Source organism: Tsukamurella sp. 1534, assembly GCF_000312385.1.
In the GTDB taxonomy this organism is placed as follows: Bacteria; Actinomycetota; Actinomycetes; order Mycobacteriales; family Mycobacteriaceae; genus Tsukamurella.
The window spans coordinates 2,143,832-2,187,537 of the sequence record NZ_HE997626.1 but is presented as its reverse complement, the minus strand read 5'-3'; the positions used below and the strand labels follow the sequence as shown (position 1 = coordinate 2,187,537).

General features: G+C 72.0%; 53 protein-coding genes and 2 pseudogenes. 11 read left to right on the top strand and 44 right to left on the bottom strand.

Annotation, left to right across the window (positions count from 1 at the left end; translation table 11 throughout):
- Positions 1-1,186 (top strand): type VII secretion-associated serine protease mycosin (gene mycP / locus BN39_RS10660; RefSeq protein WP_019202387.1); only part of this gene is annotated, 1,186 nt, incomplete at its 5' end.
- Positions 1,187-1,198: 12 nt separating this feature from the next.
- On the opposite strand, the gene eccB is transcribed toward mycP, so the two are convergent.
- Positions 1,199-2,605 (bottom strand): type VII secretion protein EccB, encoded by a 1,407-nt coding sequence (eccB, locus tag BN39_RS10655; protein ID WP_159103241.1) that lies wholly within the window; start codon positions 2,603-2,605, stop codon positions 1,199-1,201.
- A gap of 143 nt (positions 2,606-2,748) precedes the next feature.
- Between eccB and BN39_RS10650 the strand changes: the two genes are divergently transcribed.
- On the top strand, positions 2,749-4,218 hold the full coding sequence (locus BN39_RS10650) for a type VII secretion protein EccE (protein ID WP_019202385.1): 1,470 nt from the start codon (positions 2,749-2,751) through the stop codon (positions 4,216-4,218).
- 65 nt (positions 4,219-4,283) lie between these two features.
- Here the strand turns inward: BN39_RS10650 and BN39_RS10645 are convergent, their stop codons facing one another.
- The 13 genes from BN39_RS10645 to BN39_RS10585 form a co-directional block, all read right to left on the bottom strand.
- Positions 4,284-4,586, bottom strand: coding sequence for a WXG100 family type VII secretion target (locus BN39_RS10645; RefSeq protein ID WP_019202384.1), 303 nt, complete (start codon positions 4,584-4,586; stop codon positions 4,284-4,286).
- A gap of 47 nt (positions 4,587-4,633) precedes the next feature.
- Positions 4,634-4,951: a WXG100 family type VII secretion target gene (locus BN39_RS10640; protein ID WP_019202383.1), complete on the bottom strand. Its 318-nt coding sequence runs from the start codon at positions 4,949-4,951 to the stop codon at positions 4,634-4,636.
- Positions 4,952-5,022: 71 nt separating this feature from the next.
- Positions 5,023-5,751 (bottom strand): ESX secretion-associated protein EspG, encoded by a 729-nt coding sequence (locus BN39_RS10635; RefSeq protein ID WP_019202382.1) that lies wholly within the window; start codon positions 5,749-5,751, stop codon positions 5,023-5,025.
- The gene (locus BN39_RS10630) at positions 5,748-6,710 is read right to left on the bottom strand and encodes a PPE domain-containing protein (RefSeq protein ID WP_019202381.1); all 963 of its coding nucleotides are present in this window, start codon (positions 6,708-6,710) and stop codon (positions 5,748-5,750) included. Before BN39_RS10630 ends, BN39_RS10635 begins: the two co-directional genes overlap by 4 nt.
- A 2-nt stretch (positions 6,711-6,712) precedes the next feature.
- Positions 6,713-7,018 carry a PE domain-containing protein gene (locus tag BN39_RS10625; RefSeq protein WP_019202380.1) on the bottom strand — a complete coding sequence of 102 codons (306 nt, stop codon included), beginning with the start codon at positions 7,016-7,018 and terminating at the stop codon, positions 6,713-6,715.
- A gap of 64 nt (positions 7,019-7,082) precedes the next feature.
- Entirely contained in the window at positions 7,083-8,498 is a 1,416-nt protein-coding gene (locus tag BN39_RS10620; RefSeq protein WP_159103240.1) for a hypothetical protein, read from the bottom strand.
- 2 nt (positions 8,499-8,500) lie between these two features.
- Positions 8,501-8,800 (bottom strand): hypothetical protein, encoded by a 300-nt coding sequence (locus BN39_RS10615; protein ID WP_237741642.1) that lies wholly within the window; start codon positions 8,798-8,800, stop codon positions 8,501-8,503.
- Between the two features lie 119 nt (positions 8,801-8,919).
- Positions 8,920-9,216 (bottom strand): YbaB/EbfC family nucleoid-associated protein, encoded by a 297-nt coding sequence (locus tag BN39_RS10610; RefSeq protein WP_019202377.1) that lies wholly within the window; start codon positions 9,214-9,216, stop codon positions 8,920-8,922.
- Positions 9,217-9,218: 2 nt separating this feature from the next.
- Positions 9,219-9,518 (bottom strand): hypothetical protein, encoded by a 300-nt coding sequence (locus tag BN39_RS10605; RefSeq protein WP_019202376.1) that lies wholly within the window; start codon positions 9,516-9,518, stop codon positions 9,219-9,221.
- 26 nt (positions 9,519-9,544) lie between these two features.
- The gene (locus BN39_RS10600) at positions 9,545-10,729 is read right to left on the bottom strand and encodes a type VII secretion-associated protein (RefSeq protein ID WP_019202375.1); all 1,185 of its coding nucleotides are present in this window, start codon (positions 10,727-10,729) and stop codon (positions 9,545-9,547) included.
- Positions 10,730-10,748: 19 nt separating this feature from the next.
- Positions 10,749-11,399: a DedA family protein gene (locus BN39_RS10595; protein ID WP_019202374.1), complete on the bottom strand. Its 651-nt coding sequence runs from the start codon at positions 11,397-11,399 to the stop codon at positions 10,749-10,751.
- Positions 11,400-11,595: 196 nt separating this feature from the next.
- Complete coding sequence (gene truA / locus BN39_RS10590) at positions 11,596-12,417, bottom strand: tRNA pseudouridine(38-40) synthase TruA (RefSeq protein ID WP_019202373.1); 822 nt, start codon at positions 12,415-12,417, stop codon at positions 11,596-11,598.
- Positions 12,414-13,304, bottom strand: a complete 891-nt coding sequence (locus tag BN39_RS10585; RefSeq protein WP_019202372.1) for a TetR/AcrR family transcriptional regulator C-terminal domain-containing protein — start codon at positions 13,302-13,304, stop codon at positions 12,414-12,416. The genes truA and BN39_RS10585 overlap by 4 nt, the downstream gene beginning before the upstream one ends.
- A gap of 84 nt (positions 13,305-13,388) precedes the next feature.
- On the opposite strand from BN39_RS10585, the gene BN39_RS10580 reads away from it, so the two are divergent.
- Positions 13,389-14,597: an FAD-dependent monooxygenase gene (locus BN39_RS10580; protein ID WP_019202371.1), complete on the top strand. Its 1,209-nt coding sequence runs from the start codon at positions 13,389-13,391 to the stop codon at positions 14,595-14,597.
- Positions 14,594-15,079, top strand: a complete 486-nt coding sequence (locus BN39_RS10575) for a hypothetical protein (RefSeq protein WP_019202370.1) — start codon at positions 14,594-14,596, stop codon at positions 15,077-15,079. The genes BN39_RS10580 and BN39_RS10575 overlap by 4 nt, the downstream gene beginning before the upstream one ends.
- Positions 15,080-15,233: 154 nt before the next feature.
- Here the strand turns inward: BN39_RS10575 and rplQ are convergent, their stop codons facing one another.
- The 6 genes from rplQ to rpmJ form a co-directional block, all read right to left on the bottom strand.
- On the bottom strand, positions 15,234-15,935 hold the full coding sequence (rplQ, locus tag BN39_RS10570; protein WP_040766166.1) for a 50S ribosomal protein L17: 702 nt from the start codon (positions 15,933-15,935) through the stop codon (positions 15,234-15,236).
- A 30-nt stretch (positions 15,936-15,965) separates the two neighbouring features.
- Entirely contained in the window at positions 15,966-17,021 is a 1,056-nt protein-coding gene (locus BN39_RS10565; protein ID WP_019202368.1) for a DNA-directed RNA polymerase subunit alpha, read from the bottom strand.
- Between the two features lie 83 nt (positions 17,022-17,104).
- Positions 17,105-17,710, bottom strand: a complete 606-nt coding sequence (gene rpsD, locus BN39_RS10560; RefSeq protein ID WP_019202367.1) for a 30S ribosomal protein S4 — start codon at positions 17,708-17,710, stop codon at positions 17,105-17,107.
- A 20-nt stretch (positions 17,711-17,730) separates the two neighbouring features.
- Positions 17,731-18,141, bottom strand: a complete 411-nt coding sequence (rpsK, locus tag BN39_RS10555; RefSeq protein ID WP_019202366.1) for a 30S ribosomal protein S11 — start codon at positions 18,139-18,141, stop codon at positions 17,731-17,733.
- Positions 18,141-18,512: a 30S ribosomal protein S13 gene (rpsM, locus tag BN39_RS10550; RefSeq protein ID WP_019202365.1), complete on the bottom strand. Its 372-nt coding sequence runs from the start codon at positions 18,510-18,512 to the stop codon at positions 18,141-18,143. The genes rpsK and rpsM overlap by 1 nt, the downstream gene beginning before the upstream one ends.
- Positions 18,513-18,698: 186 nt before the next feature.
- Positions 18,699-18,812 carry a 50S ribosomal protein L36 gene (gene rpmJ, locus BN39_RS10545; RefSeq protein ID WP_013127970.1) on the bottom strand — a complete coding sequence of 38 codons (114 nt, stop codon included), beginning with the start codon at positions 18,810-18,812 and terminating at the stop codon, positions 18,699-18,701.
- A gap of 219 nt (positions 18,813-19,031) precedes the next feature.
- Between rpmJ and BN39_RS10540 the strand changes: the two genes are divergently transcribed.
- Complete coding sequence (locus tag BN39_RS10540) at positions 19,032-19,751, top strand: S1 family peptidase (protein WP_019202364.1); 720 nt, start codon at positions 19,032-19,034, stop codon at positions 19,749-19,751.
- Between the two features lie 82 nt (positions 19,752-19,833).
- On the opposite strand, the gene infA is transcribed toward BN39_RS10540, so the two are convergent.
- Together infA and BN39_RS10530 are read right to left on the bottom strand one after the other, a co-directional pair.
- Positions 19,834-20,055 carry a translation initiation factor IF-1 gene (gene infA / locus BN39_RS10535; RefSeq protein WP_006554587.1) on the bottom strand — a complete coding sequence of 74 codons (222 nt, stop codon included), beginning with the start codon at positions 20,053-20,055 and terminating at the stop codon, positions 19,834-19,836.
- Positions 20,056-20,170: 115 nt separating this feature from the next.
- Complete coding sequence (locus BN39_RS10530) at positions 20,171-20,701, bottom strand: NUDIX domain-containing protein (protein WP_019202363.1); 531 nt, start codon at positions 20,699-20,701, stop codon at positions 20,171-20,173.
- A gap of 60 nt (positions 20,702-20,761) precedes the next feature.
- On the opposite strand from BN39_RS10530, the gene BN39_RS10525 reads away from it, so the two are divergent.
- A complete protein-coding gene (locus tag BN39_RS10525) occupies positions 20,762-22,069 on the top strand; it encodes a bifunctional o-acetylhomoserine/o-acetylserine sulfhydrylase (protein WP_019202362.1) in 1,308 nt (435 codons plus the stop codon).
- A 112-nt stretch (positions 22,070-22,181) separates the two neighbouring features.
- On the opposite strand, the gene BN39_RS10520 is transcribed toward BN39_RS10525, so the two are convergent.
- The 11 genes from BN39_RS10520 to rpsH form a co-directional block, all read right to left on the bottom strand.
- The gene (locus tag BN39_RS10520; protein WP_051158998.1) at positions 22,182-22,838 is read right to left on the bottom strand and encodes a hypothetical protein; all 657 of its coding nucleotides are present in this window, start codon (positions 22,836-22,838) and stop codon (positions 22,182-22,184) included.
- A 106-nt stretch (positions 22,839-22,944) separates the two neighbouring features.
- The gene (locus BN39_RS10515; RefSeq protein WP_019202359.1) at positions 22,945-23,709 is read right to left on the bottom strand and encodes a MerR family transcriptional regulator; all 765 of its coding nucleotides are present in this window, start codon (positions 23,707-23,709) and stop codon (positions 22,945-22,947) included.
- Positions 23,710-23,801: 92 nt separating this feature from the next.
- Positions 23,802-24,596 carry a type I methionyl aminopeptidase gene (gene map, locus BN39_RS10510; RefSeq protein WP_019202358.1) on the bottom strand — a complete coding sequence of 265 codons (795 nt, stop codon included), beginning with the start codon at positions 24,594-24,596 and terminating at the stop codon, positions 23,802-23,804.
- Positions 24,593-25,138, bottom strand: a complete 546-nt coding sequence (locus BN39_RS10505; RefSeq protein ID WP_019202357.1) for an adenylate kinase — start codon at positions 25,136-25,138, stop codon at positions 24,593-24,595. The genes map and BN39_RS10505 overlap by 4 nt, the downstream gene beginning before the upstream one ends.
- Complete coding sequence (gene secY / locus BN39_RS10500; protein WP_019202356.1) at positions 25,135-26,454, bottom strand: preprotein translocase subunit SecY; 1,320 nt, start codon at positions 26,452-26,454, stop codon at positions 25,135-25,137. The genes BN39_RS10505 and secY overlap by 4 nt, the downstream gene beginning before the upstream one ends.
- 251 nt (positions 26,455-26,705) lie before the next feature.
- On the bottom strand, positions 26,706-27,167 hold the full coding sequence (gene rplO / locus BN39_RS10495) for a 50S ribosomal protein L15 (RefSeq protein ID WP_019202355.1): 462 nt from the start codon (positions 27,165-27,167) through the stop codon (positions 26,706-26,708).
- Between the two features lie 3 nt (positions 27,168-27,170).
- Positions 27,171-27,350 (bottom strand): 50S ribosomal protein L30, encoded by a 180-nt coding sequence (rpmD, locus tag BN39_RS10490; protein ID WP_019202354.1) that lies wholly within the window; start codon positions 27,348-27,350, stop codon positions 27,171-27,173.
- 3 nt (positions 27,351-27,353) lie between these two features.
- Entirely contained in the window at positions 27,354-28,010 is a 657-nt protein-coding gene (gene rpsE / locus BN39_RS10485; RefSeq protein ID WP_019202353.1) for a 30S ribosomal protein S5, read from the bottom strand.
- Positions 28,011-28,056: 46 nt separating this feature from the next.
- Positions 28,057-28,470, bottom strand: coding sequence for a 50S ribosomal protein L18 (gene rplR / locus BN39_RS10480; RefSeq protein WP_040766156.1), 414 nt, complete (start codon positions 28,468-28,470; stop codon positions 28,057-28,059).
- Between the two features lie 3 nt (positions 28,471-28,473).
- A complete protein-coding gene (rplF, locus tag BN39_RS10475) occupies positions 28,474-29,013 on the bottom strand; it encodes a 50S ribosomal protein L6 (protein ID WP_019202351.1) in 540 nt (179 codons plus the stop codon).
- A 15-nt stretch (positions 29,014-29,028) separates the two neighbouring features.
- Positions 29,029-29,427 carry a 30S ribosomal protein S8 gene (gene rpsH, locus BN39_RS10470; RefSeq protein ID WP_019202350.1) on the bottom strand — a complete coding sequence of 133 codons (399 nt, stop codon included), beginning with the start codon at positions 29,425-29,427 and terminating at the stop codon, positions 29,029-29,031.
- A 343-nt stretch (positions 29,428-29,770) separates the two neighbouring features.
- Here rpsH and BN39_RS10465 point away from each other — a divergent pair, with 343 nt between their 5' ends.
- Entirely contained in the window at positions 29,771-30,487 is a 717-nt protein-coding gene (locus tag BN39_RS10465) for a hypothetical protein (RefSeq protein WP_019202349.1), read from the top strand.
- Here BN39_RS10465 and BN39_RS10460 read toward each other — a convergent pair.
- Entirely contained in the window at positions 30,471-31,337 is an 867-nt protein-coding gene (locus tag BN39_RS10460) for a hypothetical protein (protein ID WP_019202348.1), read from the bottom strand. The two genes, BN39_RS10465 and BN39_RS10460, sit on opposite strands and share 17 nt — an antisense overlap.
- 60 nt (positions 31,338-31,397) lie before the next feature.
- Between BN39_RS10460 and BN39_RS10455 the strand changes: the two genes are divergently transcribed.
- Entirely contained in the window at positions 31,398-31,778 is a 381-nt protein-coding gene (locus BN39_RS10455) for a DoxX family protein (RefSeq protein ID WP_019202347.1), read from the top strand.
- On the opposite strand, the gene BN39_RS10450 is transcribed toward BN39_RS10455, so the two are convergent.
- On the bottom strand, positions 31,775-32,290 hold the full coding sequence (locus BN39_RS10450; RefSeq protein ID WP_019202346.1) for an OsmC family protein: 516 nt from the start codon (positions 32,288-32,290) through the stop codon (positions 31,775-31,777). The two genes, BN39_RS10455 and BN39_RS10450, sit on opposite strands and share 4 nt — an antisense overlap.
- A gap of 140 nt (positions 32,291-32,430) precedes the next feature.
- Here BN39_RS10450 and BN39_RS22225 point away from each other — a divergent pair, with 140 nt between their 5' ends.
- A complete protein-coding gene (locus tag BN39_RS22225) occupies positions 32,431-33,675 on the top strand; it encodes a hypothetical protein (protein ID WP_019202345.1) in 1,245 nt (414 codons plus the stop codon).
- Positions 33,676-33,909: 234 nt separating this feature from the next.
- Here BN39_RS22225 and BN39_RS10440 read toward each other — a convergent pair.
- The 7 genes and pseudogenes from BN39_RS10440 to rplN form a co-directional block, all read right to left on the bottom strand.
- A pseudogene (locus BN39_RS10440) lies at positions 33,910-35,025 on the bottom strand (cellulase family glycosylhydrolase); the annotation flags it as partial.
- A gap of 183 nt (positions 35,026-35,208) precedes the next feature.
- Complete coding sequence (locus BN39_RS10435) at positions 35,209-35,928, bottom strand: hypothetical protein (RefSeq protein ID WP_148281462.1); 720 nt, start codon at positions 35,926-35,928, stop codon at positions 35,209-35,211.
- Positions 35,929-35,936: 8 nt separating this feature from the next.
- Complete coding sequence (locus BN39_RS10430) at positions 35,937-37,205, bottom strand: phosphatase PAP2 family protein (RefSeq protein WP_019202342.1); 1,269 nt, start codon at positions 37,203-37,205, stop codon at positions 35,937-35,939.
- 283 nt (positions 37,206-37,488) lie between these two features.
- Complete coding sequence (locus BN39_RS10425) at positions 37,489-37,674, bottom strand: type Z 30S ribosomal protein S14 (RefSeq protein WP_019202341.1); 186 nt, start codon at positions 37,672-37,674, stop codon at positions 37,489-37,491.
- A gap of 3 nt (positions 37,675-37,677) precedes the next feature.
- Positions 37,678-38,241 carry a 50S ribosomal protein L5 gene (rplE, locus tag BN39_RS10420; RefSeq protein ID WP_019202340.1) on the bottom strand — a complete coding sequence of 188 codons (564 nt, stop codon included), beginning with the start codon at positions 38,239-38,241 and terminating at the stop codon, positions 37,678-37,680.
- A 2-nt stretch (positions 38,242-38,243) separates the two neighbouring features.
- Positions 38,244-38,549 (bottom strand): 50S ribosomal protein L24, encoded by a 306-nt coding sequence (gene rplX / locus BN39_RS10415; protein ID WP_019202339.1) that lies wholly within the window; start codon positions 38,547-38,549, stop codon positions 38,244-38,246.
- Between the two features lie 2 nt (positions 38,550-38,551).
- Positions 38,552-38,920 carry a 50S ribosomal protein L14 gene (gene rplN / locus BN39_RS10410; protein WP_019202338.1) on the bottom strand — a complete coding sequence of 123 codons (369 nt, stop codon included), beginning with the start codon at positions 38,918-38,920 and terminating at the stop codon, positions 38,552-38,554.
- Positions 38,921-39,181: 261 nt separating this feature from the next.
- Here rplN and BN39_RS10405 point away from each other — a divergent pair, with 261 nt between their 5' ends.
- A complete protein-coding gene (locus BN39_RS10405) occupies positions 39,182-39,832 on the top strand; it encodes a hypothetical protein (RefSeq protein ID WP_019202337.1) in 651 nt (216 codons plus the stop codon).
- Entirely contained in the window at positions 39,829-43,092 is a 3,264-nt protein-coding gene (locus BN39_RS10400) for a helicase HerA domain-containing protein (protein ID WP_019202336.1), read from the top strand. Before BN39_RS10405 ends, BN39_RS10400 begins: the two co-directional genes overlap by 4 nt.
- On the opposite strand, the gene BN39_RS22760 is transcribed toward BN39_RS10400, so the two are convergent.
- The gene (locus BN39_RS22760; protein ID WP_081585988.1) at positions 43,015-43,416 is read right to left on the bottom strand and encodes a bacterial transcriptional activator domain-containing protein; all 402 of its coding nucleotides are present in this window, start codon (positions 43,414-43,416) and stop codon (positions 43,015-43,017) included. The genes BN39_RS10400 and BN39_RS22760 overlap by 78 nt on opposite strands.
- A gap of 78 nt (positions 43,417-43,494) precedes the next feature.
- A pseudogene (locus BN39_RS23215) lies at positions 43,495-43,706 on the bottom strand (ATP-dependent helicase); the annotation flags it as partial.

The window sequence follows — 43,706 nt, the reverse complement described above, 5'->3', positions numbered from 1 at the left end:
GGAGCCCGCACCGCCCGACGGCGCGCCCCGCGGCCCCGTCGCGCCGCTGGCACCGACCGTGCAGAAGACGCAGTGCAACACCCTGCGCACCCAGCCGGGCACCGACTACACGCGCGCCGATCACGCCGCGCGCGCCCTCCGCTACGACGAGGCCTGGCGGTTCAGCCGCGGCGAGGGGCAGAAGGTGGCGGTCATCGACACCGGGGTCACCCCGCACCCGCGGCTCGGCGAGGTGATCGCCGGCGGCGACTACGTCTCCTCCGGGGACGGCCGTGACGACTGCGACGCCCACGGCACCGCCGTCGCCGGCATCATCGCGGGCCGCCCCGCCGCGGGCGACGCGTTCGCGGGGGTCGCGCCCGCGGCGTCGATCATCGCGATCCGGCAGGCGAGCCGGGCCTTCGAACCGCGGGAGCGCGGCGCCAACAGTCACGGCAACGTCACCACGATGGCCTACGCGGTGACCCGGGCCGTTGACCTGGGTGCCACCGTCATCAACATCTCCGAAGTGGCCTGCGGCCCCGCGGGATCCGACCTCGGGGACGCGGCGCTCGGCCGGGCCGTGCGGTACGCCTTCGACCGCAACGTGGTGGTCGTGGCCTCGGCCGGGAACGCCGGCGACACCTCGGGGCCGTGCACGCAGAACGACACGCCTGGCAGGCCCGGCACCACCGCGTCGCCGGCCAGGTTCGCGGATCACGTGCTGGCGGTCGCCGCCACCGAACCCGACGGCCGCCCGGCCTCGTTCTCGTTGGCCGGGCCGTGGGTGAACATCGCGGCGCCCGGCACCGACATCACCACTCTCGATCCGCGGGGCACCGGGCTGGCGAACGCCCAGGCCTCGCGGGAGGGGACGACACCCCTCGCGGGAACGAGTTTCGCCGCGCCGTACGTGGCCGGGGTCGCCGCGCTGGTGCGCGCGCGGTTCCCGCAGCTCACGGCCGCCCAGGTGCGCGATCGCGTCCTCGCCACCTCGCACCGGTCCTCCGCGCCCCTGGGCGCGGGCGTGGTCGATCCGGTCGCCGCCCTCACTGCGGACCTCCCCGACGGTGCAGCCGCGAGCGGCCGCCTGGAGATGGCTCCGCCGGCACCGCCGGACGGCGCACCGCGCACCGTCGCCCTGATCGGGGCCGGGCTCGCCGCGGTGGTCGCGCTCGGCGTCGGCCTGGCCCGCCGCCGCGCCTGACCCGCGGATTTCCTACTGGGGCAGGCTGAACGGCCTACCGTCCCGGGTGACCGCGGCAGCCCGCGGGTCCAGGTCCGGGCCTCCTGGCAGGGCGGACAGCACGGACCATGCGACGGGGCGCGGTTCGTGCCGCAGCCCCAGCGTCTGCGCGACCTTCACACTCGGGATGCTGTACCGCACTCCGGAATCGGAGACGTAGAACAGCCCGTCGCGGCGCTCGCCGCCGGGCTGCGCCGACAGCACGTACTCTCCCGTCCCCGACGGCACGTAGGCCTCGTCGAGCGCCGAGCCCGCACCGTCCGCTCCCGCGAGGTCCACCGGCGCGGACGGCGTCGGGAACGCCGCGAAGGTGCGGAGTTCGACGGTGCCGCCGCCCTTGCCGTCCGCGGACGCCGCGGCGCACAGCACGGGTGCCGCACGGACGGAACGGAGCTCGGGACGCTCGCCCGGAAGGTCACCGACCGGGAGGCCGCGGACCGCGGGCGCCGCCGACACCACCGCGGCCGAAACCGTGTCGATCGGCTCGCCGTCCGGCGCGCCCGCGCGGATGAGGTCCGCCGCCCACTCGCCGACCTGCTGGACGCCGTCCGCGAGCACCGCGTACAGGCGGTCGTGGTCCGCATCGGCGACCCGGACCACGTCCCCGATGCGGGCGCCGGGCACCACGGCCGAGGGCTGCCCGCGATTCGGCACCTGCGGCACCCGGATCGGATCGGTCTGGGTGAAGGCGTTGAGGACCGCCGCGCTGACCGCACGCCCCTCGGCGCCGCCGATCCCCGCGACCCGGCGGACGGCGGCGTCCGACGGATCCACGGGTGCGCGGAAACCGCCGAACAGCAGGAAGTACCGATCGTCACGACGCACCAACACCGCGCCGCGGTCCGCGGTCCCGGCCGGTTCGGAGGACACCAGGGTGTCGAGGGCGTCCCGCACCGCCGGCTTGTCCGCGGGTGCCGGCGTCGTCCGGTCGCAGAGCAGCCACGGGCTCGCCCCCTCGTGCCACGCCGCCGCCGGGCCCAGGATCTGACCGGGCGCTCCCACGATCCCCACCTCCGGGCCTCGTCGGAATGAACTGAGCCGCTTGTCCTTGACCTGCGCCGGCGATGCCGCCTCCCCGACGAGCAGGCGCGCGGACGCCAACCCCGTGACGGGGTGCAGCACATCGTCGGCGCGAACGTACAGAGCGCCGGAATCCTTGGCCAGCACGATCTTCGCGTCCCCGACCGCACCCTGCGGACGGATCAGCGCGAGCAGCCCGCATCCGCCGGTGACCACCAGCGCCAGGATCAGGCCGGCGATGAGCGAGCGGGACTGGGAAGCCATGGGATCGGAGATCATCCGCGCGTCCCGGCGGATCAGAGCGTGATCCATCCTGCGCAGCACGAACCGGTACCCGCTCACCTGTGCGCGCGTGGTCAACTGTCGACGCATGTGTGCCCGCCCTCCCCCAAGGGTGCCGTCCGGCGCTTCCCCCGAAGCCGCCGTGCTGTCGCCGAGAATACGGTACTTTCACTCCACGGCAGCGCGTTTCGGGGGAGACGGCTGCGAAACGGGGGCGTGTCATGCAGCAGATCAGTCAATCCGGCGTACCGGCGACGAGCGGGCTGGCGGCTCCGGGCCGCTGGGAGCGCGGCGCCTGGCCGTCCGCCGGCGCGGTGCTCCTGGCCGAGACCGCGGCAGTCGCGGCGGGCCTGGGGACGGCGGCGGCAGGAGGACCGCACTGGGCCGCCGCGGCCGCCGCGCTCGCGGCGGGCGGGGCCGCCCTCACCCGGCGGCGCGGTACGTCGCTCGCCGAGCTCGCCGGCGATCGGCTGCGCCGGCGCACCGCCCAGCACGTCACGGTGGCTTCGGCGCCGTACCCGGGCGGCGGCGACATCGGCGTCCGGCGGGAATCGGGGCTGCTCACCGCCGTCCTCCGCATCACGCCACCGGCGCCGCGGCTCATCACGCCACAACGCCGGGACGCGCCGAGCGTCCCGCTCGCCGCACTGGCCGGGTTGTTGCGGCACGGCGACACCCCCGCGGCGCGGATCGACGTGCTCGTGAACGGCGGGCGCGCACCGTCGGGCGCGGAACGCCCACGCGGGCGCTACCAGAACCTCACCGGCCCGATCACGGCGTGGGCCGTCGCCGATGTGCGCATCGCGATCACGATCGACCCGGTCGACTGCGCGGGCGCGCTCGCGAGGCGGGGCGGGGACGAACTCCGCGTCGCCGCGATCGCCGCGCAGCGGCTGGCGGACGTGCTTGCGGGCGAAGGCGTCCCGTCGACGCCGGTGACCGCCCGCGACACAGGACCGGGCCCCTCCACTCCGCCCGACGGTGCGGTGCCGGCCGACCCCGACAGGCTGGCCGACGGCGATATCGATCACCTGATCGCGGCCGCGGCGTCGGTGGGAACCGCGGCGATCAGCCTGCGCCGCGGAGCGGGCGACGACGTGCGGGTCGGGGCGTGGCTGTGCGCACCGGACGCCGATCCCGGACGCCCCCTGCGCGGGGATCACAATGCGGCGGGGACGGTTCCGTCGCTCCGCCGATTCCATCAGCCGCTGGCGGGGTGCGGACAGCTGGTGGGCGCCGACGCCACCGGTGGCCCCGTGACGGTGCGCCTGCACGGCCCGGGCGTCCGCACCGTCTGGGCCGCGGTCGCCGACGATCCGGCGCGCCAGCTCGTGGAGCGCGCGGTCGCGACGGGCGCCCGCGTGCTGCTGGTGACCGGCCGGCCGGCGATGTGGGAGCCGCTCGTGTCCTGGACCGGATCGCCCGAGAACCTGTGGATCTCGGGATGGCGATACCCGCCCGAGCCGCACCTGAGCGTTCTGAGTCCGGCGGACTACACCGTGACCGTGCTCGACGGGACGGCCGCGGGACTGCAACCGGGCTCGGTCGAACCGGCGGGCACGGTGTGGCGGATCGAGACCGCCGGGATCTCCCCCGTCACCGAGGCGGACGTCGTCCTGAGCCAACCGCAGCCGGGCATGCTCACCGTGCGCACCGACGGCGGCGCGGCGACGGTGCGGCTCGTGGCCTGACCGGGCGACGAACACGGCGGAGGCCCGGCGGGACGTCCCGCCGGGCCTCCGCGTGCGGGGCGCCGTCAGCCCTGCCAGCCCGCAGCGGCCTTACTGTTGGTCTGCTGCATGGACACCACCGCGTTCTCCGCGGCGGCCTTGACCCGCTGCAGCAGGTCGTTGATGTCCGAGAAGCTCTCGTTCCACTTGGTCTGCACGGCCTGGTAGGCCGTCGCGGATTCCTCGTCCTCCCAGGCGTTGTCGAACTTCCTCTGCTCGGTGCGGATGCTGTCAGCCTGTGCCAGCAGCACGCCGTGTTTGGTGGCCATGTCGTCGAGCGCCGTGCGGATGGTGCCGTAGTCGTACTTGATGTAGTCAGCCGTGTCCATGGTGCTTTCCCCCTGTGATCGATCTGTGTCGGTGTCCGGTTCGCCGTCTAGCCCAGGTTGAGCGAGCTTGCGGCGACGGCGTTGATGTCCTGCTCGTTCTGGCCCTCCTGCGAGCCGTAGCTGTCGGTGTTGCCCGCGAGCATGGTGCTGATGTCGTTCAGCGAGGAGTTGATCTTCGCCGCGTCCTCGTCCCAGCGCGCCATGACCGTGAGGAACGCCGCCTGGGCCGAACCCGCCCACGCCCCCTGCGTCATCTCCACATCGCTGCGCAACTTCTGCAGGGTGGCGTTCATCTGCACCCCCAGGTCGTCCAGCGTGGACGCCCCGTCCTTCATCGCCGCGAGTTCGGCCTTCGTCCCAGCCATGTCTTCATCTCCTCCCCGCCGGACGCGCCGGCATGACGACCCTCACCACGGTGGCGGAGGCCGAAACCCGGTCACGGCGTCCAGCCGCCACCGGGAAGTTCTTCGCAGGCGCGCCGGAGCGCCCTGCCGATGCGGTGGCCGCTGCCCTCGGAGACCGAGGTCCAGGAGCGGCCGTCCGGCTCGATGGTCGTGAGCGCCACGATCCGCCCGTCCGGCGAATCGATCACCGCGGCGACGGGCCCGAGCCGCCGCTCGCCCGCGTGCACGGTGAACTCGACGCTGCGCCGCGCGCGGGCGAACACGCGGCCGATCAGGCGCGCGGCATCGGAGTCGATCCCCGTGGCTCGCAGCTCCGCGGCGATGCGGCCGGCGTCGCCGCCGGACCGCAGGGCGTCCCGGCCCGGCTCGGTGGCGAAGGACGCCGCCACCGAGGGGTCGGCGGCCGGAGCGTCGCCGAGGTAGGGCGCGACGAGCGCGGCGAACCTCGCCGCCGCCCCGTCGCAGTACGGCACGTCGACGGTGGCGGTGCCGGCGCTCCGCAGAACGCGCGCCGTCACGTGCCCGGTCCGGGCCAGGCAGAACTTGGCGTCGAGCGAGCCCGTCGTCCGGCCCTCGAGGCGCACCTCCGGCGCGGCGAGCACCTGCAGCGCGAGGAGCTCGTCGTCGTCGAATCCGGCTGCCGCGGCATGCGTCTCGGTGCGCGCTGCGCCCACCCGCCGCGGGTCCGGCGGAGTCCAGAGGACGGGCGGCACCTCGGTGCCGAAATGGGCCCGCAACGCGGCGACGGCGTGCACGCTCATGCTTCCTCCCCGACCAGTGCGTCGGCGTGCGCGCCGAACACGGCGGGCGCGGTGTGCACCACGAAGGCGTCGGGCAGGTCGTCCGCCGCCTCCGAGGCGACGGCCCCGCCGTCGTGCTGCGCCGCGTTCCGGGAACCGGCCGCTCCCGCCGCCGCGCCCATCATGCCCGCGGGCATCATCGGGAACCCGCGGCTTCCGCTCCCCGCGGACTGGGCCGAGGCGGAGGCGCGCGGTGCCCCGGCCTGGTCCCGCTGCGGGGCCGTGGCCGCCGCGTACGCACCGAGCGGTGCGGCCGGTACGCCGACGCCGCCGGTGCCGCGGCCCGCGCCGGTCCCACCGGCGCCCCTGCCGTTCTCCTTGGGCTTCTTCTCGTTCCGGGCCGCCGCGGACTTCGGGGCGGGGGTGAACTCCCAGGGGACGCGCAACGGCTCCGCCGCGCGCTCGAAGCCGACCATGACGGTGGCGGCCTGGCCGTGCGTCTGCTGTTCCGCCCGCTCGGAGTCCGCAGCCGCACCGACGAGCGCCGCCGATGCCGGATCCGCGCCGCCCGCCGCCGCGGCCGCTCGTGTGCTCTCCCGGTCCGTCCGGAGCCGCTCCGCATCCGCCACCGACGGCATCGCACGCGCGGCGGTGCCGTAGGCCGCGGCCTGGCTGGCGAGCTTGGCCGCGTATTCGGCGAGATCCGCCGCATGCCGGGCCAGCCAGCGCGCGTAGTCCGGCAGCGGACCCGTTCGCCGCGTCTCGGGCCTCCCGTTCTCCAATGCCCCGTCGAGCCGGTCCAACAGGCGGTCGAGCCGCACGGCCGCGGCGCCGTACGCCGACGCCAGGCGCGCCGTCTCCTGCGCCGCGGCGTGCAGTGGGCGCGCCCCCGCGCCGCCGAGCAGATCGCCCGCCAGCTTCTCCGTGGGGCGCGAATACCAGTCGACGCCGGTGAATCCCGGATCGCGCGGGGCGGGCACCGTCAGGCCTCCAGGCGGAGGCCGGCCGCGAGTTCGGAATCCTGCCGCTGGACCGTGCCCGCGTGCGCCGACAAGGAGTCGGCGAGGCGGCGGAGATCGGCCGTCGTCGCGTCGGCCGTCGCGCGCTGCGCCTCGCCCATCGTGTGCGCGGTGCGGGCGACGGTCACCGAGACCTCGTCCTTCCCCGTGGCGGCGGGCGCCGCGTGCGGGACGAACCGCTCCTGCGCGCCGCGGAGATCCTCCGCTATGCGCTCGACACCGCGGGCCACCTCACGGACCGCCTCCGGATCCATGCTGAGCTTGGTCATCTCGTCTCCCCCTGAAGTTCCACTCATTCATTAGACGCACCGGGACGCACTGCGGTTCCGCTTGTCACAGACGCAGTTCCACGTCCGGCAGATCCGCGTCCGTCGCCCCGTCCGCGTCGCCCACGACCTGCGGCCCGACGAGCGGCATCCCGCCCACCACCTGTTCGCCGTTGTGCGTGGTCACCAAGTACTCGGGCACACTGTGCTCCCCCGCCTGCGCGGTGCGCGCGCCCGCGGCGCCCATCGGCATCATCCCGCCGCCCATACCCGCCCCGCGGGTCACCACCTCGGATGCCGGGACGGTGCGGGTACCTCCCTCGACGACCGGGGCCCTGGCGGGCGAGGACTGCGGCGACGACTGGGACAGCGCGGTGTTCACGGCACCGAGACCCGCGCCCCCGATCCCGGACACGCCGCCCGCACCACCGCCACCCGCGCCGCCACCGCCGCCGGAGCCCGTCGCGGTGAACGGGAACGCGCCCTGGGCCGGATCACCGCTCGCCGCATCGGTTCCGTCGTCCCTCCCACCGGACTTCTCGGACTGGGCCTCGACCATGCCGCTGACCGCCTCGCCCGCCGCCGTGGCGGCGCCCATCGCCGTCTTCATCGCCCCGCTCGCAACGTCGGTGACGAGCTTCCCCACCGCCGTGGCGGCCCCGGTGGCCGCGGAGACCACGGCCGGGACGACCGACGAGGCGATCTCCGCCGCAGTACTCGCGGCCGCCATCGGAGGGGTGGCGACAGGGACCTTGCGGCCCGCGGCACCCACCTGCGCACTGAGACCCGACAACTGGGACTTCACGCGCGAGACGACCTCGAGCGCCTGTGTGGTGTGCTCGTCCGCGGCCGCCACGGCGGCCGCCTGCCCGGGCGGGAGCCAGAGCGACGGTCCGAGCGCGGCGATCACGGCCATGAACGAGTCGATGATCGCCTGCAGCTCGGCCTCGCCGGCACCGACGACCGCCGCGGCCTCGCCGGCGGCCGTCGAGATCTCGGCGCCCTGCTCCGCGGTCATCGCGGTTCCCGCGGTGGCCTGCAGCCCCTTTCCGGTGGCCGCCGTCGCCGCGGGCCCCTGCCACACGGAGGCGAGCTGGCTGATCGCCTGCATCCCCATCGACGCACCCTGCTCGAGCGCCTTGGACGCACCGGACAGCGCGGCGGACGGGTCGAGCCCGCCGAAGCTGCCGCTACCGAAGGTCGACAGCAGGTCGGTCATCGGCTTCACCAGTCCGGCCACGTCGAACCCCGGGACCTCGGGCGCCTCCGGCACGCCCTTCGGCGCCTGCGGAAGCTGCTGCTGCGGCACCGGATCCGGCGACGTGGGCACGGGCGGCAGCCCGAGCGCCGCGAGGACCTCGTTGACCGGGCGGTCCAGCATCGCCCGGATCTCTGGGTCGAGCGCCGCCCCCTGCGCCCCGGGCGCGGCGGGCGACGGCGGGGCCGATGCCGGCGCCTGGGCGGGCGTCGTGGGTTCCGCCACGGTCAGACCGCCGCGGTGAGCAGCCCCGCCGCACCGGCGGCCTCGGTGGCGCCGTAGGACGCGACGGTGGCGGCCGATGAGGCCGCCATGCCGCCGTACAGAGCCGCGAGCTCGGCCACCGACGAGACGTAGCTGGCCTGCGCCGCGGTGAAGGCCGCGATGAAGTCCTGCCCGATCAGGCCGAGGGCGGGGTTGAGCGCGGCGACGTTGGCCGCCGCGTTCACCGATCCCGCCGTCGCCACCGACACCCCGATCCCGGCGTTGGCGGCGCCGAACGCCGCGATCGCCGAATTGACTGCCATGAACATGGTTCTCCCCTTCTTTCCGTCGGGCCGGTGCGGGGCCCTCTTCAATTGGACGCACCAGCGTGCGGATCGGATCCCGCCCGCTCCCCCGTCGTTCGCTCCCGGTCCGCCGGGAGTCAGCCGAAGTCGGCGTGGAACCGTTCCATCACCGCGCCTCGGCGAGCGGCGACCTCCCGGGCGGCCACGGCGCAGACGTCGACGATCCGGCGGCCCAGCGCAGCACCGTCGGAGCGCAGGGCTGCGGGCGACAGCTCGAGACCGACCAGGGCGCACACCCCGTCGAGCTCGACGCGGACGGCACCGTCGGGACTCGACACCGATACCCGGACCTCGTCGAGTTCTGTTCTTGCCCTGCGCGTCACGCTCAACTGCCCGCGCACGCGGGCCTCGATCCGGTCCATCTCGGCGCTCATGCTCAGCCCCTCCGCAGCCAGGAGTCGACCGGCTGCTCGTCGTGCGGTGCGGTCGTGGTCACCGCCGGCTCCGGGAGCCGGAGGGCGCGCAGCACCTCGTCGCCGACCCCCTCGCGATCCAGCTCCGCCCGGCGCCGCAGCCCCGCGGCCGTCGCCGCCTCGGCGCACAGCCGCACGATGACACCGGCCAGATCGTGCGGCTCCCTCCGCAGTTCCCCCGCTTCGATGGCGATGTGCAGCGGCGTCCCCTGATCGTTGGCCCGCACCCGCACCCCGCCGTTCCTCGACGTCGCGATGGTCATTCCCCGTCCCCCTTCGATCCTTCGTCTCAGTCCGGCCGCACCGTGGTGACGGCCCTTTCACACGCACCCGCCAGCGGCGCCGCAGTGCGGCCCGCCTCGCACCCCACGCTCAGCTGGGCCGCCCCCGCGACCACGACGTACCAGTCCACGAAGCGCTCCGCATCGAGCTGCTCGCGATAGCCGATCACGTCCCGCCCCGCGACGGACGCCCCCGGGTCCAGGCCCGTGATCCGCCGGTCACCGCGCTTGGCGAGCGCCGATTCCAGGTCGGCCGCGACCCTCGCGCGGTCCGACGGTCCGCGCAGCGCCGTCCGCACCACCGTCACGCGGCGCCCGTCCTCCGCCAGCGCCGTCCGGCGCCCGGGCCCGGGCTCGCTGACCGTCCATCCGCTGGGCAGGTCGACGACGGTGCCGTCGAACGAGACCTGGACGAAGCGCTCCGGCGCGGCTTCGGGGCGGTCCGGCGCGGCGGTGCGGGCGCGGGGGAAACAGGCCACGCCCGCCGCCGCGACGCAGACCAGCGACGCCACGGCCCCCGCCGCGACGAACCTCCGGCCGCGCGGCGCGACCGGATCAGGCTCGGGCACCGGTTCTTCGGCGCGCGCCGGCACGGGGTCGGCGGTGAGGACGTCGGTGGGCTCGACCCGTACGACGCGCCACAGCCCGGCGTCGGCGAGCGCGTCGCGGATCCGGGCGTAGGCGTCGGGCGGACCGTCGACGAGGGCCTGATCGACGCGGTCATCGAGGGCCGCGAGCGCCGCCCGCGCCGGATCCGGGTGATCGGCGACGGCGACGGGGCGCCACCGCTCGTCGGCGAAGTCGAGGACGTGGGCCCGGGCCACGGAGCCACGGCACTCGACCACGAGCGCCCGCCGGCAGTACAGCAGGCCCGCGGCGCGGACCAGCGCCTCGGCGCGTGGCACCACGTCGGCGCCGACGCCGAGCGAGCCGGCGGCCGCCGCCACCAGGGACCGCCGTGGAGCACCGAACACGCTGGGGGCCAGCACCGTCCACGCCCGGGCCGGAGGGGAACCGGCCGTCGCCGCGGACAACCAGCCCGCCCAGCGGCGCGTGGACTCGGCGGGCGCGGCGAACTCGTCCGCCCCCGCCGGGGCGGCGACGGTCCGCACGGCACCGTCGGGCCCGCGTACGTACCACTCGTCCCCCGCGCAGTCGATGACGATGCGCTCCGGGTCCCCCAACCCGATCATGGGTCGGAGGTTAGCGCGCTCAGCGGTCGGCGGGGGCGGCTTCCGCGACTTCGGCGTCCGCGGCCTCGCGGCGGCGGGCGCGGCGCCGGGTGATCACGGTGATCGCGATGGGGACGATGATGGTGAGCGCGGAGCCCACGAACAGCACTTCGAGGTGGTCCCGCAGCAGCGGGATACCGCCGAGGAAGTAGCCCAGCAGCACGATCCCGTCGCACCAGAGGATCGAGCCGAGTACCGAGAACACGGTGAACTTGCGGTGATCCATCTTCGAGAAACCCGCCAACACCGGCACCAGGGTGCGCACGATGCCGATGAACCGGGCGAAGAGCACCGTGAACGGGCCGTACCGGTCGAAGAAGTCGTACGTCTTGTCCACGGGCCCCTGGCCTATCCAGCGCATCACCCGCCCGCGCATCACCTTGGGCCCGCCGTACCGGCCGATCGCGTAGCCGCACTGGTCGCCGATGATCGCCGCGATCGGCAGGAACAGCAGCAGCTGCCACAGCTGCGCGAACGGCGTGGGCTGCGCGGCGAAGATGCCGGCCGTGAACAGGATCGAATCCCCCGGGAAGATGAAGCCCACCAGCAGGCCGGTCTCGATGAAGATCAGCAGCACCAGGCCGATGAGGCCGGCGGAGCCGAGGAAGCCGGTCACGTCGAAGGGGTTCACATCCGCCGAGTATCCCTGCGCCTTGCGACGCCACCGTGAACTCCCGGCAAACGTCGTCTGCCCGCCCCCGCGGACCGTCGACCGCCCTAGAAGAACGTTCTCTCCCCAGGCCGCGGCGACTCTCCCCAGCGCCCTGGCCAGAGGGAATGCACGCCGACCTGGGGAGACGCTCTCCCGCTAGGGGAGACCGCCTCGGCTAGTCGCCGCAGCAGCCGCCGGCCGGCGTGTCCACGTCGCGCTTCTCGCGGGTGATCAGGTTGCGCTCGGCCAGCTCGTCGTCGGCCGGGTAGTCCACCCGCACCAGGGTCAGCCCGCAGGCGGCGGCCACGTTGATCGCGCTGGAGCGCTCGCGCTCGTCGAGCAGGCCCGCGATCCAGTCGGCGGACCGTCGGCCCTCGCCGACCGCGGCGACCGCCCCGACCAGGGACCGCACCATCGACCAGCAGAACGCGTCGGCCGAGACCTCGGCCGTCAGCACCCCGTCGGGCTCGCGGCGCCACGCGAAGCGCTGCAGTTCCCGCACCGTGGTCGCGCCCTCCCGGCGCCGGCAGAACGCGGCGAAATCGTGCAGGCCCAGCAGCCGGTCCGAGGCCTCCCGCATCCGCTCCAGGTCGACGGGCCGCCGCCACGGCGCGGTATCGCGGGCGCGCAACGGATCCGCGCCAAAAGGCGCGTCGGTGAGCCGGTACTCGTAGTGGCGGCGCAGCGCCGAGAAGCGGGCGTCGAACTCGGGCGGGGCGACGCCGATCCCGGTGACCCGCACGTCCTGCGGGAGCATCCGGGCGAGCCGGCGGACCAGCCCGTCGGGCACCTCCGCGTCGGTGTCGAAGTGCGCGACCTGACCTGTCGCGTGCACGCCCGCGTCGGTGCGGCCGGCCACGGTGAGCTGAATCTCCGTGCGCAGCACGGTGCTCAGGTTCTCCTCCAGCACGCCGCACACCGTGCGGCGCTCGGGCTGGCGGGCCCAGCCGCTGAAGTCGGTGCCGTCGTAGGCGATGTCGAGGCGGTAGCGAGTCATGTCGCGCGTGACTCTACCGCTGCCGCGAGGCCGCCCAGGTAGCGCGTGAGCGCGGTGTCCAGCAGCACGTCCACGTCGTACGGATAGTCGGTGCGCATCAGGTCCGCCATCACCGGGAACCGCTCCGGCGGGGCCATCGACCGCAGCGCGTCCAGGTTCCGGTCCACCCACTCGTCCTCGGTCACGCCGGTGACGGCACGCTCCGCCAGCTCCGGCTCGATCGTCACGCCCAGCCCACGGACCAGGGTGAACAGGCACAGGTATTCGGTGAACGCCTGCGCCGGCGCCAGCCCGGCGTCGATCAGCGCGCCCAGCATGTACTCCGACATCGGCATGGCGTTGGGCAGCACGTCGGGCCGCGTCATGGACATCGCGCCCGCCAGCCACGGGTGACGCTTCATCGCCTCCCACACCGCGCGGGCCACGGCCTCCACGTCGGCGCGCCAATCCGCCGACCGCGCAGGCGGTTCCACCTCACCCAGCACGCTGTCGAGCATCGCGGCCCGCAGCTCGTCGCTGCCCGGCACGTATCGGTACACCGCCATCGTCGGGATCTCCAGCGCCGCCGCGAGCCGCCGCATGGACACCGCCTGCAGCGATTCCTCGTCGGCGATCGCCACCGCCGCGGCCACCACGCCGGCCGCGGTCAGCTCGGGGGACCGCGGCCGGTCCGGGGCCAGCACGGTACTGCCCCGCCCCGGCGCCGAAGCGATGAGCCCCTCCTCCTGCAGGAGCATCAGCACCCGGCTCGCCGTGGCCATCGCCACGCCGTGGTCCCGCACGATCGCCCGGGTCGACGGTGCGCGGTCCCCCGGCCGCAGCCGGCCCGACGCGATCCGCCCGCGCAGCACGGCCGCGATCTCCTCGGCCCTGGTCACGGCCGCCACCGCCCCACCGCACTAGTGCACTTCCCGCAATTATCCACGTCAACACTGTAGCGCAGTGCGATCGATACGGCGTACGGTCGCACCATGAACCAGTTGCGAATCCTCATCAGCGGCGCCTCCATCGCCGGCCCCGCCGCCGCGCTCCTCCTCACCCGCCAGGGCCACCACGTGACGCTCGTCGAACGCGCACCGTCGTTCCGGGCGGGCGGCCAGACGGTCGACCTCCGCGGCGCCGGGCGCACCGTCATCGACCGGATGGGCCTCACCGCCGCCACCGACGCCCGGCTCCTCACCCAGCGCGGCATCGTCAAGGTCGACGGCCGCGGCCGCCGCCGCGCCCGCATCCCCGTCGAAGCCTTCGGCGGCAACGGGATCGTCTCCACCCACGAGATCCTCCGCGGCGACCTCGCCGAGGCCATCGCCGAGGCCCTCCCCGCGGGCGTCCCGATCCGCTACGACGACACCGTCACAGCGATCGACCAGGACGACACCGGCGCCCTCGTGCGCTTCCAGAACGCGCCCGCCGAGCGGTACGACCTGGTGATCGGCGCCGACGGCCTCAGCTCCGCGGTGCGCCGCGCCGCCTTCGGCCCGGACTCCGCGACGCTCGATCCGATCGGCCTGCGCTACGCGTGGTTCACCGCCACCGTCAGCGAGGACCTGGACCAGTGGTACCTGATGCACAACGCCCGCGGCGGCCGCGTCGTCTCGGTCCGGCCGTCCCGCGACGGCGGCACCGTCAAAGCCGGTCTCGCGCTGCGCGGCTCCGACTCGCACCGGCTCACCCGCGAGGAGCAGTTCACCCTCGTCGACGAGGCCTTCGGCGACATCGGCTGGATCGCGCCCGAACTGCTCGCCCAGATGCGCACCGCCGACGACTGGTCCTACAACGACCTCGCCCAGGTGAAGCTCGACGGCTGGACCCGCGGCCGCGTCGCCCTCGTCGGCGACGCCGGCTACTGCCCCACCCCGCTCACCGGGCTCGGCACCACGCTCGCCCTCGTGGGCGCGTACGTGCTCGCCGGGGAACTCGGCAGGTCCGACGGTGACGTGCCCCTCGCGCTCGGCCGGTACGACGCGATCATGCGGCCCTTCGTCGGCCCCGCGCAGGAACTCCCGCCCGGCAGCCCCGCCGGCTTCGCCCCGATGGGCCGGCTCGGCATGGCCCTGAGCAGCCTGACCTACCGATCCGCCACCGTCTGGCCGATATCGAGGATCTGGGCGTCCCAGTTCGACAAGGCCGACGGCATAGCCCTGCCGGACTACGGCCCCGGCGTACCGTCGGTGAGGTGACCGACACCGCGCAGACCGTGACCGCCCGCGTCGACGACCTCTCCCCCGACGTCCTGTTCGCCCTCCTCGCGAGGCCCGCCAATCACGCGGCCGCGGACGGCTCCGGCATGCTCCGCGGGCTCTCCGCCGACACTCCTGAGGTGATCACCGCCGCCGGCGAGACCTTCGGGATGGAGATGACCGCGGAGGACGGCCGCGAGTACTCGGTGACCAATCACGTGACCGCGTTCGAGCCGGGGCGGCGCATCGCGTGGATGCCCGCAGGCCGCGGGCGCGAGCCCGTCGGCGTCGAGTGGTCCTGGGAATTCGAACCCTCGCCCGACGACGGCGCCGAGGCCGTCGGGACGATCGTCTCCGTCACCTGCGACTGGTCGCGCGTGACGGACGAGGCCTATCTGGCCAAGTTCACCCTGCCCCGGGTGTCGGCCGAGAAGGTGCGGGGCACCGTCGGCGCCATGGTCGCGCTCGCTACCCGCAGGTAGCAAGCACCGGATACAGACGAAGTCCCAGGAAGCAGCCTGGGCTAACGCTGTTAAGTCAGGAGCGGGCGGGCCCGGAGACGGGGCACGGCACCGGCCCGGAGACGACGAGAGCCCGCCGGACCGTGTGGTCCGGCGGGCTCTCGTGCGGGGGTGACTACTCCGAGTCGGAGGCGTCCTCCTGCTGCGACTTCGGCAGCGAGTAGCCGGCGGCCTCGGCCGCGGCCTCGTCGGCGAACCAGATCTCGGCGACCGTCGACTCGTAGAAGCGGGTACCGGGACGGTGGTACAGCTTCGAGCCGGCGTTGCCCTTGATCGGGAAGCCCTCGGGCGCCTCGTTCGGGTCCTCCAGCGGCGCGTGCGCGCCGGCGGGGAGATCCGAATCCGACTCGGCCGGAGCCTCGGCCTCGGCCTTGGTCTCCTCGGCCTCGACGGCGGCGGACTTCGCGGCGGCCTGCGACGCGGCGACGCGGGTGGCCCGCGAAGCCTCGGTCGTGGCGAGCTGCTCGGTCACGATCTCGATGACCGCCATCGGGGCGTTGTCGCCCTTCCGGTTCTCGGTCTTGATGATCCGGGTGTAGCCGCCCTGACGGTCGGCGACGGCCGGGCCGATCTCCGCGAACAGCACGTGCACGACGTCCTTGTTGCGGATCTCCTTCATGACCTCGCGGCGGTTGGCCAGCTTGCCGTGCTTGGCGTGGCTGATCAGCTTCTCCGCGTAGGGACGCAGGCGCTTGGCGCGGGACTCGGTGGTCTCGATGCGGCCGTGCTCGAACAGCGCGGTCGCGAGGTTCGCCAGAATGTGCTTCTGGTGCGAGGCCGAGCCGCCCATGCGGGCGCCCTTGATGGGCCTAGGCATTGTTTCTCCTGTGGGTACTTGATGAGCTCTTTAGAGCTGCTCGGTCTCGGCGTAGTCCTGATCGTCACCGTCGGACGAGAACGACGGCTCATCGCTCCAGGTCCCGGTGGCCGGGTCGTACCCGTCCACCTGCGACGGGTCGAACGACGCGGGGCTGTCCTTGAGAGCCAGACCCAGCGCGTGCAGCTTGACCTTGACCTCGTCGATCGACTTCTGACCGAAGTTGCGGATGTCGAGAAGGTCCGACTCGGTGCGGGCCACGAGCTCGCCCACGGTGTGCACACCCTCGCGCTTGAGGCAGTTGTACGAGCGCACCGTCAGGTCGAGGTCCTCGATCGGCAGCGAGAACGCCGCGATGTGATCGGCCTCGGCCGGCGACGGGCCGATCTCGATGCCCTCGGCCTCGACGTTGAGCTCGCGCGCCAGGCCGAACAGCTCGACCAGGGTCTTGCCGGCCGAGGCCAGCGCGTCCCGCGCGGTCATCGAGTTCTTGGTCTCGACGTCCAGGATCAGGCGATCGAAGTCGGTGCGCTGCTCGACGCGGGTGGCCTCCACCTTGTAGGTCACCTTGAGCACGGGCGAGTAGATCGAGTCGACCGGGATGCGGCCGATCTCGGCGCCCGACGCCTTGTTCTGCACGGCCGGCACGTAGCCGCGGCCCCGCTCGACGACGAGCTCGATCTCGAGCTTGCCCTTGTCGTTCAGGGTGGCGATGTGCAGGTCGGGGTTGTGCACGGTGACCGACGCCGGGGGGACGATGTCGCCCGCGGTGACGGCGCCCGGCCCCTGCTTGCGCACGTACATGGTGACCGGCTCGTCGTCCTCCGACGAGACGACCAGGCCCTTGAGGTTCAGGATGACGTCGGTGACGTCCTCCTTGACACCCGGAACCGTGGTGAACTCGTGCAGCACGCCGTCGATGCGGATGCTGGTCACGGCCGCGCCCGGGATGGACGACAGCAGCGTACGGCGGAGCGAGTTGCCCAGCGTGTAGCCGAAGCCCGGCTCCAGCGGCTCGATGACGAACTTCGAGCGCGCCTCGGAGATGACCTCTTCACTGAGAGTGGGTCGCTGCGAGATGAGCATGAGTGTTTCCTTCTTTCTGGGCGACCGCTATATGACGCCCGTCAAAGGTCGCCGGCGGCTGTTCCGCCGGCGACCGGCACTACTTACTTCGAGTAGTACTCGACGATGAGCTGCTCCTGGAACGGCACGTCGATCTGCTCACGCTCGGGCACGCGGTGCACGAGGATGCGCAGGGTCGACGGGACCACCTGGAGCCAGGCCGCGGGGGTCCGCTCGCCGACGGTCTCACGCGCGATCTGGAACGGCGTGGTGCCGAGCGACTTCGGGCGGACGTCGATGATGTCGTACTGCGAGACGCGGTACGACGGGACGTCCACGCGCTGGCCGTTGACCGTGAAGTGACCGTGGGTCACCATCTGGCGGGCCTGGCGGCGGGTACGCGCCAGGCCGGCGCGGTACACGACGTTGTCGAGGCGGGTCTCGAGGATCTGCAGCAGGGCGTCGCCGGTCTTACCCGAGGCGGTCTTGGCCTCCTGGTAGTAGCGCGAGAACTGCTTCTCCATGACGCCGTACAGGAAGCGGGCCTTCTGCTTCTCGCGGAGCTGCAGCAGGTACTCGCTCTCCTTGATCCGCGCGCGGCCGTGCTGGCCGGGCGGGTAAGGACGACGCTCGAACGCCTCCGAGCCGCCGACGAGGTCGACGCCCAGACGACGGGACTTACGGGTGACAGGGCCGGTATAACGAGCCATTGTTCTTCTCCTACCTTCCCTTAGACCCGACGCCGCTTCGGCGGACGGCAACCGTTGTGCGGCTGCGGCGTCACGTCGGAGATGGTGCCCACCTCGAGGCCGGCGGCCTGCAGCGAGCGGATTGCGGTCTCACGGCCCGAACCCGGGCCCTTGACGAACACGTCGACCTTCTTGACGCCGTTCTCCTGCGCCTTGCGGGCGGCGTTCTCGGCGGCGAGCTGCGCGGCGAACGGGGTGCTCTTACGCGACCCCTTGAAGCCGACGTGGCCCGACGACGCCCAGCTGATCACGTTGCCCGCGGGGTCCGTGATCGAGACGATCGTGTTGTTGAACGTGCTCTTGATGTGGGCGTGGCCGTGCGGGACGTTCTTCTTTTCGCGGCGGCGAGTGCCCTTCTTCGCGCCGGTGGCGGCGCGCGACTTCGGAGGCATTACTTCTTCTTTCCGGCGATGGTCTTCTTCGGACCCTTACGGGTGCGAGCGTTGGTCTTGGTGCGCTGGCCACGCACGGGCAGGCCACGACGGTGGCGGATGCCCTGGTAGCACTGGATCTCGATCTTGCGACGGATGTCGGCCTGCACCTCACGGCGCAGGTCGCCCTCGACCTTGTAGTCCGTCGACTCGATGTAGTCGCGGAGCTTGGTCAGGTCCTCGTCGCTGAGGTCCTTGCTGCGCAGATCCGGGCTCACACCGGTCTCGGCGAGAATCTCAGTCGCGCGGGTACGGCCGATGCCGTAGATGTAGGTCAGTGCGATCTCCATGCGCTTCTCACGCGGGAGATCGACACCCATAAGACGTGCCATGTCCTGGCTGTTCCTTCTCTCGTTCGGAGGTCTGCTCCCCGCCCGTCCTCGCTGGTTCCGGCGCTTTCACGCCGGCCGAGGCCCCGGCCTCCGAGCCGGGGGTCCTACAGGGGCTCGTACGCCCCCGCTGGTGCGGAGAGGTCATCAATGTCGATTCAAGCGGCGAACCGCTCAAAGCGCCGGTGACTAGCCCTGACGCTGCTTGTGACGCAGGTTGTCGCAGATCACCATGACCCGGCCGTTACGGCGGATCACCTTGCACTTCTCGCAGATCGGCTTGACGCTGGGGTTGACCTTCACGTCAGTCCTATCTTCAGGTGTTGTCCGGCGCCGAACCGGATGTTCCGGCACGGCGTCACGACGCACGCGGAAGCCCGCGCACGCACGCGATGATCCAGTCTACGCGCTCGCGGCCCTGCGCCCAAATCGCAGGTGGAACAGGCTCTCATGCTAACCTCAGGTTCGACATCTCAACGCGGTCGATTCGCCACCGAAGATTTCAACAGATGAGGACGAAACATGCGCCTGTCCCTCCCCCGCCGCCTGGGAGTCGCCGCGACCGCAGCCGGTGCCGCAGCCTCGATTCTCGCCGTCGCACCCGCCTCCGCCGCCCCGAACATCACCATCGGCCCGGGCTCGGAGATCGACGTGGTGCAGAAGGAGACGCCGCAGGGCATCGAGGTCAACGCGTGCACGCTCGGCGTCCTCGCGCTCACCCCCGACGGCCGCCGCGTGGGCGTCACCGCCGGCCACTGCGGCAAGGCGGGCCAGGAGGTGGCCGTTCCGGTGCCCGGCCAGTCGCGCACCATCGCCTCCGTGGGCTCGATCGAGAAGTCCTCGAACCCGATCGTCACCGACGACGGCCGGATGACCGACGCCAACCAGCCCGACTGGGGCACCGTGTCCTTCAAGCCGGGCGTCCCGCTCGTCAACCGCCTGGGCAAGGTCCGGCCCACCAAGGTCGGGCGCGCCGTCGTCGGCGACCAGGTGTGCCGCCAGGGCCGCACCACCGGATGGCAGTGCGGCAAGGTGGCCGACGTGGCCGGCAACCGGGTCCTCGTGAACCTCAAGGGCGATCACGGCGACAGCGGCGGCCCGCTGGTCCGCCTCTCCGACGGCGCCGCCCTCGGCATCACCTCGGGCGGGCTGGAGCTCAGCCGCGAGGCCGGCACCCAGTCCGAGTTCTTCGACCTCGGCTTCATCTTCGCCCAGGCCGGCGGCCTGCGGCTCGCGGTCTGACCGCACCCGGACACGACGAAGGCCCACCCCGCACGGGGTGGGCCTTTCTCGTACCCGCGCTCGACGCGCCGGCGCTACCGGATCACTTGTACCGGTAGACGATGCGCCCGCGGGTCAGGTCGTACGGCGACAGCTCCACGACCACGCGATCCTCGGGCAGAATACGAATGTAATGCTGACGCATCTTGCCGCTGATGTGCGCGAGCACCTTGTGCCCGTTCTCCAGCTCGATGCGGAACATAGCGTTGGGCAGGGGCTCGATCACGCGGCCCTCCACCTCGATGGCTCCGTCCTTCTTGGCCATACCCTCCACGATCCTGTGTGTTAGTCGGGCGCCGTGTGCGCCCTCCATCCACCGCGGTTGAGACACGATGAACGGTGCGGCGTACGCCGCGCTACCTGCCCATTCTACGCGGATGCTACTCGTCGGACGAATCGTGTCCGAAGTCCGGCCCCGCGCCGACGAGATCCATCCCCGTCGCGACCGAATCCGGCACGAAATCCGCGGGGTCCGCGGCCACCGCGGCGACGAGTTCCGCGGGCTCCATCCACTCGCCGCCGGCCACCTCCTCGGGCTGCCAGGTGATCGCACCGTCGTACGTGCAGACGTACCGGAAGCACACGAACCGGGTCACCGGATCCTCGTACCCGCGGGCCCCGACGGGGCGCAACGCCACCCCGTGCACCCCGAGCTCCTCGAAGGCCTCGCGGGCGGCACCGTCGTCCGGCGACTCCCCCGCCAGCAGCACCCCGCCGGCGCAGAAGTCGCGCAGCCCCGGGTACACGTCCTTGATCGCGGTGCGGCGATGCACGTAGATCCGCCCGGCGGAGTCGAAGACGAGGATCGCGGTGGTGCCGTGCCGCAGGTTCTCGGCCCGCACGCGGGACCGCGGCGCCCGCCCGCTGGGCTGCCCCGCGGCGTCGTACAGCGCCACGATCTCGTCGTCCATTTCCCTACAGTATGAGCCAAAGTCTGGACATCGCAGCGGGCGTGCACTTGTATCGGGGCCATGACTGATCCGGACAGCCCCACCTGGAACTTCGAGACCACGCAGATCCACGCCGGGCAGACGCCCGACGGGACCACCAACGCGCGTGCGCTCCCGATCTACCAGACCACCTCGTACACGTTCGACAACACCGATCACGCCGCGGCGCTGTTCGGGCTCGCCGAGCCCGGGAACATCTACACCCGGATCATGAACCCCACCCAGGACGCGGTGGAGCAGCGGGTCGCGGCGCTCGAGGGCGGCGTTGCCGCGCTGCTCGTGGCCTCGGGGCAGGCCGCCGAATCGCTCGCGATCCTCAACGTCGCCGAGTCCGGCGACCACATCGTCAGCTCCCCGTACCTGTACGGCGGCACCTACAACCTGCTGCACTACACGCTCGCCAAGCTCGGCGTCGAGGTCACCTTCGTCGAGGACCCCGACGACCTCGAGCAGTGGCGCGCCGCGGTCCGCCCGAACACCCGCGCCTTCTTCGCCGAGACCATCTCCAACCCCCGCGGCCACGTCCTCGACGTGGCGGGCGTGGCCGGCGTCGCGCACGAGAGCGGCGTTCCGCTCATCGTGGACAACACGGTGGCCACCCCGTACCTGCTGCGCCCGCTCGAGCACGGCGCCGACATCGTGGTGCACTCCGCCACCAAGTACCTCGGCGGCCACGGCGCGGCCATCGGCGGCGTCATCGTGGACGGCGGCAACTTCGACTGGACTCAGGGCCGGCACCCGAACTTCACCACCCCCGACCCGTCCTACCACGGCGTCGTGTTCGCCGACCTCGGCGCGCCCGCCTTCGCGCTCAAGGCCCGCGTCCAGCTGCTGCGCGACCTGGGCCCCGCGATCTCCCCGTTCAACGCGTTCCTGCTCAGCCAGGGCATCGAGACGCTGAGCCTGCGCGTCGAGCGGCACGTCGCGAACGCCCAGAAGGTGGCCGAGTTCCTCGACGGCCGGGACGGCGTCACCGAGGTCATCTACGCCGGGCTGCCCTCCTCGAAGTGGCACGACCGGGCGAAGGAGCTGCTCCCCCAGGGCGCCGGCGCCATCGTCGCGTTCGAGCTCGCCGGCGGCGTGCCCGCCGGCAAGGCGTTCGTCGACGCCCTGCAGCTGCACAGCCACGTCGCCAACATCGGCGACGTGCGGTCGCTGGTGATCCACCCCGCGTCCACGACGCATTCGCAGCTCACCGAGCAGGAGCAGCTCGAGGCCGGAGTCACGCCGGGCCTCGTGCGCCTCGCCGTCGGCATCGAGCACATCGACGACATCGTCGCCGACATCGAGCTGGGCCTCGCGGCCGCCGCTGCGGCCAAGGCGGAGTAAGGGGTCCGCGTGCGCGCGCTGCGGTGGTTCCGGCAGGCCGTCCGTTCCGTCCTCCGGGACGACGGCGCCTGGACCGCCGCCGTGCGGCGCGGCTGTACGTAAACGAGTGCGATCAGCGTTCCAGGGCCGCGCGGACCTGGCGCTCCAGCGCGACGGTGGCGGGCTTCGGCAGATCGATCAGGCCCTCCAACTCCCTGCGGGCCCGCTGGTAGGCCTGCTGCCGCTCGGCCCCCGTCGCCGCCCCGTCGAGGGCCACCGCCAGGAGCCGCTGCGCGCGGGCGAGCCGCTCCTGCTCCATCGGATCGAAATCGCCGCGCCGCCGGCGCTTCGCCTCCTGCTCCGCCACGTCGAACGCGGCGGCGTAGGCGTGCACCGCTGCGCGGTAGTCGTCCACCCCGTCGAGCGCGTCGGGGGTGTGCGGGCGCAGCAGGTCCGCGCGCCGCTTGGCCTTGTGGAAGTCGACGGTGAGCGGCTCCCGCATGTCGATCATCATCGGGAAGTCGAGGATGGTGGCGAGGTCGGTCTCGTAGCCGAACCAGCGCTCGTCCACCGCGTCGTGCTCGGCGACCGCGCGCTCGAGCTCCTTCTGCACCGCGGCCGCGTCGATCCGGCCCATGCCCTGCGCCTGCGCGATCGCGACCTTGGTCTCCTGTTTGATGCGGTACTTCTCCAGCCGCCGCGCGGCGCGGCGCTCGTTCCAGGCGGACACGCCCTTCACCGCAGCACTCGCCGAGCCGCCGAACACGAAGATCAGCCACCAGTACTGCATCCAGTCCACGTGACCAGCGTACTTACTCCGACGAACGGGCGCGGCGCGGTTTCCCACGTCCGCGCCCGCCCGACGGGTTCACACTCGGCCAACAGGGCCCGGTTCGCTACCGGGCCTCCGCGTTCGCGACGATCGCGTCGCGCAGCCACTGGGCGAGGCCCGGCGCGATGTCGTCGTAGTGCTTCGCGAACCGCGGGTCGGCGACGTACATCTCGGCGAGATTCACCTGCATCGCGTGATCGCAGTCGTAGTACGTCTCGATCGCGGTCCGGTGCCGCTCGGCCAGCGCGTTCGCCTCCTCCGAACCGGGCGCGACGCCCCGGGCGAGAGCGTCGGCGAACGCGGCCTCGAGGGCGTCGCCCTCGGCCTTGATCCGCTTCCAGTCGTCCTTGGTGAACGTCGCGGTGCGGGCCCGGCCCTGCTTCCAGGCGTCGGTGTCGCCCCAGCGCTGCTCGGCCTCCTCGGCGTACTCGTCGCCGAGCCAGTTGTCACCGAAGATCTCGACCTGCTCCTCGGTGGTCAGCGCGATGCCGCTCTTCTTGCTGTTCATCATTTCCTCCACAGCGGCGACCATCCGGTGCAAACGGTCGATCCGCTCGGACAGGAGCTTCCGTTGCTCCTCCAGATGCGCGAGGGCATCCGCCGACGGGTCGTCGAGCAGGGTCGCGATCTGCTCGAGCGGGAAGCCCAGCTCGCGGTACGTGAGCACCTGGTGCAGGCGCTCCACGTCGCCGGCCGAGTACACGCGGTACCCGGCGGGCGTGCGCCCCGACGGCACCACGAGACCGATCTCGTCGTAGTGGTGCAGGGTGCGCACGCTCACGCCGGTCATCCGCGCGATCACACCCACGGTGTGCTCCGCGCCGTCCACTCCGGGCCTTCCTCCGTTCACACCGATCACACTGGGGGCTCACGTCGCGTGAGGGTCAAGAGGAAGGCCATCGACGCAGGTCCGGGCCGGGCTCAGGGGCGGAGGGTGAGGATGCGCGGACCGTCGGCCGTGACCGCGACGGTGTGCTCCCAGTGGGCGGACCGCGAACCGTCGTCGGTGACGACGGTCCAGTCGTCGTCGAGGACCGACGTGTCCGGGGTGCCGAGGGTGAGCATGGGCTCGACGGCGAGCGTCGACCCGATCACCAGCTGCGGCCCTTTGCCCGGGTCGCCTTCGTTGGCGAGGAACGGCTCCATGTGCATCTCGCGGCCGATGCCGTGCCCGCCGTAACCGTCCACGATGAAGAAGTCGCGGCCGAGCCGCGCGGCCTGCGCGTAGGTGGCCGTCTCGATGGCGTGCGAGACGTCGGTGAGCCGCGCACCGTCGACCATCGCCGCGATCCCGGCCTCCATCGCGAGGCGGGTGGCGTCGGACAGGTCCCGGTCCTCCTCGGACAGCTCCCCCACGCCGAACGACCACGCCGAATCGCCGTGCCAGCCGTCCAGGATGGCGCCGCAGTCGATGGACACGAGGTCGCCCTCGGCGAGCACCGTCTCCCGGTTCGGGATGCCGTGCACCACGACCTCGTTGACCGAGGCGCAGATCGAGCCGGGGAAGCCGTGGTAGCCCTTGAACGACGGGACGGCGCCCGCCTCGCGGATCACCGTCTCGGCGACCTCGTCGAGGTCGAGGGTGGAAACGCCGACGCGGGCGGCGTCGCGGACCGCGACGAGCGCGCGGCCCACGACGGCGCCCGCGGCGGCCATCGCGTCGACCTCTCCCGCGGAGCGGAAGGGGACGGTCTTCTTACGGCGGAATCTGCTCACTTGTCGAGCTGCGTGGTGACGCGCACCAGCACCTCGTCGACGGTGCCGACGGCGTCGATGTGGGTCACGAAGTCGCCGTAGTAGTCGAGCAGCGGCGCGGTCTGCTGCGTGTACACGCGCATCCGGTTGCGGATGACGTCCTCGGTGTCGTCCGCGCGGCCGCGGGCCAGCATGCGCTCGACCAGGGTGTCCTCGGGGACGTCGAAGGAGACGACGGCGTCCAGCTTCTCGCCGCGCTGCTCGAGGATCTCGGCGAGGGCGTCGGCCTGATCGGTGGAGCGCGGGAAGCCGTCGAGGATGAAGCCGTTCTTGGCGTCCGGCTCCTCGAGGCGCGAGCGCACCATCTTCACGGTGACCGACGACGGGACGAGCTCGCCGGCGTCCATGTACTTCTTCGCCTCGACGCCGAGATCCGTGCCCTCGCTGATGTTCGCGCGGAACAGGTCGCCTGTCGAGATGTGGGGGATTCCGTACTTCTCCGAGAGCCTTTCGGCCTGCGTGCCCTTGCCTGCCCCGGGAGGGCCGAGAATAACCAGTCTCACTTCAGGAATCCTTCGTAGTTGCGTTGCATCAATTGGCTCTCGATCTGCTTGGTGGTGTCGAGTGCCACGACCACGATGATCAGGACCATCGTGCCGCCGAACGGCAGGTTGCTCATGGAGCCACCGCCGCCACCGCCCAGCTCGAGGAACAGGTTCGGGAGGATCGCAATGATGCCCAGGTACAGCGAGCCCGGGAGGGTGATCCGCTGAAGCACGTAGTTCAGGTAGTCCGCCGTGGGCTTGCCCGGGCGGATGCCCGGGATGAAGCCGCCGAACTTCTTCATCTCATCGGCGCGTTCCTCCGGATTGAACGTGATCGCCACGTAGAAGTACGTGAAGAACACGATGAGCGCAAAGTACACGAGGATGTGGACCCAGCTGCCCGGGTTCACCAGATTCGACTGGATCCACTGCACCCAGCCCGCGGAGGAGCCGTTGGCCACCAGCTGGATCACCAGCTGCGGCAGGTACAGCAGCGACGAGGCGAAGATGACCGGGATGACGCCGGCGGTGTTGACCTTCAGCGGCAGGTACGTCGACGAGCCGCCGTACATCTTGCGGCCCACCATGCGCTTGGCGTACTGGACCGGGATGCGGCGCTGGCCCTGCTCGACGAAGACCACCGCGATGATGATCAGGAGCACCGCGAAGCAGACGAGGCCGAAGACGAGGCCGCCGCGGCTCTCCAGGATCTTCTGGCCGTCGGCGGGCAGGCGCGACGCGATGCCGGCGAAGATCAGCAGCGACATGCCGTTGCCGATGCCGCGCTCGGTGATCAGCTCGCCGAACCACATGACCAGCACGGCGCCCGCGGTCATGGTGACCACGATGACGATGAGCGAGAAGACGTCGTTGTTCGCCAGGATCGGCTTGGTGCAGCCCTGGAGCAGCTGGCCGCGCGAGGCCATCGCCACGATGGCGGTGGCCTGCAGCAGTGCCAGCGCCACCGTCAGGTAGCGGGTGTACTGCGTGATCTTGGCCTGCCCGGCCTGGCCCTCCTTACGAAGGGTCTCGAACCGGGGGATGACGACCATCAACAGCTGGATGATGATCGACGCCGTGATGTACGGCATGATGCCGATCGCGAACACGGACAGCTGCAGCAGCGCGCCGCCCGAGAACATGTTGATCAGCGAGTAGACATCGGCGTTGGCGCCCTTGGAGAGGTCGTCGACGCACTGACTGACGTTCCCGAAGTTCACGCCCGGGGAGGGCAGAGTGGCACCGAACCTGTAGAGCACGAGGATGCCCAGGACGATCAGGATCTTCCGCCGAAGCTCGGGGGTCCGGAAGATCGGGACTAGGGCCGAAAGCACACATCCTCCTGGCAGCAGGGCGACCCGGAAGCCACCGCACGCTCACTGGACACGCTCAGCGCCCGCGGCACCGCGGCGTGTCTTCCTTTGATTTCCTGCAAACGCTAGAACTCTAACAGCCGTACCCATCACGGCTGTTCACGGCGGTGCCGCCCGACATGATGCGGGGCGACCCACCCGGTGAAACGCGACCGCGGCAGGCACCGTTACCGGCGCCTGCCGCGGTTACGCGTTTCGGTGACGAACCGGTCCTACTCGGACGCGGCCGAACCGGCGAGCTCGGTGACCGAGCCGCCGGCGGCGGTGATCTTCGCCTTGGCGGCGCCGGTGACCTTGGTCGCCGTCACGTCCACCTTGACGCTGATCTCGCCGTCGCCGAGCACCTTGACGATGTGGTTCTTGCGAACCGCACCGGCGGCGACGAGCTCGTCGATGCCGACGGTGCCGCCCTGCGGGAACAGACGGGCGATGTCGCCCACGTTCACGACCTGGTACTCGACCCGGTTGCGGTTCTTGAAGCCCTTGAGCTTCGGCAGCCGCATGTGCAGCGGCATCTGACCGCCCTCGAACGCCACGGGGACGTTCTTACGGGCCTTGGTGCCCTTGGTGCCGCGACCGGCGGTCTTACCCTTGGAGCTCTCACCGCGGCCGACGCGGGTCTTCTCGGTCTTCGCGCCCTTGGCGGGACGGAGATCGTGCAGCTTGATAGCCATTGCTTACACCTCCTCCACTTCCACGAGATGCGACACGACCTGGATCAGGCCGCGGTTCTGCGGGGTGTCCTCGCGAACGACACTCTTCCGAATGCCCTTCAGGCCGAGAGTCCGCAGGCTGTCGCGCTGGTTCTTCTTGGTACCGATGGTGCCGCGCACCTGGGTGATCTTGAACTGTGCCATGAGTTACGCTCCCTGACCCGCACGCGCGCGCAGCATGCCCGCAGGAGCCACGTCCTCGATGGGCAGGCCGCGACGAGCCGCGACCTCCTCGGGACGCTGCAGGCTCTTGAGCGCTGCCACGGTGGCGTGCACCACGTTGATGGCGTTGTCGGAGCCCAGGCTCTTGGCGATGACGTCGTGGACGCCCGCGGCCTCGAGCACGGGACGCACGGCGCCACCGGCGATCACACCGGTACCGGGGCTGGCGGGACGCAGCAGCACGACGCCGGCCGCGGCCTCACCCTGCACCGGGTGGGTGATGGTGGAGCCGATCAGCGGCACGCGGAAGAAGTTCTTCCGGGCCTCCTCGACACCCTTCTGGATGGCCGCGGGAACTTCCTTGGCCTTGCCGTAGCCGACGCCGACCATGCCCTGGCCGTCACCGACGATCACGAGGGCGGTGAAGCTGAAGCGACGACCACCCTTCACGACCTTCGACACGCGGTTGATGGTGACCACGTTCTCGATGTGGTTGCTCTTCTCGGCGTCACCACGGCCACCGCGCTGATCGCGGTCGCGTCCGCCACGACCGCCGCGGCGGTCGTTGCTGTTGTTGTTATCGGGTCCGTTGTTACCGGCGGGGCCATTGTTGCCGCCGTCACGACGCTGACGTCCGGGCATCAGGCTGCCTCTCCTTCGGTGGGGAACGGGGTGTTGGTGGTCTGCATCAGAACGTCAACCCGCCTTCGCGAGCGGCGTCCGCGAGCGCGGCGATGCGGCCGTGGTACTTGTTGCCACCACGGTCGAACACCACGGCCTCCACACCGGCGGCCTTGGCACGGGCGGCGATGAGCTCGCCGACCTTCTTGCTCTGGGCGGACTTGTCGCCGCCCGCGGCCTTGACGTCCGCCTCGAGGGTCGACGCCGAGGCCAGCGTGTGGCCCTTGAGGTCGTCGATCAGCTGCACGTGGATGTGCCGGCTGGAGCGCTTGACGACGAGGCGCGGACGGGCCGCGGTGCCCTCGATCTTCTTGCGCAGGCGGAAGTGACGACGGGCCTTCGACGTACGACGACGAGTCGAGACGTCCTTGCCCACCGGGATGCGCTTGGCGCTATCGGTCTGAGTTGCTGTGTTTCCCATGAGTTACTTACCCGTCTTTCCGACCTTGCGACGGATCTGCTCACCCTCGTAGCGAATGCCCTTGCCCTTGTAGGGGTCGGGACGACGGAGCTTGCGGATGACCGCCGAGACCTGGCCGACCTGCTGCTTGTCGATGCCGGACACGGAGAACTTGGTCGGGCTCTCAACGGCGAAGGTGATGCCCTCGGGCGCCTCGATCGGCACCGGGTGGCTGTAGCCCAGGGCGAACTCGAGGTCCTTGCCCTTGAGCGCCACGCGGTAACCGACGCCGTAGATCTCCAGCTTCTTGGTGTACCCCTCGGTCACACCGGTCACCATGTTCTGGACCAGCGTCCGCGACAGGCCGTGCAGCGCGCGGTTGCGCCGCTCGTCGTCGGGACGGGCCACCACCACGGCGCCCTCATCATTCTTCGAGACGGTGATCGGCTCGGAGACGGTCAGCGCCAGCTGGCCCTTCGGGCCCTTGACGGTGACGTCCTGTCCTGCGATCTGCACGTCGACGCCCGTGGGAACGACCACGGGGTGCTTACCAATACGCGACATTGTGTGTATGCCCCCTTACCAGACGTAGGCGAGGACTTCGCCGCCCACGCCCTGCTTGGCTGCCTGGCGATCCGTGAGGAGGCCACCGGACGTGGAGATGATCGCCACGCCCAGGCCGCCCAGGACCTTCGGCAGGTTGGTGGACTTCGCGTACACGCGCAGACCGGGCTTCGACACGCGGCGGAGGCCGGCGATCGAGCGCTCACGGCTGGGGCCGTACTTCAGCGAAACGACGAGGTTCTTGCCCACCTCGGCGTCCTCGGTACGGAAATCGGTGATGTAGCCCTCCTTCTTGAGGATCTCGGCGATGTTCGCCTTGATCTTCGAGTGCGGCAGGGTCACCGAATCGTGGTACGCCGAGTTGGCGTTGCGCAGACGGGTCAAGAAGTCTGCGATCGGATCAGTCATGGTCATGACAGATTCGTCTACCTTTCTCGCAGCGGTTCCCATGCAACGACGGCGCACTGGTGCCTGCGGGAGGCGGGCCTGATGCGTCCGACGGTGGGCCTACTACGAAGCAAACCGGCCTGCGGAGCCGTTGCCCCGCAGGGATTCCGGACCGGTCGGACGGATCCGTACCGGTTCGGGGAAGCGCGCCGGCCGTGCTCACGCACGACAGGCAACCTCACTAGTGTAGGGAAATCCCCGGTCAGAGTCGAATCGGAGGTCGCGGGGCCCGACGGTGCGCCGCCCCGCCGGACCGGCACGGGGAGCGGTCGCCGGGGAACAGCGGCGCCGGGGGCGTAGCGTCCGGTGGATGACACGGTCCGGCCCCGAGGTCTTCACCTTCCACCTGGTCGAATCCCCGGCACCGACGACCACGTCGCTGCTGTTCAGGCCTCCCTCCCCCGCGGATGTCGGCGGCCTGCGGTACGCCGAGTGCCTCGCGCTCATGCGGCTCGGGGCGCCGGTCGTGTCGCCCGACCGGCTGCAGTTGCGCCGGCTCGCGATGTTCGCCCGGTGGGATTCGGAATCGGCGATCGACGACTTCCTGGGCGGCGGCACCGTCGGCCGACGGTTCGCGTCGGGCTGGCACGTGCGGATGACGTTCCTGCGGCGCTGGTCGGAGGTCGCGGCGCTGCCGGGCCTCCCCGCCCGGGCCGGCGAGTGGGACGACGCGGAGCCGGCGGTCGCGGTCACCCTGGCGAGGATGCGCCTGCCCGAGGTGCCGCGGTTCCTGCAGTGGGGGCGGCCGGTCGAGCGCCTGGTGCGCGACCACCCCGGGGCGACGCTGGCGTGCGCCGCGATGCGCCCGCCGAACACGATCTCCACCTTCTCCGTCTGGAACTCGGTGCGCGCCATGACGGACATGGTCCACGGCCACGCCGACGTGCCCGATCCGGCGCGGCACGCCGCCGCGATGGCGGAGCGCCGGCGCCGCGACTTCCACCACGAGTTCGCGACCTACCGGTTCCGCCCGATCGCGGAACACGGCAGCTGGAACGGGCGGAGCGCCTTCATTCCCGGCGGGTGAGCCTGTAGTGCAGGCGCAGCGCCGTCGCGCGACCGAAGCGCAGCACGTGGTCCGTGCGCAGCACCTGCTCGTCGTCGACGTACAGGCGGAAGGATTCGTGCAGCGGCACCCGCTTGGCGTGGTCGCGGCCGGCGTCGCGGACCGCCACATAGGCACCGTCGGCGCCCCACCGGCCCGGCGGCGACGACAGTTCGAGCGCGCCGCCGGCCCGGTTGTGGGGCCGGAGGAACACCTGGAGGTTCCCCGCCTCCAGCGGGAAGGTGACGTGCACGCTGGGGCGGTCCGCGCCGGGCAGGGTCCGCGTGGTGTAGCAGCCGCTGAACACCACGTCGCCGGTGAGCCGGAGGGTGCGGATCCACCCGGCGGCGACCTGCGTGCCCGTCGAATCGGTGAGCACCGAGACCGTGCCGTCGAGGCCGCGGGAGACCTCGAGGGGGTCCAGCGGGAGCGCCAGCTGCTGCACGCGCTTCCCGAACCCGCGGGTGACCAGTTCGTCGCCCGGACGGAACTGCGGTGACCAGCTGCTCCATACCTCCATCCGCCAGTTCGCCGTGTGCCGGTAGAAGTCGTCGATCGCCGGATGCAGCGCCGCCGGGTCGAACCCCGGCCCGGCCAGCTGCGCCCAGTCGCCGATCAGGCCCGCCCCGGGGAGGGCGTGGTGCACGTGGCCGCCGCGCCGAGCGGCCTCGGCCTCCAGCCACGCCGCACCCACCCGGCCGGGCCCCGCGGTGGGCGCACGCAGCCAGTACTCCTCGCCGTCCAGGTCGATCGGGCGACCGGTGGCCCGCCAGAACTTCCTGGTTCCGAGGTCGACAGCAGCCGCGGTCGACCGTTTCACCGCCTCCAGCACGCCGTCCCCCGCTTCGCCGACCCCATGGACTCCGATGAGTCCGTACGGTACCGTACGGTCATGACCTCCGTCGACGACGTCATCCGGGATCCGCGCTTCTACCAGCTCGCGGCGGCGGGCCAGGCCGTGGACGGCGCGCTGTGCGTCGGGCCCATCCCCTACATCCGCCGGTGCCTCGAGGACGTGGAGTTCCCGATGCGGTACCGCTGGTTCTTCCCCGTCGTCAAGGGCGCGTCGGCCGTCGGCCTGGCCGCGGCGCCCCGCTCCCCCGGGCTCGCGCGACTCACCGCGATCATGCTGACCCTGTACTTCGGCGTGGCGGTGGGCATGCACATCCGGGCGCGCGACCTGCGGCTGAACTTCGCCGCGGCGACGTCGCTGCTGCTGTTCTACGGCCTGCTCGCGGCGTCGGGCCCGCCACGGCCGGCCGGATCGTCCTAGCCGACCCGCAGCGTCGTGGTCACGGGCGTGGCGTTCTGCGTCAGGTCCAGCACCGGGCAGTGCGCGTCGACGGTGGCGGTCAGCTCGCGGTAGCGCTCCTCGGTCTCGGGCCCGCTGATGTCGACGGTGACCCGCACGGCCGTGAAGCCGGGGCGCACGTTCTCGTCGAGGCCGAAGAAGCCACGCACGTCGAGGTCGCCCTCGGCGCCGAGCCTCAGCTCGTCGATCGTGATGCCCAGCTTGTCCGCGTAGAAGCGGTAGGTCACCACCTGGCACGAGAGCAGCGCGCCGAGGTACGCCTCCACCGGGTTGATCGCGGTGTCCTCGCCGCCCAGCGTCGGCGGCTCGTCGACGGCGAGGGTGTGCTGGCGGGCGGTGGTGACACTGCCGACCGGGCCCTGCGGCTCGGCGGAGGCGGAGAAGACGACGTGGGCGTTCGCGACGTTGCGCGACACGGCCTCCCCGGTGGCGTCGATGATGGCGGTCAGGGTGCCCGTGGCGGATGCGGTCATGAGCGGGACGCTACGACGGCGCAGGCGCGGGGGCGACGGTTGCGCTCACCGTGATCGCGAACCGGACACGCGAACCGGACACGGCGGGGCGGCGGCGCCCGGATAGGCTTGCGCGGTCCCTTCGAGCCCGGGGAGGTCCGGTGAACACGTTCGCGACGGTGGCCGCCCTGGCCGTGCTCACCACCGCGGGAGTGGTCGGTGCCTCGGTCACCTCCGGCGGCACGGCGATCGCGTGGGCCGTCGGGACCCTCGTCGTGGCGGCGGCGCTCGCGCTGCAGCTGCGCCGGCAGCCCGGGTACGCGCTGCCGACCGCGGTGTTCGCCACCGCGATCACCCTCGTCTCCGCGGGCCTTCCCGCCACGCTCCTGCTCTCCGAGCGCGTCGGCACGCACACCTCGTCCGCGGCGGATCGCGGCGCCGATTCCAGCGACTCCGACGACGAGGCGGCGGTCGACCCGTCGACCGAACTGCGCAGTGCGCTCGATCAGGCCGACCGGATCCTCCCGGGCGGCTCGAACTCGTTGCTGCAGATCGACATCGACGACAATTCCACCCAGATCCGCGTGCTGGACCTGGCCAAGGGCGAATCGGTGTACTCCTCGTATTCCCGGTCCGGCGCGACGTGGGGCACCGCGAGCCGCAGCGCCACCAACGACCGCGCGAACGCCGCGTTCCGGCGCGCGGACCTCGCCGCGCTCGACCTCACCGCCACGCGCGAGAAGGTTCACCGCGCAGCCGATCAGGCGGGCATCGACCGCACGAGTCGCAGCTCCGCGGACGGCGTCGTCATCGAACGCCGCGATCAGGACCAGAAGCTGGTGGTCACCTTCGCCGTCGCCACGTCGACGGAGTTCGAGGCCGATCCGGCGGGAAACCTCCCCGACAACCTCGCGCTCGCGAAGGTCGACGGGCTGCTGCCCGTCGCCGAACGGCTCTTGCGCGACAACGGGATCGATCCCGCGCAGCCGGTGCTCTCCGGCATCGAGTACAAGGCGTTCGCGCCGAACGCGAACTGGGTCGGCCCCGATCGGGGCACCGTCGAGATCACCGTCGACGGCGCGGGCCGGTACGGAACGCTGAAGGAGACCGTCGGCCGGTTCCCGGTGGTCACGCTGAAGCCGGACCGGTCGGCGGGGAGCCACCTGTTCCCGCTCGGCGTGGTCTCCTCCGCCGGCATCGAGAGGGCGCGCGCGGATCTCGAGCGCCGGTTCGCGATCCCGCCCGTCGACGCGCACGCGCTCGGCCTGGAGATCGGCCGGGACACCACGTCGCCCGGGTGGACGCGCGGCGACCTGCCGCCGCTGATGCAGGCGGGGCTCGGCCCGGACTCCTCGTCGCGGGCGTACTACCGGACCGACGGGGCGTTCGTCACCGCCGAGCGCTGACGCGCAGCGGATCCGGGCCTACTGCGCCCCGGGAACGGGGGAGCCCTGCGCCGGTAGCGGCGAGCCCTGAGCGGGCAGCGGAGACCCCTGGGCGGGCAGTCCCGGGGCCGCGGCCTGCGCCTGCGCGGGAGCCGCTTGCGCCTGCGCGGGAACGGGCTGCGCCGCGGCCTGGCCCGGCGCGGGTTGCGCGGGAGACGGAGCCGGTTGCGCCGCCTGCGCGGGCGCCGGGGCGGCCTGCGGGCGGCCGGTCAGAGTGCGCATCGTCGCGACCTCCGCGTCCCGGTAGGGCCGCCCGTCGGGCCAGAGCAGGTCGTGGAACCACTGCTGCGGCTGGCGGGCCCCGACGTACGGCTGCTTCCAGGAGTCCCACGGGTAGTAGGTCTGGCTGCGGCCGGCGACGAATCCCCACTGCATGGCGTCGATCCCGAGTTCCTTGCAGATGGGCAGGATGGTCTCGATGGTGCTGCCCTGCGGGCGGGCCATGTATTCGGTGAGCAGCAGCGGCCGGCCCTGTTCGGCCAGGTCGGCGGCCATGGAGCGGAACTTCTCCGGCGGATCGTAGGAGTGGAAGCTGATCACATCGGACTGCTCCAGCTGGATGGCACGGATCTCGGGGCGGGTATCGGCCCACACGCCGGAAGTGAGCGGCTGCGTGGGCCCACCGGCGCGCGCCCACTCGAAGGCCTTCGGGAGCAGCCGGGCGACCTTGGCCACCTTGTCGGGCGGGGCGAGGGGGTAGGAGTCGGCGAGGTTCTCCGGCTCGTTCCACACGTCCCACGCCACGACGCGCGGGTCGTTGGCGAAGGCCTTCACGACGCCGGTGGCGTAGGCCTGCAGCTTCGAGGTGTCGGGCGACGACAGGACGGCGGCGCCGGGGCTCTGCACCCACGTGGAGTTGTGCACCCCGGGCTTGGGCTCGCGCTGCACGCCGGGCTTGGGGTTCGGGTCCCAGCACGAGTCGAAGAGCACGAACATGACGCGGATGCCGTTGGCGTTCGCCATGGTGAGGAAGGTGTCGAGGCGCTGGGTGAAGCCGGCGGGGTCTGCGGTCCACAGCTGGTCCTGCAGGAACACGCGGACCACGTTCATGCCCACGCCGCGGGCCCAGCCGAGCTCGGTGTTGATGCGAGCGGTGTCGAAGGTCTGCGCCTGGAACATCTCGAACTGGTTGCCCGCGTTGGCGTTGATGTAGTTGCAGCCGACCATCCAGCCCGCCTGCTTGCGCCACTCGGCGGCGCGCTCCGCGGCCCAGCGTCCAGCCGCCGGCGCAGGCGCGGCGGGCGCCGGCGCGCCGGTGCCGCCGGAGTCGGGGCCGGAGCCGGGATCGGCGGCGGCGCGCGCGGCCACCATCGCGGCGGGAATAGCCGCCGCGGCGCCCAGCATCAGCCTTCGAGTCACTACAGTCACACAGACACCATACGTAACAAACTGGGCAAAGTCTCGGAGCCCACGCCTCGCGAATGTTCGCTCAGCGGGGCGAGCGCGTGCACTGTGGCCGCGAGCGGCCGCTGGAGAGCATTTTCGCGGAGCGGGTCAGCCCTCGATCGCCTTGCGGGCCTCGGCCTCGAGCTCGGCGCGGAACCGCGGGGCCGCGTGCAGCACGCCGCGGTCCACCAGCCGGTCGACGGTGCCCACCACCTGGTTCAGGTACGCCGCCCGCTCCGCCGATGAGGAGGCCGACGCGTGCCGGTACAGCTTGAGCCCGCGGTCGAGGTCCTTGACGTCCTCCTCTGCGAGCCCCGCGGAGCCGGTGCTGCGCGCGTACCGGTCCGCCGCGTACCAGGTGGTGCGCAGGTCGGTCACGGCGTCCACGTACTCGGAGGCGGCCTCGCGGCCCCCGGGATCGTCGCCGGGGTAGGCGTCGGTGCGCAGGGCGCCCGCGTGCTCCAGCGCGTCGTGGAAGGCCATCACCTTGGGCGAGCTCAGGTCCCACATCGCGGGGAACCGCAGCAGCATCTCGGGGTTCAGCTCGTACGCGGCGTATTCGGAGAGCACCTCGTCGTGCCGGGATCCGGCACGCTCCCACAGGGCGCGGTTCGACGGTGGCGCCGCGGCGGCGGGGCGCGACGGGGCGGCCGCGGAGACGCGTGCGGGGCGCTCCCCGCGGCCGGTACCGCCGAGCAGGGCGATCACCGCGCACACCAGCGCCCCGCCGAGGAACAGCACGCCCAGGGCGCCGGCGAAGCGCATCGCCACCAGCCCCACGAACGCGAGCGCGACCACCGCCGCGACGAGGTTACGCACCGGACTCACCCACCCGCTCAGGGTAGCGGCGAGGTGACCACGACCGGCCGCTCGCCCATGCCCGACGGGGCCGCCAGCACCCCGCCGCTCGACGGGTACGCGACCCGCGAGAACGCGTACGCCACGGCGGCCGCGGTCCCCAGCAGCAGCGCGGGGACGATCGGCCCGCCGGTGGCCATGGGCACGCTGAGGTAGCGGATGCACAGCAGGATCGCGGCGAACGCGGCCGCGCCACCCGCGACGGTCAGCACGCGGCGGCGGTGCCAGCCGTCCTCGGGCCGTACCAGCGCGGCCTCCAGGGTGAGCGCGAAGACGAAGCCGGCCACGAGGTCCACGCCGTAGTGGGCGCCGATGCCGAGGGTCGCGGACAGGGTGCACACGAACCAGAACACGCCGAACGCCTTGACGATGCGCGGCCCGCGGAGCGCGTGCAGCAGGATCGCGGTGGCCCAGGCGGTGTGCAGGCTGGGCATGCAGTTGCGCGGCGCGAGCTGGCTGAAGTACGCGGACACCGGCTCGAGCGACGTGGGCAGGACGTGCGGCCACACGTTCAGCCAGCCGGCGCCGGGCACCTGATCACCGAAGGCGTAGGCGGGGCCCACGACGGGGAACAGGAAGTAGACGATCGGCCCGATGGCGCCGATCAGGATGAACGACCGCACGATGTGGTGCCGCGGGAAGCCCTCGGTGGAGCTGCGGCGCAGTTGGAAGTAGGCGACCACGGCCGCCCCGACGGGCAGGTACGTGTACACCTTGGTGATCAGCCACAGGTACCAGCCGTGCTCGTGCACGAACCGGCCCATCACCCAGGACGGGCTGCCGAGCGCGCGGTCGGCGATCTCCACGAAGTGGTCGGCGACGTAGGGCAGCGCCTGCATGGTGAGTTCGAGCCACACCCCGGAGACCCGGCTGGTGACGATCAGGACGGCCGCGATGCCGACGGCCTTGAGCGTGACCGCCTGCTCCCGGCCGCGCAGCCACCAGGAGGCGTACACCGCGAGCCCGGCGAGCGCCCACATCACGCCGTTCCCGAAGTGCATCGGGCCGCCCGCGATGAGGCGTTCGGCGTTGAACAGCACCTCCACCCCGGCGACGGTGCCGACGAACGGCCACCGCAGCCGCTTCGGCATGCAGATCAGGGCGAGTGCGAGGGCCGCGACCTTGACCTCGCCGGCCATCGGCCGGCCGACGAAATCGTCGAGCAGCAGCCGCACCGGGCCGCGCAAGCCGTAGAGGATCGCGGCCGCCTCGATCGCGAGGACGAACGCGACCATCACCGCGACCACCCGGGTCCATTCCCGCCTCCCCCAGGCACGACGGGGATTCCGATCCCGGGGTCCGCGAGGGAGCGCGGCGTCTGCACGCACCAACATGAGATGACAGCATAGTGAACCAGTCGGTAACTCCAGGAATCCTGCAACCGTTTCGTGATGCACCTCGCCCTGCGCACGGGCCCGCGCGCCACCCCGGACACGACCGCGCCACCCCGGACACGACGAAGGGCGCGCACCCCGAAACCGGGATGCGCGCCCTCGCGTGGATCAGCCCCGGGTCAGGCCCGGGTTCGGCTCACCAGCTGCTCTTGTGCACGCCGGGGAGCTCGCCCTTGTGCGCCATCTCGCGCAGGCACACACGGCACAGGCCGAACTTGCGGAACACCGAGTGCGGGCGGCCGCACTTGTTGCAGCGGGTGTACGCGCGAACGGCGAACTTCGGCTTCTTGTTGGCCTTGTTGACCAGCGCCTTCTTTGCCATGGCTCAGTTCTCCTTGAAGGGGAAGCCGAGGTGCTTCAGGAGCGCACGGCCTTCCTCATTGTTGGTGGCGGTGGTGACGACGGTGATGTCCATGCCGCGCGGGCGGTCGATCTTGTCCACGTCGATCTCGTGGAACATCGACTGCTCGTTCAGGCCGAACGTGTAGTTGCCGTTGCCGTCGAACTGGTTGCCGTTGAGGCCGCGGAAGTCGCGGATACGGGGCAGCGCGATCGAGGTGAGGCGATCGAGGAACTCCCACATGCGGTCGCCGCGCAGCGTGACGCGCGCGCCGATCGGCATGCCCTCACGCAGCTTGAACTGCGCGATGGACTTGCGGGCCTTGCGGATCTCCGGCTTCTGGCCGGTGATCAGGGCGAGGTCGTCGACCGCGCCGTTGATCAGCTTGGCGTCGCGGGCGGCGTCGCCGACGCCCATGTTCACGACCACCTTCACGACACCCGGGATCTGCATCACGTTGTCGTACTTGAACTCGTCGTTCAGCGCGGACTTGATCTCGTCCTTGTACCGGGCCTTCAGGCGCGGCTGGGTCTTCTCAGCGGTGCTCATAATCAGATGTCCTTCCCGTTCTTGCGGGAAATCCGCACGCGCTTGCCGGTCTCCTCATCGGTCCGGTAGCCCACGCGGGTGGGGTTGCCGTCCGAGTCGATGACCATGACGTTCGAGGCGTGGATCGGGGCCTCCTTGACCTCGATCCCGCCCTGCGCGGTCGCAGACGCGGAGGTGTGCTTCTTGATCCGGTTCACGCCCTCGACGAGGACCTTCTCGTTCTTGGGGAAGGCCTCGATGACCTTGCCCTTGGCACCCTTATCGGGGCCCGAGATCACGATGACGGTGTCGCCCTTGTGCACCTTCATGACTAGAGCACCTCCGGAGCCAGCGAGACGATCTTCATGAACTTCTTGTCGCGCAGCTCGCGGCCGACCGGGCCGAAGATGCGCGTGCCACGCGGATCGTTGTCGTTCTTGATGATGACGGCGGCGTTCTCGTCGAACTTGATGTACGACCCGTCCGGACGGCGGCGCTCCTTGGAGGTGCGCACGATCACGGCCTTGACGACCTCGCCGCGCTTGACGTTGCCGCCGGGGATCGCGTCCTTGACGGTGGCGACGATGACGTCGCCGATGCCGGCGTAGCGGCGCGAGCTTCCTCCGAGAACCCGGATGCAAAGGATTTCCTTCGCGCCGGTGTTGTCGGCGACCCGCACTCGCGATTCCTGCTGAATCACTAGCTAGTCTCCTAAAGACCTGGATGAGATACGTGTCGGATTCCGACCCGAACACGCGCGGTCCGTCGCCTGCGTCCGCGGGCATGCGCGAGCGCGCCCGGAACTCAGGCAACCGGTCCATGATAGGCGAACACGCAGGTCGTCTTCAAATCGTTCCGGCGCGCCGTCGCGCGGCGGTGCTGACGCGCCGACGGATGTCCGGCGGGCCGCCGGGGAGTCCGTCCATAATGCGTACGTTGATCGACGGCGAGGGGGACGCGGGTGAGCGAGTCGACGGCCGGGCTGACAGCCACGGAGACGGCGGTCCTTCTGGTGCTCGCCGCGGAGGCGGGTCCGGTGCGCAACCCGGACCTGGCCCGACGGGGCCCGGCGCTGGACAGGCCGTCCCGGGAGCGGCTGGTGCGGCGGGGCCTGCTCGACGTGGAGGTCGGGGCCCGGCGCGCGCTGACGCTCTCGCTCACCGACCGCGGTTGGGCGGCCGCCGCCGACCTGCTGGAGGCGGAGCCTCCGGCGCGCGCCACCCCGCAGCTGCGGGCGCTGCTGACCTTCGCCGCCGGCCTGGGCCGGTACCTGCGCCGCGAGTCCCTCGCGCTCGGCGAGGTGATGGTGCCGGAGTCCGCTGCACCGCAGTCCGATTCCGCGACTGAGGTCGACGTGACCGAGCGGGTGCTCGCGGCGTACCGGATCGCGGCGCCGGCGGCCGGCGCGTGGGTGGCCCTCAAGGACCTGCGGGGGGCGCTCCCCGTCGATCTCCCCCGGGAGGCGGTCGACGGTGCGCTCGCCGCGCTGTACCCCGAGCCCGGCGTGCACATCGTGGCCGAGGACAACCTCAAGGCCCTCACCGCCGAGGACCGCGCCGCAGCGCTGTACCTGGGCGGCCGGTACCTGCACGCGATGCGGGTGGCCGGATGACGCTCTCCGACGTCCAGCGCGCCGCGCTGCGTTCCGTCCGCCTGAGCTGGGCGCCCACCTACGAGGAGGTGTGGGACTCGGCCGCCGAAACGCGGTTCGTCCACGTCGAGGGGCTGCACACCGACGTGTGGGAGGACCTCGAGGACGCCCTCGGCGACGCGGTCGCCTCGACCGGCGCCTCCCCGACGGGCCTCGTCGTCACCGGCAACGCCGGGACCGGGAAGACGCACCTGCTCACCCGGTTCCGCGACGAGGTCCAGAACCGCGGCCACTACTTCGTGTTGCTGGAACTGCTCGACGCGTCGGACTTCTGGCGCGCGGCGCTCACCTCGTTGCGCAGTTCCCTGCTCCGCCCGGCGCGGGACCACGAGACGCAGCTGCAGCAGCTGATCTGGCTGCTCTCCGACGAGGCGGGGCTGTCGCGGGCGCACCGCCGCGAGTTCTCCGGCGACGCGGTGCCCACCCCGGCGGGGCTGGACGCGCTCGTCGCGGCGATGTCGAAGCGGCGCCCGCAGGTGCGGCAGTACCACGGGGTGCTGCGCGCGCTGGTGCTCCTGGCCTCCCCCGATTCCCGTCTGGCGGACCTGGGTTCGGCGTTCCTGGAGGACATCGAGGTCGAGGAGACGGCGGCGGAGCGACTGCACTGGGGCCTGCCGGCGCACGGCTTCCCCGCGGTGGAGACGGTGCGCGCGGTCTCGGCGTTCATGGCCGAGACGGGGGCCACGGTGTTCGCGGTCGACCAGATCGACACGCTGCTGGCGCAGTCCGTCGCCCGGCTGGAGGCGCCGGACGCCGCGGAGAACGAGGTGATCGAGCAGGTGGGTCACGGACTGATGGCGCTGCGGCAGGGCCTGTACCGCACGGTGACCGTCGCCTGCATGCTGCCGACGGCGTGGGAGACGTTGTCCGGCAGGGCCACCGCGTCGGTGGCGGCGCGGTTCCGGGTGGTGGGCCCGCTGAAGTCGCTGCCCGACGGTGCCCTGGCCCGCGCCATCGTGGAGCGCCGCCTGGCCACGGCGTACCGGTCCAAGGACTTCGTGCCGCCGCACCCCACGTGGCCGGTCGCGCCGGAGGCCTTCGCGAGCGCCGTGCACCACACGCCGCGCGATCTGCTGACCCGGGTGGACGCCCACATCCGCAGCTGTGTCTCCACCAGAACGGATTTCGAGCTCGGTTCGTTCGACGACGGGCCCGGCCGCGGGGCGGCCACCGCCGCCGTTGCGCCGCCGGAGCCGGAGCCCGCTCCCGAGAACGCCCTGGCGGCGATCGACGCGCAGTTCGCGAAGCTGCGGATGACGGCGCGGGTCGGCGACGTGGCGACCGACCAGGCCGTCGCCGATAAGCGGATGGCGGCGCTGCTCGACGGGGGCCTGCGCGCCTGGACCCGGGAGGACGGCGGCGACGGCTTCCAGATCGAGCGCGGCGGAAAGCAGTTGGACGCGCGGCTGCGGCGCCGGCTCCCGGGCCGCGTCGAGGACGAGCAGCACTGGGCGTTCCGCGCCGTGCCCGCGCCGAACCCCGTCGCGGCCACCAACCGTGTGCTGGCGGCCGCCACGAGCGCCGGCCTCACGGCGGGCCAGGACCGCCGACGGCTGTTCCTGCTGCGCTCCACGCCGTGGCCCACCAGCCCGAAGGCGTCGGCGGTGATCGCCGACGCGCTGGACCGCGGCGCGGAACTCCTCCCCCTCGACGAGGCCGATCTCGCGTCGCTCGACGCGCTCGGCCGGATCATCGCGAGCGCCCCCGAGGGGCTGGACGAGTGGCTCGCGTCGCGCCGCCCGGCTCACGGGCTGCGGCTGTTCACGGGGCTCGAGACCCCGCCGGCGGCGGCGCCCGACCGCCGCGCCCCGGCGTCGAACCGCCGGGCCCGCAGCCTCATCCCCGGAGACGCAGTGGGACGCGTGGGCGGGTTGTCGAGTGCGGTCGCCGACATCATGCTGGGCGGGGTGCCCGCCCGTACCGAGCCCGCCGCTCCCCCGGCCGCGGTCGCGGTGGCGGACCCCGAGCACGGCGCGATCGTCGTCGGTCTCGCCGCGGGCGACCGCGAGATCACCGTGGACCCGGCCGACCTGCGCAGGCACACGGCGGTGTTCGCCGGATCCGGCTCGGGGAAGACGGTGCTGCTGCGCCGGATCATCGAGGAGTGCGCGCTGCGCGGCGTCTCGGCGATCGTGCTGGACCCGAACAACGACCTGTCCCGGCTGGGCGAGGCGTGGCCCGAGGCACCGTCGGGCTGGGGCCCCGGCGATGCGGACCGGGCCCGGCGCTACCTCGACGACACCGATGTGGTGGTGTGGACGCCGAACCGCCCGTCGGCGAGACCGCTGGTGCTGCAGCCCATTCCGGACTTCGCGGCGCTGCGCGCGGGCACCGGGGGCGACGGGGTCGAGGCGCAGGAGGCCCGGGAGGGCTTCATGATGGCCGTGGAGGCGTCCGCGAGCGCACTGGAACAGCATGTGGGCGTGGGCGGTTCGCGACGGGAGCAGCAACGCGCGATCCTCCGCGAGGCGCTGGGTGCGTACGCCCGGCAGGTGGACCGCTCCGACATCCGGGGCTTCGCCGACTTCCTGCGGGACTGGGATTCGAGCCGCAGCAGCCTGGCCAGCGCCGACAAGCTGGCCCCGGACCTGGCGGAGAACCTGCAGGCAGCGCTCATCAACAACCCGCTGCTCGGCGGCAGCGGCGAGGCCGTGGCCCCGGCGGCGCTGCTCACCCCGGCGGACGGCAAGCGGGCGCGGATCTCGGTGATCAGCCTGATCGGCCTGCCCGACGAGACGCAGCGGCAGACGTTCGTCGCCCAGCTGCAGCTGGCGCTGTTCTCCTGGATCAAGCGCCGCCCGGCGGGCGATGAGCCCCTGGGGTGGCTGATGGTGATGGACGAGGCGCAGCAGATCGCCCCGTCGGGGGCCGTGAAGCCGTCCACGGAGTCGACGCTGCTGCTGGCCTCGCAGGCCCGAAAGTACGGACTGGGGCTGGTGTTCGCGACGCAGTCGCCGACGGGCCTGCACAACAAGGTCGTCGGGAACAGCGCCACCCACTTCTACGGGAAGCTCAACGCGCCGGTGCAGATCCAGGCCGCGAAGGATCTGGCGGCCGCCCGCGGAGGGCGGATCGACGCGATCGGCGGGCTGGGTCCGGGCGACTTCTACCTGGGGTCCGGGCAGTCGACGGTGCGCCTGCACTCACCGATGTGCCTGAGCCACCACGCCGCGAGCCCGCCCACGGAGGACGAGGTGCTGCGGATCAGCCGCGGGGGCTGATCGCCGGTCGGCGCGGCTGTGGTGCCGATGGGTCCACGACGACATCCCGACCATCGCCCAGAACTCGTGCGCGGGTTCGGCGCCCAGCTCGCGCCGCGTCACCTGCGCGTACCGCTGCACCGCGGCCCGTGCCTCGCAGAGGTCCCCGGCCGCCAGGTGCGCCCGCACCAGCGCGCGCTGCGCGGATTCGCGCAGCGGCGCGAGCGCCACGGCCGTCGTCGCGGCGTCGATCGCTTCGCACGGCCGGCCACCGTCGATCAGGCGCCGCACCCGGATCTCGATCCCGTCCGCCGCGGACCCTTGGCGCCGATCCGATTCGTTCATGGTGCACCTCCGGGATCCATTCGACCCCGGTTCGCGCGGCCGCGAACGAGTAGCGCGCTACCCGATTCGCCGCGGTGATCAGCCGGCGGGGCGGGTGGCGCGGCGCCGGGGCTGCTGCGCGCGTCCCTGCCCCTGCGGGCGTCCCTGGCCCGACGGTGTCTGCCGGTGCTGCGCGGGGCGCTGCTGGCCGGACCGCTGCTGGCCCGACCGCTGCTGGCCCGCGCGCTGCGCACCGCCTCCCTGGCCGCGGCCGCCGCCCTGGCCCTGCCCGCGGCCGTCCCGGCCGGGGT

Bases quoted from the DNA above. Each gene is read 5' to 3' on its own strand.
- BN39_RS10650 (WP_019202385.1), top strand. From the start codon at position 2,749: ATGCAGCAGATCAGTCAATCCGGCGTACCGGCGACGAGCGGGCTGGCG.
- BN39_RS10645 (WP_019202384.1), bottom strand. From the start codon at position 4,586: ATGGACACGGCTGACTACATCAAGTACGACTACGGCACCATCCGCACG.
- BN39_RS10640 (WP_019202383.1), bottom strand. From the start codon at position 4,951: ATGGCTGGGACGAAGGCCGAACTCGCGGCGATGAAGGACGGGGCGTCC.
- BN39_RS10635 (WP_019202382.1), bottom strand. From the start codon at position 5,751: ATGAGCGTGCACGCCGTCGCCGCGTTGCGGGCCCATTTCGGCACCGAG.
- BN39_RS10625 (WP_019202380.1), bottom strand. From the start codon at position 7,018: ATGACCAAGCTCAGCATGGATCCGGAGGCGGTCCGTGAGGTGGCCCGC.
- BN39_RS10615 (WP_237741642.1), bottom strand. From the start codon at position 8,800: ATGGCAGTCAATTCGGCGATCGCGGCGTTCGGCGCCGCCAACGCCGGG.
- BN39_RS10610 (WP_019202377.1), bottom strand. From the start codon at position 9,216: ATGAGCGCCGAGATGGACCGGATCGAGGCCCGCGTGCGCGGGCAGTTG.
- BN39_RS10605 (WP_019202376.1), bottom strand. From the start codon at position 9,518: ATGACCATCGCGACGTCGAGGAACGGCGGGGTGCGGGTGCGGGCCAAC.
- BN39_RS10600 (WP_019202375.1), bottom strand. From the start codon at position 10,729: ATGATCGGGTTGGGGGACCCGGAGCGCATCGTCATCGACTGCGCGGGG.
- truA (WP_019202373.1), bottom strand. From the start codon at position 12,417: ATGACTCGCTACCGCCTCGACATCGCCTACGACGGCACCGACTTCAGC.
- BN39_RS10580 (WP_019202371.1), top strand. From the start codon at position 13,389: ATGAACCAGTTGCGAATCCTCATCAGCGGCGCCTCCATCGCCGGCCCC.
- rplQ (WP_040766166.1), bottom strand. From the start codon at position 15,935: ATGCCTAGGCCCATCAAGGGCGCCCGCATGGGCGGCTCGGCCTCGCAC.
- BN39_RS10565 (WP_019202368.1), bottom strand. From the start codon at position 17,021: ATGCTCATCTCGCAGCGACCCACTCTCAGTGAAGAGGTCATCTCCGAG.
- rpsD (WP_019202367.1), bottom strand. From the start codon at position 17,710: ATGGCTCGTTATACCGGCCCTGTCACCCGTAAGTCCCGTCGTCTGGGC.
- rpsK (WP_019202366.1), bottom strand. From the start codon at position 18,141: ATGCCTCCGAAGTCGCGCGCCGCCACCGGCGCGAAGAAGGGCACTCGC.
- rpsM (WP_019202365.1), bottom strand. From the start codon at position 18,512: ATGGCACGTCTTATGGGTGTCGATCTCCCGCGTGAGAAGCGCATGGAG.
- BN39_RS10540 (WP_019202364.1), top strand. From the start codon at position 19,032: ATGCGCCTGTCCCTCCCCCGCCGCCTGGGAGTCGCCGCGACCGCAGCC.
- infA (WP_006554587.1), bottom strand. From the start codon at position 20,055: ATGGCCAAGAAGGACGGAGCCATCGAGGTGGAGGGCCGCGTGATCGAG.
- BN39_RS10530 (WP_019202363.1), bottom strand. From the start codon at position 20,701: ATGGACGACGAGATCGTGGCGCTGTACGACGCCGCGGGGCAGCCCAGC.
- BN39_RS10525 (WP_019202362.1), top strand. From the start codon at position 20,762: ATGACTGATCCGGACAGCCCCACCTGGAACTTCGAGACCACGCAGATC.
- BN39_RS10520 (WP_051158998.1), bottom strand. From the start codon at position 22,838: ATGCAGTACTGGTGGCTGATCTTCGTGTTCGGCGGCTCGGCGAGTGCT.
- rplO (WP_019202355.1), bottom strand. From the start codon at position 27,167: ATGGCTATCAAGCTGCACGATCTCCGTCCCGCCAAGGGCGCGAAGACC.
- rpmD (WP_019202354.1), bottom strand. From the start codon at position 27,350: ATGGCACAGTTCAAGATCACCCAGGTGCGCGGCACCATCGGTACCAAG.
- rpsE (WP_019202353.1), bottom strand. From the start codon at position 28,010: ATGCCCGGACGTCAGCGTCGTGACGGCGGCAACAATGGCCCCGCCGGT.
- rplR (WP_040766156.1), bottom strand. From the start codon at position 28,470: ATGGGAAACACAGCAACTCAGACCGATAGCGCCAAGCGCATCCCGGTG.
- rplF (WP_019202351.1), bottom strand. From the start codon at position 29,013: ATGTCGCGTATTGGTAAGCACCCCGTGGTCGTTCCCACGGGCGTCGAC.
- rpsH (WP_019202350.1), bottom strand. From the start codon at position 29,427: ATGACCATGACTGATCCGATCGCAGACTTCTTGACCCGTCTGCGCAAC.
- BN39_RS10465 (WP_019202349.1), top strand. From the start codon at position 29,771: ATGACACGGTCCGGCCCCGAGGTCTTCACCTTCCACCTGGTCGAATCC.
- BN39_RS10455 (WP_019202347.1), top strand. From the start codon at position 31,398: ATGACCTCCGTCGACGACGTCATCCGGGATCCGCGCTTCTACCAGCTC.
- BN39_RS10450 (WP_019202346.1), bottom strand. From the start codon at position 32,290: ATGACCGCATCCGCCACGGGCACCCTGACCGCCATCATCGACGCCACC.
- BN39_RS10425 (WP_019202341.1), bottom strand. From the start codon at position 37,674: ATGGCAAAGAAGGCGCTGGTCAACAAGGCCAACAAGAAGCCGAAGTTC.
- rplE (WP_019202340.1), bottom strand. From the start codon at position 38,241: ATGAGCACCGCTGAGAAGACCCAGCCGCGCCTGAAGGCCCGGTACAAG.
- rplX (WP_019202339.1), bottom strand. From the start codon at position 38,549: ATGAAGGTGCACAAGGGCGACACCGTCATCGTGATCTCGGGCCCCGAT.
- BN39_RS10400 (WP_019202336.1), top strand. From the start codon at position 39,829: ATGACGCTCTCCGACGTCCAGCGCGCCGCGCTGCGTTCCGTCCGCCTG.
- BN39_RS22760 (WP_081585988.1), bottom strand. From the start codon at position 43,416: ATGAACGAATCGGATCGGCGCCAAGGGTCCGCGGCGGACGGGATCGAG.